Raw genomic sequence first — 57671 nt, 5'->3', positions numbered from 1 at the left:
TGCCAGTGGTGATGATGTCACCCGGCTCCAGCGTCATCAGCGTCGAGCAGTACGACACGATAGTGGCGATATCGAAGATCATGGTCTTGGTGTTGCCGGTCTGCTGGCGCACACCATTGACGTCGAGCCACATGCCGAGCTTTTGCGGGTTGCCGACCTCGTCGGCGGTGACCAGCCACGGGCCGATCGGACCGAAGGTGTCGAAGCCCTTGCCCTTGTCCCAGGTCATGCCGCGCTCAATCTGCCATTCGCGTTCGGAGACGTCATTCACCAGGCAATAGCCGACCACGTGATTGAGCGCGTCCTTCTTGCTGACACTGCGGGCGCGGGTGCCGATCACCACGCCAAGCTCGACTTCCCAGTCGGTCTTGACCGAACCCTTGGGCAGCATCACGTCGTCGTTCGGGCCCTGAATGCAGCTCGTCCACTTATTGAACACCACCGGCTCTTTAGGGATCGGCAGGTTCGACTCGGCGGCGTGGTCGGCGAAGTTGAGGCCGATGGCGACGAACTTGGCTGGCCGCGCAATCGGCGGCCCAAGGCGCGTTTTCGGTTTCACCAGCGGCAACTTGGCCGGATTGATCTTCGCGATCTTGGCCAGCACCTTGGCAGTCAGGTGCTCGCCATCCCAGTCGTTGATGAGGTCGACAACGGAACGGACGTTGCCGTCAGTGTCGATGATGCCGGGCTTTTCCTGCCCTGCTTTTCCGTATCGAACAAGTTTCATTGGTTTTCTCCGAAAAGGACGACTCGCCTTGCGGCGCTAAGACGACGGCCAGCTTCGCGGCCTAGGACGACGACCTCGCTGCGCGGGTCTAGGACGGGACCTGTAACCGGACAAACAACTAAGTGAACCGCTGCCATCAGGTGATTCAATTTCAAACAAAAAACGTCGCAAACCTTTGCGTCATTCGTCCTAGGTCAAGCGAAGCGAGACCGTCGTCCTAGCGCCGCAGGCGCGTCGTCCTCGATTTGACGCAGTCAAATCGTAATTCCGCCGTCAATCATGTACGCATTGCCTGTCGCGAAGGCCGATTCGTCGGACGCGAGGAAGACGACCAGCGGGGCGATCTCTTCCGCCTTCGCCAGACGACCCATCGGCTGCCGGGACACAAACATCTTGCGTGCCTCGTCGATGTCGCCGAGCGCTGCCATACGGTCGTGTAGCGATGGCGTATCCACGGTGCCTGGGCAGACAGCGTTGCAGCGGATGCCGCCTTTGACGTAGTCCGCCGCCACGCTCTTGGTCATGCCGATCACTGCCGCCTTGGTGGTGCCATAGACAAAGCGGTTTGGCAGGCCCTTGATGCTGCCGCAGACGCTTGCCATGTTGATGATGGAGCCGCCGCCGTTGGCCACCATGCGCGGCAGCGCCGCCTGGATCACCTTGAACGGGGCGCGCACATTGAGGTTGAACGAGAAATCCCAGTCTTCGTCGTGCGTCTCCATGATCGTGCCCTGATGCACGAAGCCGGCGCAGTTGAACAGGATATTGAGCGGCGGCAGGCCCTCAATGGTGAACTTGATCTGCAAGTCGTCCAGCACATCGAGCTTTTGCGTCACGATGCCGGGCTGGCCGGTCAGTGATTCCAGCAGCTTGAGGTTGACATCGGTGGCGTAGACGGTCGCCCCTTCTTTTGCCATTGCGATGGCGGACGCCCGCCCAATGCCTTGTCCGGCGGCGGTGACCAGCGCCACCTTCCCCTTCAAACGATCGCCCATGTTCCTCCCGAGATTCTGTTGGTGTCAGCGCGTCGCAGCCGCCGGTATTCGCCGTCCGTCGCAATGTCGCGAGAATGACAAAACAAGTGCTTCAAACCATTATAGGAACGACGTACCATTAGAGGCTGTATTTGTCTCACGTCAGACGTCTATTTGACGTCGCTGACCTGCCAACCATCATGCTGTCTGCTGCCCAACTCACCATTCGCCTGCACCCCAACGACGACGTCGTCATTGCGCGTGTGCAACTCATCTCCGGCACCGAGCTGCGTAGCGAGGGTGTCACCGTCCGCGGCATGGTGCCACCCGGACACAAGGTGGCTACCAAAGCCATCGCACAGGGTGCGCCGGTGCGCCGCTACAACCAGATCATCGGTTTTGCCAGCAAACCAATCGCAGCGGGCGAGCATGTGCACGTGAACAATCTGGCGATGGGCGATTTCGAGCGCGACTACGCCTTTGGCGTCGATGTGCGCCCGGTCGCGGCCGCTTCGCCGCAGGCAACCTTCATGGGCATCAAGCGCGCCGATGGCCGCGTGGCCACACGCAATTACATCGGCTTGCTGTCCACGGTGAACTGCTCGGCCACGGTGTGCAAGCTGATCGCCGATCACTTCCGGCCCGGACCGAATTCGCCACTGAATGCATTTCCGAATGTAGATGGCGTCGTGGCGATTACGCATTCGGTCGGCTGCGGCATGGATGTGCATGGTGAAGGCATGACGCTGTTGCGCCGTACGCTGGCGGGTTACGCCCGGCACGCCAACTTCCATTCGGCATTGGTGATCGGCCTTGGCTGCGAGGCGAATCAGATTTCGAGCTTCAAGGCAGCAGAGGGGCTCGACGACGGCCCCAAGCTGCACAGCTACAACCTGCAGGACGTCGGCGGCACCGGCAAGGCAGTGGCGAAGGGTATCGAGTTGGTCAACGAACTGCTGATCGATGCCAACAAGGTGCAGCGTGAACCCGTCCCCGCTTCGCACATCACCATCGGCCTGCAATGTGGCGGCAGCGATGGCTACAGCGGCATCAGCGCCAATCCGGCGCTGGGCGCGGCGGTCGATCTGCTCGTCGCGCACGGTGGTACGGCGATCCTCTCGGAAACACCAGAGATATACGGCGCCGAGCATCTGCTGACGCGCCGCGCTTTGTCGCGCGAAGTGGGCGAAAAGCTGGTTGCCCGCATCAAGTGGTGGGAGGAATACACCGCGCGGTTGAAGGGCGAAATGAACAATAACCCGAGCCCTGGCAACAAGGCGGGTGGACTCACCACCATCCTCGAAAAGTCGCTGGGCGCGGTCGCCAAGGGCGGCACCACGCCGCTGGTGGATGTCTACGAATATGCCCAGGCTGTAGACAAACATGGCTTCGTCTACATGGACACGCCGGGGTACGATCCGGTCAGCGCGACGGGCCAGGTCGCAGGCGGCGCCAATCTCATTTGCTTCACCACCGGTCGCGGCTCAGCCTATGGGTGCAAGCCGTCCCCTTCGCTCAAACTCGCCACCAACAACGCGCTGTGGACGCGACAGGAAGAAGATATCGACATCAACTGTGGCGACATTGTCGACAGCGGTGTGGCGATCACAGACAAGGGCCGCGAAATTTTCGAGATGATCCTCGCCACGGCGTCGGGCCAGGCGAGCAAGAGCGAACGCTGGGGCTACGGTGCCGATGAATTTGTGCCCTGGTATATCGGCGCGGTGATGTAGTGGCCGGCACCGAGGGAGAGGGCGAACCACAACGCGATCGCGCCAGCAGTGGCGCGGACTCTGCTCGCGCGACCCAAATCCGCACCGGTCTCTATCGCAAGGAGGCCATCGCCCATCAGCGCGAGCGGGCCTGGGGTGAGCTGGTCGTTGCTACACCACGAGCTGCCCGCTGGCTGGCCTGGTGCAGTGTCTTGCTCGCCATTGCCTTTGTTGCCTTTCTGCTCACCGCACAGTACACGCGCAAGGCTCGGGCGCCAGCGGTGCTGGCCTATGCCAATGATCCGGTGCTGGTAGCTGCCACCGAGGCCGGTACCCTGGTCAGCGTCGATGTCAAGGCGGGCGATAGCGTCAAAGCCGGGCAGCGCCTTGCCACCATATCAACCGAGCGTACTGCGGGCGGCGAGGCGGTGTTTGCGGCGGGCGAGCGCGATGCCCAGGCGCGTCGCGCCGCGATTGCCGGCGAACGGCGTCAGGCGCAAGCGCTGCTGACCGCGCAACAAACCCAGCTTACGGCTCGCATCAACGCGCTCACGGCAGAGACCACGCAGCTTGGCCGCGAAATCGCCGCACAGGAAGATCGGGTGGCACAACTTAAGGGGCAGGTTGAACGCTACCGGCAACTGGCGCGAGACAAATTTGCCCCCGAACTTCAGGTGCAGCAAAAACAGGACGATCTCGCCGAGCAGGTGGTCAAGCTCGAGTCGCTCAAACGCACCCGTGCCGGCATCGAACGCGACCTCGCTATCGCCCGCACCGAGTTGCCCACGCTGCGCGCCACGGTGGAAGGCAAGCTCGCCACGCTGTCGCGCGACGAAGCCAGTCTGGCGCAGACATCGCGCGAGAGTCTGGCACGGCGCGCTTACGAAGTCACCGCCGCCAGCGATGGCACCGTCGAGCGTGTCATTGCCTTCAGCGGCCAGACGGTAGCTGCCGGGGCTTCGCTAGTGCAGATGCAGACTGGCCCGCGCATGCTGATGGCGGACATTTACGTGCCAACGCGATCGGCTGGCTTCCTGCGCGAGGGGCAGAGTGTCAGGCTGGCCATTGATGCCTTCCCGATGGAGCGCTTTGGCCATGTCGCGGCGACCGTCACCGAGGTCGGCCGCAGCGTCATCTCGCCGGGCGATACGGGGTTTCCAACGTCCATTCGTGAGCCGGTTTTCCGGGTACGTGCGTCACTGGCGTCGCCGTCGATTGCGGCTTATGGCGAGGCCTGGCCGCTGCGCAGCGGGCTGGCGGCTCAGGCCGACATCGCCCTTGATTCACGGCCGCTTTATCTGTGGCTGATCGAACCCATCCTGCGGCTGCGGGGGCGTCTGTGAGCGCCACCCTCAACTTCCGCCGCCGCCGGGTGCCGCTGATCATGCAGACGGAGGCAGCCGAGTGCGGCCTCGCCTGTCTCGCGATGATCGCCGGTCATCATGGCATCGAGACTGATCTGCAGACCATGCGGCGCGAGCACGCGGTGTCGCTGAAGGGCTCCACGCTGAAGAGCCTGATCGACATCGCCGACAGCATGAACCTTGCTGCTCGCCCCCTGCGCGTGGAGTTGCCGGCGCTGAGCCAGTTGCGGCTGCCGGCGATTCTGCACGTTGACTTCAACCACTTTGTGGTGCTCACCGCCGTACATGCCGATCGCGTCGAGCTGCATGATCCCGCCCGTGGCGTACGGACGCAGTCGCTCGCCGATTTCTCGAAACACTTCACCGGCATTGCGCTCGAACTGACGCCGACGCCGTCGTTCGTGAAGCGGCGCAGTGTGGAGAAGTTTTCGATCTGGTCGATTGTCGGCGGCGCCCGCGGGTTCCGTGGCGCCCTGCTGCGGCTTGTATTGCTGGCGCTGGCCTTCGAGGTGTTCGCGCTGGCGATGCCGTGGCTGACCCAGCTGACAGTCGACGAAGTGCTGGTGTCGGCCGACCGTGATCTGATGACAGTGCTGGCGATCGGCTTTGCCTTGCTGGTGCTGATCCAGACGGCGATTGGTGCGTTGCGTGGCTGGCTGTTGCTGCACTTGACCAACAGCCTTTCGTTGCAGGTGCTCACTCAACTCTTCTCGCATCTGCTGCGGCTGCCGCTGGCGTTCTTCGAGAAGCGTCACGTAGGTGATCTGCTGTCACGCTTCGCCTCGATGGACGCTATCCAGCGCACCCTCACCGGCAGCTCGCTGGAGGTGCTGATTGACGGCGTGCTTGCGATCAGCATGTTCGCTGTAATGGCGATCTACAACCTGCGCCTGACGTTTGTGGTGCTGCTGGTCGCCGTGCTCTATGCGCTGCTGCGCTGGGCGCTGTTCCGTCCGATGCGCGAGGCGGTCAACGAACAGCTCGTCTTTGCCGCCCAGCAGCAGACGCACTTCATCGAGAGCCTGCGCGGCATTCAGGCGATCAAGCTGCACATGGGCGAAGCCGACCGCCTGTCGCGCTGGCAGAACGCCGTGGTGGACACGCTCAACGCCAGCATCCGCGCGCAGACGCTCACGCTGACCTACAAGACGGCGAGCTTCGCCTTGTTCGGACTGGAAAACGTGCTGATCGTCTGGCTGGGCGCGCGCGAGGTGATGGCGGGTGGCTTCAGCGTCGGCATGCTGCTCGCGTTCTTCGCCTACAAGCTGGTGTTCGTGAGCCGTTTGTCTAACCTGATCGACAAATTCACCGAGTTCCGGCTGCTTGATCTGCATGCCGAACGGGTGGCGGACGTGGCGCTGGCGGCGGGCGAGCAGCGCGGTCAGGCGGTCGCACCGGATCTCTCGAAGGCAACCTGGGTGGTCGAGAACCTCGGCTTTCGCTATGGGCCGCACGACCCGTTCATCTTTCGCAACGTCAGCTTTACGGTGGACCCCGGCGATAGCGTCGCGCTTACTGGCCGCTCTGGCGCCGGCAAGACGACGCTAGCCAAGGTCGTGGTTGGTCTGCTGCCGGCGACCGAGGGGCGAGTGCTGATCGACGGCCTCGACATCCGTGACATAGACCCGACCTCCCTGCGCACGCAACTCGCGGCGGTGATGCAGGAGGACTATGTGTTCGCCGGGTCGATTACCGACAACGTCAGCCTGTTCGACCCGGACGCCGACGAGGCGCGGGTGGCGGAATCGCTGCAGGCCGCAGCACTCTGGGACGAGGTGAGCCGGATGCCGATGGGCGTCGATTCACTGGTGGGCAATACCGGCAGCGCGCTGTCCGGTGGGCAACGCCAGCGGTTGCTGCTGGCAAGGGCGCTTTACCGCAAGCCGAAGTTCCTGTTGCTCGACGAGGCCACCAGCGCGCTCGACAACGAACGCGAACAGGCAGTCAATCAGTCGGTAAGAAACCTCGGCATCACTTCGCTGATCATCGCGCACCGTGACTCGACGGTGGCGACGGCGGGGAAGCGGGTGGGGTTGTGACCTTTCTATAGCGACTTAGTAGGTTGAACCGACGGCTTCGCCGCCGCCGATGAGAATGACTTCGTTGTCGAGCAGGTCGCGCAGAAAGGAAGATTCGTTGTCGGCTTGGGCGAGATCGATTTGCTTGTCCATGATGGGGGCTCTTTTCTGATGCTTAGTAAGTGGTGCCGACGGCTTCGCCGCCGCCGATGAGAATGACTTCGTTGTCGAGCAGGTCGCGCAGAAAGGAAGATTCGTTGTCGGCTTGGGCGAGATCGATTTGCTTGTCCATGATGGGGGCTCTTTTCTGATGCTTAGTAAGTGGTGCCGACGGCTTCGCCGCCGCCGATGAGAATGACTTCGTTGTCGAGCAGGTCGCGCAGAAAGGAAGATTCGTTGTCGGCTTGGGCGAGATCGATTTGCTTGTCCATGATGGGGGCTCTTTTCTGATGCTTAGTAAGTGGTGCCGACGGCTTCGCCGCCGCCGATGAGAATGACTTCGTTGTCGAGCAGGTCGCGCAGAAAGGAAGATTCGTTGTCGGCTTGGGCGAGATCGATTTGCTTGTCCATGATGGGGGCTCTTTTCTGATGCTTAGTAAGTGGTGCCGACGGCTTCGCCGCCGCCGATGAGAATGACTTCGTTGTCGAGCAGGTCGCGCAGAAAGGAAGATTCGTTGTCGGCTTGGGCGAGATCGATTTGCTTGTCCATGATGGGGGCTCTTTTCTGATGCTTAGTAAGTGGTGCCGACGGCTTCGCCGCCGCCGATGAGAATGACTTCGTTGTCGAGCAGGTCGCGCAGAAAGGAAGATTCGTTGTCGGCTTGGGCGAGATCGATTTGCTTGTCCATGGAAGTGCTTTCGAAGATGCGTATTGGTGGGTTAGTTGTGCTTAGCCAGTGATTGGCGGAGAATGTGGTTTCATTATGACAGCGTCATTCGAGTAAGTACAAATGGAACGACAAGCACTCATTGGGCTGTTAGACGCCTGCGTGACTGAATTCGATAGCGACGGCTTGGCTGACCTTGTTCGTCAGTTGCGCGTTGACATTGCAGGCATGTTGAAGTCGCCAAACGATGAGGACTTCAAACTGCTTGTACAGTCGGCGCGTCTGATAGCGTTCAGTCAGCATCCTGAACCCTTGCAAGATTGCATTTCCGTATTGCTTGACGTCGCTGCTGCTCACATTCCAAGGGGCAAATCGATCGAAGCGATTCCGATGGTCGAAAGGGCACTTGATCTCGCAACTGATAACGGACTGAAACCGGAGTTGCGTCGGGCTTCAAGCATTTACGCGCTGATGAGTACCGATGTCGGAATTCCTGCTAGGGGCGTGGAATACGCGCTCAAGGCAGCAGTGCTTGCTCACGAGCTAGGCGACCAAATGGGCGTGGCTGCGGCGTTTGGCAACATGACGGCAGCGCTGTACACGATGGGCTTGTATCGCGAGACGATTTCTGTCGCGCTGCGATTGATCAAGCGCTTCAAGGCCGACGCACGCTGTGCCAGCTTCATCGCGATTGCTAGGACCAACATGGCTAGCGCAGCATTGGCACTTCAACATTATTCGCTTGCAGCAGAGTCTGCGCGCGAAGCGTGCGAGAAAATGGGGCTGCCAAGAGACGCCCATGGGGTTTTGAATCGAGTGATTGGCGAAGGGACCTGGCTGAAGAGTGCTATTGGCCTTCGCGAGGACGCGACAATAGACGAGCGTCTTGCGATGATCCGTAGCCTATCCGATGCTTTCAAATCACCTCGACTGCAAATGAATCGGGCACTCGCAGAGGCCGCTGTGGAGGTGTACTCCGGTAGTCTCATGGTTGCGGTGGCGAAATTGCTCGAGATGCTTAAGCACACGAGAAGTCATCCAGGTCTCTATCGTGACAATCTGGTACTCCTTGTGAAGGCCTACGAAAAGGGGCACGACCATGCAGGTGCCCTTCTTTATTTGGGGGAGCTTGTCGAATTCCTTGGCAAGTCTCAGGTGACCGCTGTACGTGGAAAACTCGAAGCCATTCGCGAACGCGTCCAGACTCCCATGCCGGGCAAGGACGACGTGCGCGCGGTCATCATGGCGATCCAGAAGGTGCCCGGCTCGCAGAAGGAAGAAATCGAAGTCCCGGAGCAGCTTTACCGCGATGCTCTGGAGCGTCTCGCGGTCGCAGCGGAACTTCGCGAGGACGCCTTTGGCCGCCATGCCTATCGCGTCGGCAAGCTGGCTGGTCTGCTGGCGAACGCACTCGGCTTCGGGCACAAGTTCTGCCAGGACGTGGAGCTCGCTGCGCGTCTGCATGACATTGGCAAGCTCGGCATTCCCGATGGCTTGCTGATGAAACCCGGACGCTTAACCGAAGCTGAATTTATCGTGATGCAGAAGCACACCACTATTGGTGCGCAAATCCTGCAGCAGTGTTCGCATCCGGCGTTCCGGCTAGCCGAGCAGATTGCCCTGCATCATCATGAAAAGTGGGATGGCAGCGGCTATCCGCGCGGCCTCAAGGGCGACAACATCCCCGAGGTGGCGCGCATCGCTGCGCTGGCGGACGTGTACGACGCGCTCACCCATGCCCGCGCCTACAAGCATGCGTGGACGCACGAGGAGGCGGTGCTCGAAATCGAACGCACGTCAGGCACGCATTTCGACCCGCGCATGGTCACCACCTTCCTCTCGCTGGTGAACCATCTGCGCCGTTCGCATGGCGATGGATTCGATGACTATCTGGCCGAGGCCGGGAAGGATTCGACCTTCATCCAGGCGCGTGACAAGATGCACGAAATGCTCAACGAGATGGAGCCGCTGCAACCGGGCGAATTGCTGTGATTCGCTGCGCCCTTTTCGGACGCAATTTTGACTGCCGGCGAGCGAGTGGCTTTTTGCCCGAAGCCGCATTCATCAAGGGCTCAGAGGGTATTTTCCGTATTTCCGACTTTTTCCATTTTGTGCTTCTAGCCCGCATGCAGACGCCATTCGGTCGATAAAGTTGCCCGTTTACTGTTGTAAAAATACAACGCATTTTTATCGCTTTTGGAAGCTGCGTCGCTCTTGTCCGGCATCCGTCCGGACCGATGCCACTGAAAATTCCGGCGCCGTGACGCGGATTTGTTCCGCCGTTCCGCCGCTGACTGCGCGGCGGTCGCACGCCGTAAACTCCTACCCATAGCAACCGTCGCGTTCGTCAATGTCGAACGTCTGTTCATGTTTGAGCTAGACACTCTTTCCGTTCACGCCGGTGCGCGGCCTGATCCGGCGACCGGCGCGCGGGCGACGCCGATCTATCAAACCTCGTCATTCGTGTTTGAGGACTCGGATCACGCCTCGGCGCTTTTCAACATGGAGCGGGCGGGGCACGTGTACTCACGGCTCTCGAACCCGACCAATGCCGTGCTCGAGGAACGCATCGCGGCGCTGGAGGGCGGCATTGGCGCCATCGCCGTCGCCTCCGGCCAGGCGGCGCTGCATCTGGCGATAGTCACGCTGATGGGCGCCGGCAGTCACATCGTTGCCAGCCGCGCTCTCTATGGCGGATCACACAACCTGCTCGACTACACGCTGCCGCGCTTCGGCATCGAGACGACGTTCGTGGACCCGTGGGATGTAGACGCCTGGCGCGCTGCAGTGCGCCCGAACACGCGGCTGTTCTTTGGCGAAACGCTGGGCAATCCCGGCAATCTGCTGATCGACATCGAGGCTGTCGCTGCCGTCGCGCATGAGGTGGGCGTGCCACTGATGCTCGATTCGACGCTGACCACACCGTATCTGATCCGGCCATTCGAGCATGGTGCCGACATCGTGTTTCACTCCGCCACCAAGTTCCTGCAGGGGCACGGCGTGGTGATCGGTGGCCTGCTGGTGGATAGCGGGCGCTTCGACTGGCTCTCCGACAAGGGCCGCGCGAACTTCCCGACGCTGGCCGCGCCGTATCACGGCTTTCACGACATGGTGTTCGCCGAGGAATCTTCCACCGCCGCTTTTCTGCTGCGCTGCCGTCGCGAAGGGTTGCGCGACTTCGGTGCCTGCATGGCGCCGATGAGTGCCTGGCAGATTTTGCAGGGCATCGAGACGCTGCCAGTGCGCATGGAGCGGCACGTTGCCAACACGCGCAAGGTGGTGGAGTTTTTGCGCTCGCACGCTTTCGTCGGCGCCATTCACCACCCGGAACTGCCGGAGCATCGCGACCACGAGCTCGCGAAGAAATACTTCCCGAAGGGCACGACGGCCGTGTTCTCGTTCGACCTCAAGGGCACGCGCGCGCAGGGCAAGGTCTTCGTCGACAGCCTGCGCCTGTTCTCGCATCTGGCCAATGTCGGCGACGCCAAGTCGCTGGTAATTCACCCGGCCAGCACCACGCACTCGCGCATGGGCGCCGATGCGCTGGCAAAGGCTGGCATCACCGAGGGCACTATTCGCCTGTCGATCGGGCTGGAGGACGCCAAGGATCTGATCGACGATCTGGCGCGGGCGTTGAAGGCGGCGGAGAAGACGAAATGAAAATTCAAGTGAACGGCGCCACTGCCTACGCCTACACCGGCACTCGCGCCTTCGTCGCCATGCAACCAACGGTTGTCTTCATCCACGGTGCTGCCAACGATCACAGCGTGTGGTCGCTGCAATCGCGCTATTTCGCGTTTCACGGCTGGAACGTGCTCGCCCTAGACTTGCCGGACCACGGCCAGAGCGAAGGGCCGCTGTGTACCAGCGTGCCCGAACTGGCCGCGTGGGTAGCAGCCTGCCTTGATGCCGTGCCGGTGAAGAATGCCGTCGTGATTGGCCACAGCATGGGCTCGCTGACCGCGCTGGAGCTGGCATCGAAGCGTGCTGACCTCGTCGCGAGACTCGCGCTGGTGGGGACTGCTGTGCCGATGGCGGTGGGGGATGCACTGCTCGACGCTGCGCTGAACAACGAAGAAAAGGCGCGGCGCATGATCGTCGACTGGTCCTACGCGCCGGCGGGACACCTGGGCAACAACCAGAAGGTGCCGGGGTCATGGCTGCCGGGTAACAGCCTCGCGCTGATGCGCCGCATGGCAAAGGGCGTGCTGCACAACGATCTCGCCGCGTGCAAGGCGTACACCGGCGGCCTCGACGCGGCTGCTGCCGTGAACGCGCCCGCGCTGGTGCTGATCGGTCAGTACGACATGATGACCCCACCAAAGGCTGCGCAGGGCGCGCTCGCCGCGCTGCGCAACGCACGCGCCGAGACGATCCGCGATGCGGGGCACAACATGACGAGCGAAGCGCCTGATGCAGTGTTGAGCGCGTTGTGGAAATTTGCCAATGCATCGTGAACTGCGTTCCGTAGCCTCGATGCAGCAACGCGGAATCGAGGGGCTGGCGTTGTTCGATTCAATAATGCCTCGATTCCGCTGCGCTGCATCGAGGCTACGTGGTTCGCCACAGGATTAGTACCGTGCCGCGTTTCTTCTGCTCAGAGGCCGTCGCGCCGGACTCGACCTTCACGCTGTCGGCCGAGGCTGCCCAGCACGTCCGAGTGCTGCGCCTGCGTGACGGTGATGGCATCGTGCTGTTTGATGGGCATGGTGGCGAAACGCCTGCGACCATCAACAGCATCGGCAAGCGCGAGGTTGTGGTCACTGCCGCGCAGCACGTCGCTATCGAACGCGAAGCGGTACAGAAGGTCACCCTCTACGTCGCACTGATCGCCAATGACCGCATGGACTGGCTGGTCCAGAAGACGACCGAGCTGGGCGTCGCAGCGATTCAACCGCTCTACACCGAGCGTTCGCAACGCATCCCCGGTGATGTCGCGAAGCGCGTCGAGCACTGGCGCGGCGTGGCGATCGCTGCGTGCGAGCAGTGCAGGCGCAACCGCATTCCGGACGTTGCTGCACCGATACCGTTGAGTGACGCGTTGTCGGAAACGCAGGGCTCGATCAGTGTTTTGCTTGATGCAGAAGGCGATCTCGGACAGGCAAATTCCAGGGCTGTGAGTCACGCGTCGCTGAACGTGTTCGTGGGACCGGAAGGTGGCTTTGCGCCTAACGAGCGTGAGACGTTGCTCGCGCACTGCTCACACAAGTTGCGAATCGGCGCCACCGTGTTGCGCGCCGAAACGGCCGCAGTGGCCGCGATGGCGTTGCTGGCAAATTTGTAGGAGCGGCTCTGCCGCGGCCGTCTGCGTTCGTGTGAGAGGTCGCGGTAAAGCCGCTCCTACAGGGGCCGATCTGTAGCCTCGATGCAACGAAGTGGACTCGAAGATCCGCGTGTGTGAGTCTGGCAAATTGGCTGGACCAAAATGCCTCGATTCCGCTCACGCTGCATCGCGGCTACGACCCTCACGACTGCAGGCGCGAGCTCGCTAGCGCTGGCCAAACCCGGCTAAAGTGCCAGCGCCCCATGCGCCAGCGCAGCGAGGCCGCCCAGTGTCAGCCAGGCGTCGCCGGGCGCCTGTCCCTTGCTCTGCGCGTCGAGTGTGGCGCACTGCTTGAGTAGCGTGGCGATCCGGCGCGGGTCGATCTGGTTGGTGGCAACTTCCATCGCCTTTTGCCGCTTGCCCCACACCCGCGCGTTGCGCAGCGCCTGCACCATCGGCACACCTGCGCGGCGCGCCATGAAGATGCTGCCCAGTGCATGCACATCTTCGGAGAGCTGCCACGACAATCGCGGCGCCTGCTCGCCCTCCGCCTGCAGGCCCGAGAGCACGCGACCGTAACGCGGCAAGTCACCGCGCAGAAAGGCCTCGGAGAGCTCGCCTACGTCATAGCGCGCCACGTCAGCCACAGCGCCGAGGACATCGTCCACATCCAGTTTGCCGGGCTTGACCAGCAGGGACAGCTTTTCGATTTCCTGCTTCGCTGCGAGCAGATTGCCCTCGCAGCGCTCGCAGATCAGATCAATCACTTCGCGCGATGCGTCAAAACCGGTCGCGGTCAGTCGCGCTTTCACCCAGCGCGGCAACGCGTCACGCTCCACCAGCGGCGCCGCGATTGTCACCCCAGTACGGTCACAAGCCGCAAACCATGCGCTGTCGGTCGCGGCACGATCAAGCTTCTGCAGAATGACGATGAAGAGCGTGTCGGGTGGTGGATCGGCCGCGATGCCAGCGAGGAACTCCGCCGCATCCACCGAAGGCTTGGCCGTGTTGATGGTGATTTCGACGATGCGCTGTGTCGCAAACAGCGACAGGTTGTCGCTCGACTGCGTGACCAGGCTCCAGTCGAAATGCGCCTCGACAACAAAATGCTCGCGTTCGCTGTAGCCCGCTTTGCGTGCGGCCGCGCGGATGGCGTCGGCCGCTTCGAGCTTGGTCAGAGTCTCTTCGCCGTGGATGAGGTAGAGCGGCTTGAGGCCGTCGTGCAGCTTCGAGGCGAGATTGTCGGGTGAGACGAGCATCACCGAATTGTAGGAGCGCGGACAGGGCGCGCAGTGGCGCGGGGCCGCGACTGATGGTTAACGTCGCGCCAACAGTCGCGGCGGAGCTGCTCCTACAGCTGTTGCGCCGGGCTCAGGTCGGTCGCTTCACCGACTGCAAGCGCCGCAAAATCTGCGCCGCCGCATCGAGCTGCATGTCGCGCACCAGCTGGCGTTCCTCGGCTTCTTTCGCCAGCGCCTGCGATTCGGCGAACGAAAAGTCGCGGCGAATAGTGATTTCACCCGGCTCGCCCCACAGGCGTCCCTTGGCGTCGACGAACTCGTAGCGCACGCGGTATTCCAGCTCGAACTCGCGCGCACGACCGCCACCGGAAAGCGAGAGCACGCGCTTGTCGAAGAACACTTGCAGGAAGCGCACCGAGAAGTCCGCATCCTCGATTTTCGATTTAAGGGCAATGCCGTTACGGCTGAGGCCCGCAATCACATCAGGCACCACCGGGGCACCAGCCCCCGCCACCGTCAGCGTTCCGACCCCAAAGGTCGTTGGCGCCTGCACGTACACGCTCTGGAACGGGTAGCTCGCCGCGCCGCGCAGGTGAAAGCCGCAGGAAGCGACCGCCAAGGTCAGGACGACGGTCGCTACGCGACCCAGGACGGCGCTCGCTGCGCTTGCCAGGACGACGCGCTTCGCGCTAAGACGCAATGCTGGGGAGAAATTTCTCTTCATTCAACTATTCTCGTTCGCTTGCCTGATCAGTGCCCGTTGCCAACCTCGCGTCCTAGGCCGCGCAGCGGCCGTCGTCCTGGCAAGCGCAGCGAGCGTCGTCCTGGCGCGGCAGAGCCGCGCGACGTCCTAAACGACGACATTAACCAGTCTTCCGGGCACGACGATGATCTTCTTCGGTGCGCGCCCTTCGCCGTACTTCGCCACGTCCGGTGAAGCGGCCGCTGCCGCCTCAATCGCGGCCTTGTCGGCACCGGATGGCACCACAACCACGCCGCGGGTTTTGCCGTTGACTTGCAGCACGAGTTCGATGGTGTCGCTTTGCAATGCATTTTCGTCAACATCAGCCCACGCCACATTGAGCAGTGCGCCGCAGCACGTCTCGTAGCCAAGCTCCTGCCAGAGCGCTTGCGTGATGTGCGGGCACACCGGGTAGAGCACGCGCAACAAAATCGAGAAACACTCCGCCAGTGCCGGCGGCGTGACGGCCGCGACGTCAGCTGCTTCCAGTGCGTTGAGCACTTTCATGCAACCGGACACCACCGTGTTGTACTGGATGCGCTCAAAGTCGAAATTGATCTGCTTGAGCGTGGTGTGAATTTCGCGACGCAGATTCTTCGCGGCGTCGCTGAACTTCGATTCATCACGCGGCCCCGCGATTCCGGCACGCAGTGCGGCGTCGTGCTTGTGTGCGTAGGCCCACACGCGGCGCAGGAACTTCCACGAGCCTTCCACGGCCGCGTCGTTCCACTCCAGCGTGGCTTCCGGCGGTGCCGTGAACATCATATAGAGGCGCGCGGTATCGGCGCCGTATCGTTCAATCAAGTCCTGCGGGTCGACGCCATTGTTCTTCGACTTCGACATCGTCGTCACGCCGCCGTAGTCCACGGTGCTGCCGTCGCTCTTGAGTTTGGCGCCCGTCACACGACCGTCGGCGCCGAAGGTGTTTTCCACGTCGGTGGGCCAGAAATATTCGATGCCGCCCTTCGCGTTTTTGCGCGAGTAAACGTGGTTGAGCACCATACCCTGGCACAGCAACTTGGTAAACGGTTCGTTGAACTTGACGAGTCCAACGTCACGCATGACTTTCGTCCAGAAGCGTGCGTAGAGCAGATGCAAAATTGCATGCTCAATGCCGCCGATGTACTGATCCATCGGCATCCAGTAGTCGTTGCGCGCATCGACCATCGCCTCGTTGTTGCCGGGGGATGCATACCGCATGAAATACCATGACGAATCGACGAAGGTGTCCATGGTGTCGGTTTCACGACGCGCGAGCTTGCCGCACTTCGGGCAAGTGACACCTTTGTGGAAGCCCTCGTGTTTGTGCAGCGGATTGCCTGAACCATCGGGAATGCAATCTTCCGGCAGCACCACCGGCAACTGATCAAACGGCACCGGCTGCGCGCCGTGCTCATCGCAGTGGATGATCGGAATCGGCGTGCCCCAGTAGCGCTGCCGCGAAATCCCCCAATCGCGCAGGCGCCAGGTGATTTTTTTCTCACCAAGGCCAATGGCTGTGAGGTCAGCGGCGACTGCGTCAACACAATCCTTGAACTTGAGGCCGTTGTACTTGCCGCTATTGACCGCGAGTCCATCGCCTTTCGCGCCGTACCAGTCTTGCCACGCAACCGTGTCAAAAGCATTGCTGCCAAGTGCGACGACTTGCTGAATGGGCAAACCGTACTTCTTGGCAAATGCAAAATCGCGCTCATCATGCGCTGGCACACCCATCACGGCGCCGTCGCCGTAGGTGATGAGCACGTAGTTGCCCACCCACACCTCAACCTTGTCGCCGGTGAGCGGGTGCGTCACGAACAGGCCCGTCGCGACGCCTTCTTTTTCCTTGAGCGCCATCTCGGCCTCGGTCGTACCGCCAGCCTTGAGTGCTTCGATCTTCGCCGCCAGCGCAGGATTCAACTCCCCTGCGCGCACCGCCAGCGGATGCTCCGGCGCAACGGCCACGAAGGTGACACCCATGATGGTGTCCGCCCTCGTGGTGAACACGTACATCTTGCCGTCCTGAATCGGCTGTCCGCTTGCGTCCCTGATGTCATGCGGGAAAGCGAAGCGCACGCCTTCGGATTTGCCGATCCAGTTCTCCTGCATCGCACGCACGCGATCCGGCCAGCCCTTGAGAAAGTCGGCGCTGTCGGGATTGGCAACCGGGTCCAGCAGCTCCTGGGCGTATTCGGTGATCTTGAGGTAATAGCCCGGAATTTCGCGCTTCTCAACCAGCGCACCCGTGCGCCAGCCGCGGCCGTCAATCACCTGCTCGTTGGCGAGCACGGTCTGATCGACCGGATCCCAGTTCACGATCTGCGTCTTGCGGTACGCGATACCCTTTTCGAGCATCTTCAAAAACAGCCACTGGTTCCACTTGTAGTAGTGAGGATCGCAGGCGGCCATTTCGCGCGACCAGTCAATGGCGAGGCCCATCGACTGCATCTGCTTCTTCATGTACGCGATGTTTTCGTACGTCCACTTCGCCGGCGGCACGCCGTTCTTCATTGCTGCGTTTTCTGCCGGCAGACCGAAGGCGTCCCACCCCATCGGCTGCAACACGTTGTAGCCGCGCATGCGAAGCTGGCGGTACATCATGTCGTTGATCGTGTAGTTGCGCACATGGCCCATGTGCAGTTTGCCCGATGGATACGGCAGCATCGAGCAGGCGTAATACTTGCCTTTGGGGAAGCGCGGGTCGTTCTCGATGGCCTTGTAGGCATCGGTTGCGGACCAATGCGATTGCGCGGCGGCTTCGACCGCCTTGTGGTTGTAGGTGGGTTCCATGACAGGCTCGTGCGCCACGACGCTGCGGCGGCGCACTAAAATTGGCTCTAAACCCTTGAATTGTAAGGGTCTGGGTCTCGCGTCGCGGGAACCAAAAACGCGGCTGTCCGCTCTCACGTTGTCCGCCTCCCAATGTCGCTGCTTTGTCATTCCCGCGCAGGCGGGAATCCAGACCTCACTGAATCCCTTCAACCATGACGCCACGTTTTTCCAATTTGACCTTCGGTCGAGCACGACGCCGGATTCCCGCCTTCGCGGGCATGACGACGTGGGCCGTGGCGTTGGCGTTGCTTTTCGCCGGCTTGTCGCAGGCCGCGCCGATCAAAACCGAACACGCCGAGGTCGAACTGATCGCCGAGAAGACGGCACTGGTGGTGGGCGAGAAGAACACCATCGGCCTGTCGATCAAGCACGCACCGCACTGGCATACCTACTGGAAAAACCCGGGCGACTCCGGGTATCCGACCAAGATCACCTGGCAGGTTCCAGCTGGTTATGGTGTGGGTGAATTCGACTGGCCGACGCCGAAGCGGCTCGCAACCGGGCCGATCATCAACTTCGGTTACGAAGGCGAGGTGGTGTTGCCGCTGACGGTGAGCGTGCCAACTTCGGCGAAGCCAGGTGACGGCATTACGCTGAAAGGCAAGGCCGAGTGGCTGGTCTGCAAGGATGTGTGCATCCCGGAAGAGGGCGAGGTGGCCGTGACGTTGCCAGTGGGCGAAAAGGGCAAGGACGCGCCTGCTGGGCCTGCCGCTGCCCGCTTTGTCGCGGCCCGCGCCGCGCAGCCTGGCGACGCCAGCGCGTGGAAGGCGACGCTATATGCCGCACCGAACCCGACGCGGGAAGTCTGGCTCGACGTGACGGCACCGGCGAACACGGGCAATTTGACCGGGCTTGATGTATTCCCGGTACAGGAGCAGATCAGCGATCCCTCCGTGCAGCAGGTGTACCGGACCGAGCGTGGTTACGCGGTGAAGCTCAAACTGGTGGATGGGGCCAAACTGACGGATAGTTTCCCGGTGTTGCTGGCTGCGGTCGGGGCGCCGGTGGGCGCCAAAGGCGAACTGTCAGGCAACACGCTGGCAACGGTTTCAACCTCGGCTTTCGCGCTACCGGCGGGCGCAACGGCGCTGGCCGCAACCGGCGCTGCCAGCGGCGCGACGTCAGGTGGCACCGATCTCACCTTCTGGTCCGCCCTCGCGCTTGCCTTCGTCGGCGGCATGATCCTGAACCTGATGCCCTGCGTGTTCCCGGTGCTTTCGCTGAAGATTCTGTCGTTCGCGCAGCACTCCGGCAGCGCCGCGAATGGCGCGAAGCAGATGCGCCAGCACGGCATCTTTTACGCCGTCGGCGTGGTGCTCTCCTTCCTCGTGCTCGCGGGCGCGCTGCTGGCTCTGAAAGGCGCCGGGAGCGCCGTCGGCTGGGGCTTCCAGCTGCAGAACCCCGGTGTGGTGTGGGTGCTGGCGGTGATCTTCTTCCTGATCGGACTCAACCTGATGGGCGCGTTCGAGGTCGGGCAGCTGGCGCCGTCGTCGCTGTTGTCGATGCAGGCAAAACATCCCGGTGTTGATGCGTTTTTCTCCGGTGTGCTGGCGGTGATCGCCGCCAGCCCGTGCACGGCACCGTTCATGGGCGCCGCGCTCGGGTTCGCGCTGACGCAATCGGCGGCGGCAGCGCTGGCGGTGTTCGCCGCGCTCGGACTAGGCATGGCGTTGCCCTACGTGTTGCTGGCGTGGTTCCCGAAGTGGCTGGACAAGCTGCCGCGACCGGGACCGTGGATGGTCAATTTCAAGCAGGTGCTGGCGTTCCCGATGTTTGTCACCGTGGTGTGGCTGGTCTGGGTGCTCTCGCTGCAGGCTGGCGCGGATGGTGCGGCGATCGGGCTGCTGGGCCTGGTCGGGCTCGCGTTCGGCGCCTGGCTGATTGGTTCGATGCGCCCCACAGTGCGCTGGGTCGGCGTTGCGGCGGCACTGGTGGCCGCAGTGCTGGCCTGGCCGGCTGGCGAGCCGGCGCAGACGGCGACCTCGGCGGCGACCGGCAAATCCGGTAGCGCGAACTGGCAGCCGTGGGATCCCGCCGCTGTCGCCAAACTGAACGCAGAGGGCAAACCGGTATTTGTGGACTTCACGGCGGCATGGTGCGTGAGCTGCCAGGCGAACAAGCGGCTGGTGCTCACTCGCGCCGAGATCGAGCAGGCATTTGCTGCCAAAAACGTGACCCTGATGCGCGCCGACTGGACCAACCGCGACGAACGCATTACTCAGGCACTCACCGCGATGGGCCGCTCCGGTGTGCCGGTCTACGTGCTGCACGCCCCCGGCAAACCCGCGCAGCTCTTGCCGGAACTGCTGACAACGGGTATCGTCAAAGAGGCTTTGGCGGCGCTGTAGGCGCCGCAGGACGAGCGCGCTTCGCGCTGCTGGACGAATGACCAATGACGGAAAGTGCGGTGCGCGCCGCCGCGCTCCCGTTTCGTCATTGGTCATTCGTCACTCGTCATTGAATCTAAAAGGAGTCCCCATGATCCGAACGCTCGCAACCCTCCTGATTTCCACTGCCGTGGTGGCTGCGCACGCTGTCAGCATTGGCCAGCCGGCCCCCGATTTCGCACTGACCGACGTCAACGGCAAGGCGGTGAAACTGTCCGATTTCAAGGGCAAACACGTGGTGCTGGAGTGGACCAACCCCGGCTGCCCCTTCGTGCAGAAGCATTACAACTCGAACAACATGCAGTCCTTGCAGAAGGACGCGACGGCCAAAGGCGTGGTCTGGCTGTCGGTGAACAGCACCAACAAATCCGCCACCGACTACCTTGAGCCGACCAAACTCAACGCCAAAATGAATGGCGAGTGGAAGGGCGCGTCGAGCTATCTGCTGATGGACGAGACTGGCAAGGCGGGCATGGCCTACGAGGCGAAAACCACGCCGCATATGTACGTGATCGACCCCAATGGCAAGCTCGTTTATGCCGGCGGGATCGATGACAAGCGCAGCGCCAACCCGGCCGACGTTAAAACGGCAAAGAACTTTGTTCGCGCCGCGCTCGACGAAACCCTGGCCGGCAAGCCGATCACGGTGGCCACCTCAACCCCGTATGGCTGCAGCATCAAGTATCCGTAAGCGACCACTCGCTTCCTGAAAAGCCCGGTTCAGCCGGGCTTTTTCATTTTCTGATCAGCGCTGACCGATTTCTGAGCACAAGCCGCGTGCGATGACGTGCCACGCCGATCGGGCACCTGCACCGGTGCTGTCCGAACTCAGCTCGGTAACGAAAAGCGCATCTGTTTGGGGTTCAAAGGCAATTTTTTGCGCGAATCGACTTTATGGCGTTTCATGCATTGAGCCCATATTGAATAAGGCTTTCAACAAAAAGCCATAACGTTGTCGAAGCACAATAATTGCGGGAAAACCCGCATTTGCGAATATGCGTGTATGCGCATAATTCACTTCGCTTGAACCAGATCAAGGACAAGAAGGAGGTGGTGCAAGTGGAGGAGCTCGAACCTGTCTTCGACAAGGTAGCGCGATATTTTTCGCTGCTGTCTGACTCGTCGCGCCTGAAGGTCATCCACACCATCTGCAACCTCGAAAAGAGCGTCAATGATGTGGTGACGACGACCGGACTGTCGCAAAGCACGGTGTCACGACATCTCGCCAACCTGCACATGGCCGGCGTGGCCTCCCGCCGCAAGGTCGGAGCGCAGGCGCTCTACACCATCACTGACCGTACGCTCACCGAGATCTGCCGCAACGCCTGCGTCAGCCTGGTCGCCCGCGAAATGGAACAGACCGACGTTCAGGCCCTGCAGCGCGGCGCATCGCAATTCATGAGCGAGGGCGAGGTTGCCGTGCATGCTGAATCCCGCGCGCCAACCTACGCCGCACTCGCCGCGCAACAAGAAGCACGCTAGGACCGTCATGACCTTCCCACCCCAACGGCCGGGTCGCCTGCAGAAGGCGCCCGAATTTTTCCTGACCCGCGACGCGATGACGCTGTCGCGCGACGACCGCCGCAGCTTCCTGCGCAAGGCTTTCCTTGCCGCCGGTGGCGCTGCCGGCGCACTGGCGTTGCTAAAGGGCGCCTTTGCGGCTGACGTCGGCGAGGGCGATCCGGCGATCCTGAATTTGCCGGCGCACACCAAGGGCCTCGGCCAGCCAGTCGCCGCCCGCCCCTACGGCTTGCCGTCCAAACATGAAGAAAACCTGCAACGCCGCGAGAGCCCAGGCCTCACCCGCGTGGGCGCAGCGAGCGTGAGCTTTGCGCCGCTGCAGGGATTCTTTGGCATCATTACGCCGAGCGGGCTGCACTTCGAGCGCCATCATCAGGGCTGGTGGGACATTGACCCGGCGCAGCATCGCTTCATGATCAACGGCCTGGTCAAGCAGGCCAAGGTCTACACCATGGACGACCTGATGCGCATGCCGTCGATCTCGCGCATGCACTTCATCGAGTGCGGCGCCAATACCGGCATGGAGTGGGGCAATGTCGCGGTGCCGACAGTGCAGTACACGCACGGCATGCTGTCCTGCTGCGAGTTCACCGGCGTGCCGCTGAAATGGCTGCTCGATGACTGCGGCGCCGATTTCAAGAAGGGCAAATTCGTGCTTGCCGAAGGCGCCGACGGCAGCAGCATGACGCGCACCATCAACATGGCCAACGTGCTCGACGACGTGATGGTCGCCTACGGCATGAATGGCGAAATGCTGCGGCCCGAGAACGGCTACCCGCTGCGCCTGGTGGTACCCGGCGTGCAGGGCGTGTCGTGGGTGAAATACCTGCGCCGCATTGAAGTAGGCGACCAGCCCTACGCCACCAAGGATGAAACGATTCATTACGTCGACCTGATGCCCGACGGCCAGCACCGGCAGTACACCAGCATCCAGGAAGTGAAGAGCGTGATCACCTCGCCGTCCGGCGGTCAGGTGCTGATCGACAAGGGCTACTTCAACGTCACCGGCATCGCCTGGAGCGGTCGCGGCAAGATCAGAAAGGTCGATGTCTCGGTCGATGGTGGCAAGAACTGGCGGACGGCGCGGCTGGAGACACCGGTCCTCGACAAATGCCTGACCCGCTTCAATATCGACTGGACTTGGGACGGTGGCGACGCCATCCTGATGTCGCGGGCGACGGACTCGACCGGCCACGTGCAGCCCTCGATCACGGAGCTGCGCAAGGTGCGCGGCACCAAGTCGATTTATCACAACAACTCGATTCAGAGCTGGCTCGTCTCGGCCAACGGGGAGGTTAGCAATGTTCAGGTGGGTTAACCGATTGCTGGTGCGTGCATATGTAGATACGCAGATGAACGCTCCCCTCTCCCCTCGTGGGAGAGGGGCGGGGGAGAGGGGGCGTTTGACCTTGCGACGCCCGATCCCTCTCTCCCTAACCCTCCCCCACCGGGGGGGAGGGAACACGAGATTGTTGCAAGCCGCGCTCGTGAGTGCGCTTGCTTTTGCGAGTGCCCACGCCGACTCACCGCAACTCGCCAAACTTGGCCGCCCGGCCACGCCGGCCGAGGTCAAGGCGTGGGACATCGACGTGCGGCCCGACTTCACCGGTTTGCCGCCGGGTGCAGGGACGGTGGCGCGCGGGCAGGAAGTGTGGGAGTCGCGCTGCGAAAACTGCCACGGTGCGTTCGGTGAATCGAACGAAGTGTTCACGCCCATCGTCGGCGGCACCACTGCCGAAGACGTGAAAACCGGCCACGTCGCCTCGTTGCGCAGCGACACTGTGCCGCAGCGCACCACGCTGATGAAAGTCTCCGAGCTTTCGGTGCTATGGGATTACATCAACCGCGCGATGCCGTGGAACCAGCCGAAGAGCCTGACCACCGACGACGTTTACGCGGTGGTCGCCTACATCCTCAACATGGGCGGTGTGGTGCCATCGGACTACGTTCTGTCCGACAAGAACATGCAGGCCACGCAGAACCGCCTGCCCAACCGCAACGGCAAGACGCGCGAGCACGGCCTGTGGGAGCAGGGCGCCAAGCCCGACGTGCAGGGCTCAAGCTGCATGACCAACTGCGCGCCGAAGGTCACGGTTACCAGCCATCTGCCCGACTACGCTCGCAACGCCCACGGTGACATTGCGCTGCAGAATCGCACGCTGGGTGGTGTGCGTGGCGCAGAAACACTGGAGCCGGCGCCGCAAACCTTCGTCGCACTCGCTGCCCGCAACAGGGGCGCAGCCGCTGCCACCGGTGGCGCGTCGGACCCGATGAAGATGGCGCAGGCCCACGCCTGCCTCGCTTGCCACGGCATCGGCAACAAGATCGTTGGCCCGGCGCTGCTTGACGTGCACAAGAAGTACGCCGCGCAACGGCCCACGGACGCCATCCGACTGCTGACGGTGCGCATCAAATCGGGCGGCAGTGGCGCCTGGGGAAGTACGGCGATGCCACCGCAGGATCATGTGCCGGACGCTGAAATCCGCGCCATCGCGGAATGGATTGCCGCCGGCAAGTTCCAGTAAGGGTGGCATACCGATATACGGACAAACACGCAAAGGCGCCCGCAGTACAGCGCCTAAAATTCAACCAAATCAGGTTTTTGGAGGTAGCAACGATGAACTCAATTGATACCGGGCGCCGTCAGGCGCTCAAGACCGGCGGCAGTTTTGCCGTGGTCGTCGCCGCCGTCAGTGCGGGTGTGTTGCCGGCATCGGCGTTTGCGGACTGGAACAAGGCCGCGTTTGACGCCAAGTCCTTGAATGATGTGGTGAAGGCCTTGGGCGGCTCGGCCGTAGAAAAATCCGGCGACATCGCCATCACCGCGCCGGACATCGCTGAAAACGGCGCCGTGGTGCCGATCGCGGTTGCCAGCAAGATCGCCGGCACGCAGTCGATCGCGATCCTCGTCGAGAAAAACCCGTACGCGCTGTCAGCACAGTTCGACATTCCGGCGGGCACCGAAGCCAACGTGGGCACCCGCGTGAAGATGGGCCAGAGCTCCAACGTGCACGCCGTGGTCAAGGCCAACGGCAAGTACTACGTGGCCACCAAGGAAGTCAAAGTAACGCTCGGTGGTTGCGGCGGCTAATCGACAACCGGCTGCAGCGCCGTGATGCTGCGTTGTCGGCCCGCTGGTGTGCCTGGGCACACGGCGCGCTCCGACGCCTTGCCTGACGGCGCTTCGCGCGGTTGTCAGGCACCAGAAGTTAGAGGAGAAAGAACATGGCAGATCCGATGCGCATTCGCGCACAACTGAAAGACGGCGGCATCACCGAAGTGCGTGTGCTGATGGCCCACATCATGGAAACCGGCCAGCGCAAGGATGGCGCGGGTAACGTGATCCCGGCCCACCACATCCAGAACGTGACGGCAACGTGGAACGGCAAGACTGTGCTCAGCGCCCAGCTCGGCCCGTCGGTATCGCAAAACCCGGTGCTGAACTTCAGCTTCAAGGGCGGCGCCAAGGGCGATAAGGTCATCGTGACCTGGACCGACAACAAGGGTGACAAGCGCACCGACGAAGCGGCAATCTCGTAACCGCAAGCAGTAGGGCGGGCATTGCCCGTCAGTCCCACGCAAGGCGGGCAATGCCCGCGCTACGGCGCTGTCGCCGACAAAAATCAAGTTTGCTTTTAAGGAGGAGTTAGGTGAAAGCAAAACTGCTGGCGGCATTGCTCGCCGCGTCCGCATTGCCGTTGATGGCGCAGGACGCACAGAAGGAAATCGAACGCTATCGCCAGTTGCTGGCGGATGGCAACCCGGCCGAGCTGCTCGAAATGCGTGGCGAGGATTTGTGGAAGCAGAAGCGCGGCCCGAAGAATGCCTCGCTTGAAGCCTGCGATCTGGGCCTCGGTGCCGGCAAGGTGCAGGGCGTCAATGCCGTGCTGCCGCGCTACTTCGCCGACGTGGATCGCGTGATGGATCTCGAATCGCGCATCGTGCATTGCGAAGTCACGCTGCAGGGTTTCACGATGGCGGAGCTGACCAAGCGCCCGCACTCGTTGAACCAGAGCGAACGGCAAACCGATCATGAGGCACTGGTTGCCTACGTCGTCGGTCAGTCACGCGGCGCCAAGGTAAACCTGCCGCAGAGTCATCCGAAAGAGCGTGAGTCATTCCTGCGCGGCGAGAAGATGTTCTTCTTCAAGGGCGGCCCGTATGACTTTGCCTGCGCCACCTGCCACGGTGTGGATGGTCAGCGCATCCGCCTGCAGGACCTGCCGAATTTCCAGAAGGCTGACAACGCGCAGCGCGCGTTCACCACCTGGCCCGCGTATCGCGTGAGCCAGGGTGCAATGCGCACCATGCAGTGGCGCTTGCTCGACTGCTTCCGCCAGCAGCGCATGCCCGAGATGGAGTTTCTCTCGCAGGCCTCGATCGACCTGATCACCTATATGGGCGTGAAGGCGAAAGACGGCACCATGGACGCACCCGCGATCAAGCGCTAAACCGGACCCGAAGGAAACATCATGAAGAAGCAATTTGTGATCGGTGCCGGTCTCGTCGCTACCGTTGCAGCCGCACTCGTCGGCTGCGCTACCGGCCCGTCATCGCCGCCCGCCGCCAAGGCACCAACCGACGCCGAGATCGTGGCCATCATGAAGGCCTCGTTCAAGGACTCGCCCTCGGCGCGCCTCACGCGGCTGGATCAGTCGCCGTTGCAGCAGGCCTGCACCGAAGCCTCGCGCACCGGCAAACCGCTCGACGACAAGCTGCGGGAGCAGTTGCAGGCGGCCGCGATGGCCTCGGTGAAGTATCCGACAGACGGCAAGTATCTTGGCGACTGGAAGCGCGGTGAAGCCATCGCGCAGAACGGCCGCGGCCTGCAGTTCAGTGACGCACCCGGCGCGACCGCGGGTGGCAACTGCTACGCCTGCCACCAGATCGACAAGGCCGAAATCGCGCACGGCAACATTGGCCCGACGCTGTGGAACTACGGCAAGAACCGCGGCCAGACCGAGCCGATCCTGAAGTACACCTGGACGCGCATCTGGAACACCCACGCCTACAACGCCTGCGTGAACATGCCGAGGTTCGGCGATGCCGGCATCCTGACCGAAGCGCAGATCAAGGATGTGATGGCGCTGCTGCTCGACCCAGCAAGCCCGGTGAACAAGTAACCGTTGTTGAACGTGGCGCAAGTGATCAATTCCCCCGTTCGTGGTGAGTTCGTCGAACCATGAACGCCGCTGGTTCCCTCTCCCTTGAGGGGAGAGGGTTAGGGAGAGGGTGACGGTGAAATGAAGTTCGCTCTTTGCAACGAACTGCTCATGCCGCAGGGCAGTCACTTTCTTTGCTTCGCCAAAGAAAGTAACCAAAGAAAGGCGACCCCAGGGATTCGCCTGATTCCTGCGGTGCTCGCGTTTCGCGGGATGCGTTGGACGTCGTGCGGACGCGATGCTCACGCATCGCCAATACACGACGACAACGCATCTTGGACCGCGAAACGCTCCGCTCCTCGGGGCGAATCCATGGGGATCCCTGTCGAACCCCAGTTTGATCGCTTCGCGATGGGGAGCGGAACCCGGATGCGAGCATCCGGGCTACGTCGCTCCGACTGGCCTCGATGAGGCTTCGCCTTTGCACTTTCGATGAAGATTTGGCGACTGCGTGGCGCCTGGCCTTTGCTCAAGAACCCTCGGTGATAGCTGAGGTCGGAGACATCCTGCAGCACAACGCAGATGCCATTATCAGTCCGGCAAACAGTTTTGGTTTCATGGACGGCGGCATCGACTTGGCGTATTCGCACTTCTTCGGCTGGGGGGTTGAAGAGCGGCTGCGCGCAAGAATTAATTCGGATTTTGCAGGAGAGCTGCCGGTCGGATGTGCGCTAGTCATACCGACAGAAAGTCACGCAATTCCATATCTTGTTAGTGCGCCGACTATGCGTGTGCCTTCCAGAATTCACGGTACAGCGAATACTTACTTGGCGTTTCGGGCCGCATTGCTTGCGATCCGACAACACAACCAGCAAGCTCATACTCAAATTGCGTCGGTACTGGTACCAGGACTGGGCGCCGGGGTTGGAATGGTTCCGCCAAACGTTGTGGCGCGCCAAATGGCTGCCGCATTTCGTGAGGTAGAGCGCGGCGAAACGGCATGGCGGTCAACAGCGAAAGGCGTACTCGCACAACATAGAGGCTTGCTTGAAGAATGACGGCAATGTACGGAGGTAGCGGCTTAGCCAGGATGCTCGCATCCGGGTTCCCGTGAACTTCATCGCGAAGCGATCAAGCTTTGGTTCGACGGATCCCCATGGATTCGCCCCGAGGAGCGGAGCGGCAGGCGGTCCAAGCGGCGCAGCATGAGCCCACTGGTTGCGCGTCAGCGCAACATTCGGGCGATTTCTGCGACGCCCGCCTGACGCGAGCACCGCAGGAAACAGGCGAATCGTTGGGGTCGCCTTTTTTGGGTTACCTTTTTTGGCGAAGCAAAAAAGGTAACTGGCCCCGCGCGGCCACGAAGCGCGCTGGTTATGGACCAACCACCTTTGCGATGAACAAGATTGGTTGGTAGCAATTTGGGTGCAATGAGATTGCACCCTACGGTTTACGGGTTCATGGTTCGACTTGCGTTTACTCCTTAGCTTGTCGAAGGGTCACCACGAACGGCACTTAGGACTGGATTCCCGCCTTCGCGGGAATGACACGGGATAGATAAATATGGAACGACGCGAATTTCTGAACATCCTCGCCATCGCCGCTGCGGCAGGCGCAGCGCTTGACAGCAAGGCGCTGCTGGCCGCCACGCCTTCGGCGGTGGACAAGTTCTACGACTTGCCGCGCTTTGGCAATGTGCACCTGCTGCACATGACGGATTGCCACGCGCAGTTGAAGCCGATTTACTTCCGCGAGCCGCGCGTCAATCTGGGCTTTGGCAGTGCGCTGAACCAGCCGCCGCATCTGGTCGGTGAGCATCTGCTGAAGGCGTTCAACATCCGTCGTGGTGGCCGCGACGCGCATGCTTTCAGCTACCTTGAATTCGAGGCCGGGGCGAAGGCGTATGGCAAGGTGGGTGGCTTTGCGCATCTGGCGACGCTGGTCAAGCAGTTGAAGGCATCGCGCCCCGGCGCGCTGCTGCTTGATGGTGGCGATACCTGGCAGGGCTCGGCGACGGCGCTGTGGACCAACGGGCAGGACATGGTGGACGCCTGCCTCGCGCTCGGCGTGGACGTGATGACCGCGCACTGGGAGTTCACGCTCGGTGCCAAGCGCGTGCAGGAGATCGTGGAGAAGGACTTCAAGGGCAAGGTCGATTTCGTGGCCAACAACGTGAAGACGACGGACTTTGAGGACCTCGTCTTCAAGCCCTACACGATGAAAGAGATGAACGGCGTGCCGGTCGCCATCATCGGCCAGGCTTTCCCCTACACGCCGATCGCCAACCCGCGCTACATGACGCCCGACTGGTCGTTCGGCATCCGCGAAGACGACATGCAGAAGACCGTCGACGAAGTGCGCGCCAAGGGCGCAAAGGTCGTGGTGCTGCTCTCGCACAACGGCATGGACGTGGACCTCAAGCTCGCCTCCCGCGTGCGCGGCATCGACGCCATCTTGGGCGGCCACACGCACGACGGCGTGCCCGGCGCGATCCCGGTGAAGAACCCCGGCGGCACCACGCTGGTGACCAACGCCGGGTCGAACAGCAAGTTCCTCGGCGTGCTCGATTTTGACGTCAAGGACGGCAAGATCGCCGACTTCCGCTACAAGCTGCTGCCGATCTTTTCGAATCTGCTGCCGGCCGATGCCGCGATGGACGCGCTGATCACCAAAATCCGCGCGCCCTACGAAGCCAGGCTCAGCGCCAAGCTCGCCACCACCGATGCCATGCTCTACCGTCGCGGCAATTTCAACGGCTCGTTCGACCAGTTGATTCTTGATGCGCTGATGGAAGTGAAAGGCGCCGAGATCGGCTTCTCGCCGGGCTTCCGCTGGGGCACGACGCTGCTCTCGGGGCAGGCCATCACGCGCGAGCACCTGATGGATCAGACGGCGATCACCTACCCCTACACCACCGTCACCGACATGAGCGGCGAGATGATCAAGACGGTGCTGGAGGACGTCGCCGACAACCTGTTCAACCCTGACCCGTACTACCAGCAGGGCGGCGACATGGTGCGCGTGGGCGGCCTGCAATACACCATTGACCCGCTCGCTGCGCAGGGCAAACGTATCACCGAAATGCGGCTGAAGGGCACACCGATTGACGCCGCCAAAACCTACAAGGTCGCCGGCTGGGCACCGGTGGCCGAAGCCGCGCGCGATGCCGCCATCGCCAACAAGACCGAGCCGGTGTGGGACGTGGTGGAGACCTGGCTCAAGTCAAAGAAACGCATCACCGCCCGCAAGCTCAACGTGCCGCGCATCTTGAACGCTGAGGGCAACAAGGGCATTGCGTGAGTGGAAATCCTGTCATTCCCGCGAAGGCGGGAATCCAGACCGAGGGTTCGCCGCAACCCGTTCGCGGTGAACCTGTCGAACCATGAACACGAGAAATACCAGGTCCATCAAGGCAAAAATTGGTTGATCGGCTTTTCGCTGAAATACCCGTTCCAATTGGGCTCAGCACATTAAATTGCATAAAGTCGACTTCAAGCCATTTCGCTACTTAAGCCCAGTGCAGACGCCATTTGAAAGAAAAGACGTACCCATGAATCGCCGCCAATTCGTCCAATCCATCGTTGTTGCGCTGACCGCTGCCACCACCTTCCACGCCACCGCCGCCAGCGTCGGCGACGCAGTCACGCTGCCGCCCGTCACGCTGATCGACGGCACAGTGCTCAAGCCCGAGCACTGGAAAGGCAAAGTGCTGATCGTTGAGCGCTTCGCCACCTGGTGTCCGTTCTGCAAAGTGCAGAACCCGAAGCTCGAAAAACTGCTGAAGGCGAACAAGAGCAAGGGCCTCGAAGTGCTCGCGCTCTCCATCGACAAAAACGCTGCCGAAGTGCCGAAATACATGCAGCAGCACGGCTACACCTTCAATGCCGCGATGATGACGCCCGAGTGGCAGCGCGTGCTCGGCGACGTGAAAGGCCTGCCGGTCATCTGGGTGATCGGCCGCGACGGCAAGGTCAAACAGGTCGAAAGCGGCGAGCTGCTGGACGAGGACGTCGCCGAACTCGCACGCTGGCTATAATTTCAGGCTGACTGGGTTTCGCCCAGTCGCGCTCTTGCCGGGGTGGCGGAATTGGTAGACGCAGCGGATTCAAAATCCGCCGCTAGTGATAGTGTGCGGGTTCGAGTCCCGCCCTCGGCACCAACCGGATTCAAATGTCCGGTGGACATTTGAATCCGGTTGGGTCAAATGCAAGCGCTCCAAAGCCTCCCCCTATCTGCCGGTCACGGACGCAATAATGCGTCGAAACAGTTACGTGCATTGCAACGTGCAAGGTCGCGCGAAGCGCGCAGACCGAGGCGTGAGCGCAAGCGAGCGCCGCATCGTGCAGATTGTCCGGTGGACATTTGAATCCGGTTGGGTCAAATTTGAGCGCTCCAAAGCCTTCCCCTATCTGCCGGTCACGGACGCAAAGATGCGTCGAAATCGTCACGCCCATTGCAACGTGCAAGGTTGCGCGAAGCGCACTGATCGGGACGTGAGCGCGAGCGAGCGGCCAGCCAGCACCAACCCCAACGAACTAATTGCTCACCCGTCACCGCCGGGCGCTGACTAGCCCTGTCCACCACACGCCACCGCGCAGACCATTAACAGCCATAACGTCTGAAACAGCTATAATGACTGCTGAAAAAATAGGCAATATCCGGGCAAACATGAAAACAATGACCTCGCTGCAGGCGCAAAACAGCTTCGGTGAACTGATTGATACCTCCCAGCGTGAGCCCGTGGTGCTCACTCGTCGTGGCCGTCCGGTGTCAGTGTTGATTTCTGCAAGCGGTGACCCGGTCGACCTGCAATATCAGTTCATGAAGACGCTCAGCGCGTTGATGCCACTCCGCGGCAAGGCAGCCGTCGCAGAACTCGATCGTGTGCTGGCGCCTGTTCGTGATCGAGCTGAGGCGGACGGGCTGACCGAGGAAAAACTTAATGCATTGCTCGACGCCCGGTAGCAGTGGTGGACAAACACGAGCTGCCGCGAATCATTCTCGACACCAACACGCTGATCAGCGCGGCAATTCTCCCGAGATCAATCACCCGGCAATGCCTTGATCTGGCGGTGGAGCACTTCGAACTGGTTGTCACCGTTGACACTTGGGGAGAATTCGAAACCCGCATCAAGCGGCAGCATCTACTGCGCTACTTTGACAACGAGCGTCATCGCGACGAGGTGGTCGCCACGTTCAACCGCGTCGTCCAGCATGTCGATTCGCACAGCATCGTCGCCGACTGCACCGATGCGGACGACAACAAATTTCTCGCGCTAGCGCTGGACAGCGGCGCAAAACTCATTGTGACGGGTGACCAAGACTTGCTCGTGCTTCACCCGTGGCGAGGTGTAGAAATCCTCAAGGCAGGTGATTTTGTTCGGAACTACACAGCGCGTTGACACGATTTTGTCTGCGTCCACAAGACCTGCTGGCCACGACTGGTTCTAACTTTGCCAGATTCAAAATCCGCCGCTAGTGGCAGTGTGCGGGTTCGAGTCTCGCCCTCGAACCAACCGGACTTCAAATGTCTGGGGACACCTGAAATTCGGTTTGTCAAATGTGAGCGATCCAAGGCCTCCCATATCCGCCAGATCAGGACGCAACCTCGTGTCGAAAGAGTTACGCCGGTTGCGTTAGGGAAGCCGCGCGCTAAGCGCGGCCGTGCTGGTATTGTCGTGGGGCGCGCGAACTATCGATACTGATTCATGCAATCGCTAGCGGCATAGCGCGGCGGTCTACTTCAAAGGAAGCCGGTATGGGCGAGGCTCTTGTTCGATCCCTTGCAAACCATATTGCGTCCGAATATGTGGACAAGACTTGGTGGTTCATCATTCTTGCGATTGCAATTACGGCCGTCGCGAACTATTTCGCTGCGTACTTTGGCGCTTACGGCCGCAAACGCGGTGAAGTATTGGCGACAAAGGCGGATTTTGAGGAGATCAAGGATCAACTTAAGAGCACCACGAAAGTCGCGGAAGAGGTGAAATTAGCGGTTGCGCACGACGACTGGATGTTGAGGGAGTGGAAAGCGTTGCGTCGGGTCAAGCTAGAGGAATTGGTCGAATCGGTTCACCAAGCAATGGAGTGGTTGGTTGTTGAGCAGCAACGTAGGTTCTTCACGAGTGACACTTCGCCAGTAACATCCCCTTTACCGCGCGTCGAAAGAATCACTGGTCTGTACTTTCCGGAAATGAGGGAGGCGATTGCCAGCTTCACTCAGCTTCATCAGCAAGCGATAGTCGAGTTATTGAGGGCTCAGGCGAATCTGCTGCCGGTTAAGAAACCAAGCGACGAATGGGTCATCAAGGTAAATGACCATCGATTGCGTTGGGAGGCCCACTATGCTGTGCAGCTTCGCAATGTGGACGAAGTCGAACACCAGGCGCGTGCCTTGATGGCGTCTATCGTGAGTGCTGGTGCACCGTTCAGGGAGCTGCCAAAGACGTGACGTGTCTCGGTCAACGAGATCGTGCATATTGGATTCTTTCGCGTGCTGCCCTATTGCGAGTACGTCAGCGGCCAAAAGCGTCGCAGAAAGAGCAAACCGCGATCGCGAAGCTGCAACCCGCCGTCGTTGAGCATGTTGCGGCGACAAACCGACAAAGTTGCGCGGTTTGCGGGTTCTTGGGCTTGCGGCGAATAGGGCCGGTTATCTCCGCAAAAATGCGGAAAATAATCTACATCCAGAAGGGCAGCGACTGACTCGCGTAACTTCGTGTGGGATTACGAACAGTACTGCCAATGCTCGCTCACAAGCGTTACCGCTGCGGGGCGACTGATTCGACGTATGGAAGGGCGGCGATGTGGCCTCCAGAGGAGGCGCTACTGGCAACACAGCGCGATGCGCTGAAGTTCCGCGAGATTGCCTTCGAGAGTCTGGTTCACGCTAGGCATGTTTGGCGATGCGAGTGGTTCAACCATCCGTTCACCAAATTTCGAATATCAGTGTTACGGGAGATCGAGGTAGAGCAACCGAGCGGCAGCGCGGCGCGATCACATCGCGCCGCCACCTCAGCGCCGCATCAAGCCGTAATTTCCTTCGCCGAAATCACGTACTTGAACGTGTCTGGTGACAGGGAATCGAACGCGCCGGACGCGTTCTCACCGTTCGGGTACATCAGGAACGGCAGCGTGCCTTTGGCGCTGCTGCCCGGCAGGCGGATGTCGTGCGCGGTGTTCCAGCCCACCCAGTTGCCTTCCCAGCGGCCAAACAGATTGGCGTGTACCGGCGCGGCGACGGGATGCTTCGGGTCCTTGATCCACTCGGCCGTTTCCTGGCGCATCACCTTGAGTACGTCGGCCGGGTCCATGGCCACCCAGCCGTGCGACTTCAGGTACACCTCGGCGCGGCAGTGCTGCGCGCCTTTCAGGTTGGCCGAGTTGGCGCCGAGCTCCTTGTACGGGAAGGCCGACGGGGCGAGACGCAGGCCGTAGACATCACGCGCCGGGATGCCCACCGCGCGGCAGAGGCCGACGAACAGGGCGTTGAGATCGGCGCATTTGCCGCCGAGGTTGCCGGTCTCCAGCATCGTCTTGATGTCGCCGGTGCCGCAGCCGCGCGTGGTGGGCTCGCGATGGCCGTTGGCAATCACCCATTCGTAGAGGGCGCGCACCTTTTCGATCTCGGTCTTGGCGCCTTTGGTTGCCTCGAGTGCAGTCTTGCGGACGACGCCGTCGATGGGCTGCAGCTCCGTGGGTCCGAGGTATTGCTTGAGCGAGGCGGCGTCAACGTCGGCCACAGTGCCGGGGCGCGTGACGTCAACCGAGCGGTTGCGCGTTTGCAGCTTGCTGGTGACGGTGAGCGTGGGCGCCGTAACGCCAGCGTCAAACTCGGCGTAAACCATGCGCACGCCGCGCGCCGGATCGTTCGCCAGGCTGGCGCGGGTGGCGTTGCCCGACCAGTCGTTGCTGAGGGTCTTCTGCCAGTCGGTATCGAGGTCCGGTACCGGCAGCCAGAGCTTGTTGACGCCCTTCGGCTCGGCAACCGTCACGGTCGTGGTCAGCTCAAACGTACGCCACGGGCCAGCGACTGGCTCAAACTTGCGCTCCTGTGCAAAGGCGGGGATCGGCAGCGCCGAGATCAGGCCAGCTTGCAGCAACTGGCGACGGGTGATGCTGAAATTCATCGTTTTCTCCGTAGATGACAATGGGACGGAAACTGGGTGATGCGACAGGGCTGTGGTGGCAGGACGTTGATTACTTTGCCCGCGATTCGAGCAATGGTCGCAACCAGCGCGCCGCATCCGGCCCGAGCCAGTCGACTTCACCGGTGACCGAGAAGCGGGCGCGGCCGGCGCGATCGACGGCAATGGTCGTTGGATAGATTTTGACACCGTAGTCGCGCGCCGTGCCGCCATCGCGGTCGCGCAGCACGGTGAGCGATAGCCCGGTCTGCTCGACAAAGCGCTTCACCGTGCCATCGGTCTCACGGAAGTTGATAGCCAGTACCTTGAGGCCGGCCGACGCGTGGCGGCTTTCAAGTAGTTCAAGCGAAGGCATTTCGGCACGGCACGGCTCACACCAGCTGGCCCAGAAATTGAGCAGCAACGGCCGGCCGCGCAACGAGGCGGGCGATACCGGCGGGCCGCTGAGCGCGTCGAGTTCGAATGCGGGTGTTGCGCGCCCTTGAGGCCAAGGTCGTGGCGTCGGTTTGGCCAATACAGGGCGTGGCGCCACGGCCGGGAGTAACAGCGCGGCGAGGGTGGTCAGGGCATGTCGGCGGTTCAAAGCAGCCTCGCCGATTTGATCAACTGCACTTTGTTCGACGGAAATTCACGGTTGCCGGAGAGTCGGCGTCGTGCGCTGAATCCTGACACTCTCGCGACATGCGTCAGCGAGCGTGCGCTCACACCAACGCGGCGAGGGCGCGGGTCAGCTCGGCCGCGGGCACGGCGCGGCAACCACTCGGGTTTTGTCCGGACCACAGCGGCGAGAAATCCCCCCTGCCTGCGGCCTCCGCCTTCGTGCGCAACGGTGCGACCGCTGCGGTCGCGAGCGGGAAGGCAGGCGCGACGGTGCTGATCGGGCCTTGCTCGCGCATGATGCGGTTGACGATGCCGCGGGCGGGGCGGCCGGTGAACAGATTGGTCAGCGCGGTGTGCTCCGCATCGCGGCTTTGCAATGCCTTGCGATGGAGGGCGCTGGTGGTTGCTTCGTCGCAGAGCAGGTAGGCTGTGCCCACCTGCGCGGCGATGGCGCCCAGCCGCCGCACGGCGGCGACGCCCTCGGCATCGGCAATGCCGCCCGCCGCGATCACTGGCTTGTCAACCGACCGGACGATCTGGCGCACCAGCGGCAGCGTGCCGATCTGTGTGGTGAGGTCGTCGCTGAGGAACATGCCGCGATGACCGCCGGCCTCCAGCCCCTGCGCGATGATGGCATCGACGCCGCGCGCAGCCAGCCAGCGCGCCTCGGCCAGCGTGGTGGCGGACGAGAGAATCTTCCCGCCCCAGGCGCGGATGGGCGCCAGCAAGTCATCCGGCGGCAAGCCGAAGTGAAAGCTCACCACCGGCGGCTTGAACGGGGCGATGATCTCCAGCGCCTCGGGGCTGAACGGCATCCGGCCAGGGCCAGTCGGGATGCTGGCGGCGTCGATGCCGAACTCGCGGTAGTACGGGGCCAGTGACTCGCGCCACGCGGCCTCGCGCGCAGCATCCGGCACCGGCGGCGTGTGCGCGAAGAAATTGATTTGATACGCCTTGATCCCGGACGTGGCGATCGCGGCCAGCTCGGTGCGCAGCGCGTCGTGCGTCAGCATCGCGCAGGGCAGACTACCAAGGCCGCCTGCCTGCGACACCGCGATGGTCAGTGCACTCGCCTGCACGCCCGCCATCGGCGCCTGGATGATGGGGAGCTGGATGCCGAAAAGTTCTTGCGCGTTCATGCAGCGATGCTAATGCAGCGCGGCTGGCCCTCGGCAACGCATGGAAATATCAGCGCAATCGATAGCCTGCGTGACACGCAACGCAGGTGGCTGTGACTTGCGCCAGCGCCTGCACTGCAGGTTTGAGGTCACCGGTCGCGCCGCTGTTCTGCGCCTCGACCGCGAAGCGGCTGGCACTGCGGTGCATGGCCTCGCCCGCCGCCTGCATGCCAGCGGGCATGTAACGCGCCACATCGTGTGCGCCGTGTGACTTGAGCGAGGACATGCCAAGCCGTTGCTCCGCCACCGCCGACGCGGTGTCGAACTTGCCTTCGGCCAGCGCGATCTGAATTTCGGCAAGCGCCTTCAGGTGGTCGCGCATATTGCTCAGGGTATGCGCACGCAGCGGCTCTGGAAACACCACCTCGGTACGGGCGTCAATATCGGACGTGCTTCCGTGGTTGTGCAAACCCTGATCGCCAGCGCCCGGTGCGTGGCTGCAGGCAGCGAGCGTGGTGGTAGCAAGAACGATAGCAGGGAAGAAGGCTCTCATAAGCGCCGCTGAAGAATTGTTTGACAGGCGGGAAGATAGGGGTTGGCGCCGTCCGGACATATGATTGCGGTCATACACCTTCATTGACCGGCGAGGGAGCCGCGCATGAGCGCTGAGGAAGCCGACCCGCTGCTGAACGCACTACAGGCTGCGCTGGCGCGTGCGCAGGTGCCGGCGCCGCGGCACCTGCAAGTGGCGGCCGGTAAGACCCTTGCGCGAGCCGGGCAAGCGCCGGCCTGGCTTTACTACGTTCTGAGTGGTGAGGTGCGGCTGATTCGCCACACGCCAGACGGGCGCGTGGCTGTCATGCAGCGTGTGCAGCGCGGGCCGGTGGCCGAGGCCAGCCTGGAGAGTCGACGCTACCACTGTGATGTCGTGAGCGCCACGGCGACATGCGCACTGCAGCTGCCGATCAACACGCTGCGTGAAGCGATTGACGCAGAGCCCGAGCTGCGCCAACTCTGGATGCAACGCCTCACCCGTGAAGTGATCCGCTTGCGGGCGACCGTGGAACGTTTGAGCCTCGATACCGCCGTTGATCGCATCGCTCACGCCATCACGCTTGATGGCCGCGACTTCAGCCTGACCCTGCGTGGCACCCGCCGGCAGTGGGCGGAAGAGCTCGGACTCAGTCACGAAGCGCTGTATCGGGCGCTGCGACGAATGAAGGACGAGGGCAGGCTGGCGGAGCCGCAGCCGGGGCGGTTTCAGTTAATGCGGTGAGCCGGGCGACGGTGCGCCGAACGTACGACCGGCTTTGCCGCGAGCGAGATTGCCGATGCCGATGCCGACGTCGGGCTGCGGTGGAGTCGCTCCTGCAGGGCTAGCGGATCAGGCTTCGAGCCCGAGCAGCCGCACCGCGTTGCCTTTGAGAATCCCTGGCATCACCTCGGGGCGGAACCCTGCTTCCTCGAAGTCCTTCATCCAGCGCTCGGGTGTGATCAGCGGATAGTCGGAGCCGAACAGCACGCGGTCTTTCAGCAGCGTATTGGCGTATTGCACCAGTTGCTTCGGAAAATACTTCGGGCTCCAGCCGGAAAGGTCGATCCACACGTTCGGCTTGTGGGTCGCGACCGAGAGCGCCTCGTCCTGCCATGGAAAGCTCGGATGCGCCATGACGATCTGCATGTCGCCAAAGTTCACCGCCACGTCGTCGAGATGCATCGGGTTGGAGTATTCGAGCCGCAGCTTGCCACCGCAATACATGCCGGACCCGATGCCGCTGTGCCCGGTGTGAAAGATCACCGGCAGCTTGTGCGCGTTGATCACTTCGTAGAGCGGCCAGCACATGCGGTCGTTCGGGTGAAAGCCCTGCACGGTCGGGTGCAACTTGAAGCCCTTGATTCCTTCTTCCTTGATCAGCCGCTCGGCCTCACGGGCGCCCATCTTGCCCTTGTGCGGGTCGATGCTGGCAAAGGCGATCATCATGTCGCTGTTCTCTTTGGCGGCGGCGGCGATCTCTTCGTTGGGAATACGCTTGCGTCCCAAGTTGGCTTCGGCATCCACGGTGAACATGACCAGCCCGATCTTGCGCTCGCGGTAGTAGGCAACGGTCTCGGCAATTGTCGGTCGGCGGCTGGATCGGAAGTATTTGTCCGCCGCGCGGTCGTATTCCTCGCCATAGGCGTCGAACGGGTTCCAGCAGCTTACCTCAGCGTGGGTGTGGATGTCGATGGCGATCAGGTCTTCGTGTTTCATGGCTATTTCTCTGCCTTCAACGCCGGTGCAGAAGGCTCCGGCTTGTAAATCTTGCGCAACAGGCGCATCAGGGTGGTCCGCTCTTCAGGGCTGAGCGGTGCGGATACTCGGTCTTCCAGATCGCGCGCGGCGGCCTCGGCTTCGCGCATCAGCTTCTTGCCATCGGTGCTCAGATGCAAGCCAATGGCACGGCCGTCATCCGGGTGCGGCTTGCGCACCAGCAGGCCGCGCTTGTCGAGGTCCGATACCAGCTTCACCAGATTCGGCGGCAGGATACCCAGCGTGGCACAGAGCTGCCGCGAGGTGATGCCGGGATTGTGGGTGATCAGCGAGAGCACCGAGAAATCCACTGGCCGCAGCCCGTACACGCTCATGCGTTCGAGAAACGCCTCGATGATGGTGAGCGCAGCGCGGCGGGCGTTGTAGCCCAGCAGTGATTCGAGAAACGAGGTGTCGATGACGCTCTCGTTGCTGGCGCCCGGCGGGGCGTCGCCAGCGGTGCGGTTGAAAGTGCGGATACGGCGGGACATACGGCTTGCAGGCCTTCGCTCAGGCGCCAGGCTTCACGATGTTCGGCAGACTGTCATCGTGGAGGGCAGTTACCGTTGCCGCGCGATGGGTCAGCACGGCGCGCTGATTGATCGAGCCTTTGTCGGTGATCTCTCCCTTGTCGAGCGACGGCGGATCGGCGAGCAGACAGAGCCGTGCGACGCGGTTGGCGCTGCCGGTGGCGCTCTCGGCAAGCTTGTTGATCACCCCCTGAAAGTGATCGAGCACCGGTTTCGAGGCCAAAACGTCTGCCAGCGACGCGCTCTCGGGCAGGGCGGAAAGCTTGCGCACAGCGGGCACAATCGGGATCAGCATGGCGCCGACTTCGTGCTCGCCGTGGCCGGTGATGACCGCGTCCTGCACGTAGGGTGCACCCGCAGCGATGATCTTGCCGCGCAGCGGGCCGACGCTGACGAAGGTGCCCGTGGCGAGCTTGAAGTCCTCCGCGATGCGACCATCGAAGCGGATGCCGCGATGCAGGTCATCCGGGTCGCTCCATTGCACGGCGTCGCCCGAGCAGAAGAAGCCTTCGTCATCGAACGCCTCGCGCGTGGCGTCGGGGTTGCGCCAGTAGCCCGGTGTGATGTTGGGTCCCTTGTAGCGCAGCTCCAGCTTGCCGCTGTTGGGCGAGAGTTTGATCTCCATGCCTGGCGTCGGCAGCCCGAGTTCGCCTGCACGGATGTGCGGGCTGGTGACGAAGATCGCGAACGGCGCCGATTCCGTCATGCCCATGCTGGTGGTCATCACGATGCGCTCGCCCACTTCCTTCTCGGCGCTGGCGTAGAGGCTGTCCCAGATCGGCTGCGCCAGCGCGGCGCCGGCGTAGAAGAACATGCGGACGCGGGAGAGCAGCGTGCGGCGCAGCTGGTCGTCGCTGCGCATGGCGTGCGCGATCAGCTCAAAGCCATTGGGCACGTTGAAGTAGAGCGTCGGCGCCACTTCGCGCAGGTTGCGCAGGGTTTCATGCATCAGCGCGGCTGTGGGCTTGCCATCGTCGATATAGAGCGTGCCGCCGTTGTAGAGCACCATGCCGAAGTTGTGATTGCCGCCGAAGGTGTGGTTCCACGGCAGCCAGTCCACCAGCACTGGCGGGTTGTCGGCATCGGCCAGCACCGGCATCGACTGCCGCATTTGCTGCTGGTTGGCGCAGAGCATGCGCTGGGTGTTGATCACCGCTTTGGGCAGCTTGGTCGAGCCGCTGGTGAACAGGAACTTGGCGATCGTGTCCGGCCCGGTGGCGGCGTGCGCGGCGTCCACGGCGGCGGTGGGCTGGGTCGCCAGCCAGTCGGCCAGCGCGACCACTTTGCCTGCGGTGCGCGATCCGGCAGCCGGGTCGTCACAGACTACCGGGATGTCGGCCGCGACCGTCGCATTGATAGCGCGACTGTAGCGCGCGAGATCGGCAGCGTAGACGACGCCCGGTGTAATGGTGCCAAGCACGTGGCGCAGCTTCTCAAAATCCTGGCTGACCAGCGAATATGGCGTCGACACCGGGCAATACGGCACGCCGACGTACATCGCGCCCAGTCCCAGCAGCGCGTGTTCGATACTGTTCTCTGAAAGGATGGCGAGCGGGCGATCCACGCTGGCGCCCGCGTCTAGCAGCGCCTGACCGATGCTGCGGACGGCTGCAAGTGCCTCGCCGTAGGTAACGACGCGCCAGTCACCGCGGGTGCCATCGGCGTTCTGTGCGCGACGCGCCAGAAACGGCCGCTCCGGCGCCACAGTTGCCCAGTGGGTCAGGCGATCGGTGATACGTGGCACGTGCTCGCCCAGCGTCTGGTCGGCACGGGCATAGGTGTGACCATCGCTCTCGCGCACGACGACGCGGGTGACACCGAACGCGAGCGGGCGGTAGCGGGGGCCGCTGGTTTGCGCACTCATGTTTCCTCCTTGGGTTCTGCGATGCGCCGGCCTGTCCTCTCAGTCCCGGCGCGATATGTCGGTGAGCTGTTGACTGAACTCAGGCCTTGACCTTCGGCCCGCGACCTTCGAGAAACTCGCGTACCCGCGCCTTTGCCTCCGGTGCACTTTGCGCAATGGCCGAAATCAGGCCTTCGGTCAGGTAGCCGTGGTCGGCTGGCTGTTCGGCGATGCGCGGCAGCGCGTGCATCAGCGAGTAGTTGGTCATCGGCGCGTTGGTGGCGATGCGTTCAGCGAGCGCGATCGCTTTGTCGAGCGCCTGGCCGGCAGGCACGTGATACTGCGCAAAGCCCAACGGTACCGCCTCGGCGGCCTTGTACACACGACCGGTGAGCATCATGTCGAGCATGCGGTGGGCGCCAATCAACTTCGGGATGCGCACCGAGCCGCCGCCACCGACGAAGATGCCGCGCGAGCCTTCCGGCAGCGCGAAAAAGGCGGTATCGTCCGCCACGCGGATGTGGCAGCTCGACGCCAGCTCCAGTCCGCCGCCTACCACCGCACCGTGCAGTGCTGCGACGACAGGAATACGCCCGAACTCCAGGTTGCCGAGAATGCGGTGCCAGCTCCGGGAGTGGTGCAGCCCCTCCACGGCGTCGCGCTCGCGGATCTCCGAGAGGTCGAGGCCGGCGCTGAAGTGGTCGCCACTGCCGGTGAGCACGGCGCATCCGACCGACTTGGGCAGCGCTGCGAACGCGGCGTCGATCTCGGCCATCAGCGCGTCGCTCAGCGCGTTACGCTTGGCCGGGCGCATCAGTCGCACCACCGCAATCGTGTCGCGAATTTCGACCGCTACCTCACTTGCCGAGCTGCTCATGGACAAGCCTCCTCCTTAATTGATTATTAAATGTAACTAATTTGTCCGATCGCAGCAAGTGTCCTGCTTCTGGCGACACTGGCTCCGCGGTGACTCGCGCCCCAATTCGGGCATTTCGTCGCACGTCTGCTGATGCGTTGATGATGGATGGGGAAACTATCGCCACGTTCCATGCTCGAACGTGCAGTCAGGAGAATCCTTCATGTCGAAACACCGCTCGCCTTTCGTCGCCCGAATACTGTCCAGCGCTCTGCTCGCGGCCGCCGCAATCTCGTTGCCCGGCATCACTGTGGCGCAGACAGTCGCAGCGCCGCCTGCGACTGCGACAGCAGCTGCACCGGTGACCACCCCGGCGACGGCGCCCCGCGTCTTCGCCCTGGTGGCCGCAGTTGGCGACCAGTTTCAATATGTGCGGCAGAAGGAATCGGTCGGCTCCAACTTCATTGACAACCATACGCGGCAGACCCTCAAGGTGCCGGATCACTCGTTGAACTACGCCGTGCTGCGCGGTCTGGATCGCGCGGTCGAGCTCGACTACCCAGGCGCCGAGCGCGTGCTGCTGGCGGTGAAGGGGGTGCCCGAGATCCAGGCGGCGCTGCCGCAGGACCGTGAGGCACTCACCATGAAGCATGTGCTGGGCGTGCTGGAAGCCAATCCTGCCCGCAAGGACTGGGACCAGATCATCGTGGTGGTGCCGAAGTGGCTGATGAGCGGGCGCCAGGGCATCGGCGGCAAGCTGACCGGCATCGGTGTTTACGTGCAGCCGCTCGGTGAAGAGATGGACAAGAGCGGCGATTTTGTCGATGATGTGGTGGAAGACACCGCGCGTGAACAGGTGCGTTCGCGTCGCTTTGTGGCACCGTACTTCTATGTGCAGGTGACGACGCTCGACGCCAAAACGCTCAAGGTCATCAAGAGCGAATCGCGCTACGACTTCCGCAAGATCGTCGACAAGGAATCGACCGCACTGGACGTTGCCGCGCAGTTCACCCCGGAGCAACTGGCATCGCACATGCAGCGCTTTGTCGAGACATCGGCGCTGAAAGCCGTCAACGAAAAGGCCGATACCGGCACCGTTCAGGTGGGGCCAGTCAAGACCGTCAGCACCGAGCCGGCGAAGAAGTAATCTGTGCCGCCGACGTGATGGTGGGCGCGTCAGTCGGCCGTCACCCATAAAATCAGGCGCTTCGATCATGGAGCGCCTGTCAAGTGCCCCCACCTACGTTACCGCCGGAGTCACGGCACTTCTCCCTTTCAGATTTTGATTACGCGCTGCCGCCCGAGCTGATTGCGCAGTTTCCGCTGCCCGAACGCTCGGCCAGCCGTCTGCTCGATGGTCGTGGCGACGCGCCCATTGATCGCAGTTTTCGTGATTTGCCCTCGTTGCTCGCGCCGGGCGATCTGCTGGTGTTCAACGACACGCGGGTGCTCAATGCGCGGCTGCGTGCTGCGAAGGCGAGTGGTGGCGCGGTCGAGATCCTGGTCGAACGCCTGCTTTCGCCGACGCTCGCGCTGACGCAACTGCGCGCCAGTCACGCGCCGAAGCCAGGCACGCGCTTGACCATTGTCGGTCGTGCAGACTCGCCAGTGCCCGCTGAAGTGACGGGCCGCGACGACCGGTTTTTTGTTGTGCAACTGCTCGATGGCAACGCCAACTTTGAAACCTTGATGCGCGAGGCCGGCGAACTGCCACTGCCACCCTACATGCAGCGCGCAGCAGGTGAGGGCGACACCGAGCGTTATCAGACGGTCTATGCGAGAAGCGAGGGCGCCGTCGCCGCGCCAACGGCGGGGCTGCACTTTGATGAAGCCACGCTGGCCGCCTGCCGCGAGCGCGATATTGCAATGACGCATGTCACGCTGCATGTTGGCGCGGGTACCTTCCTGCCGGTCAAGAGCGAGAACATCGTCGAGCACCGCATGCACCGCGAGCGCTATGTGCTGTCACAGCAGACGGTGGACGCGATCAATGCCTGCCGGGCGCGCAATGGTCGCGTCGTCGCCGTAGGCACCACCAGCGTGCGCACGCTGGAGGGAGCGGTGCGCGCCTGCGGGGAGCTGCGTGCGCATGAGGGTGAGACCGATATCTTCATTACGCCGGGCTATCAGTTTCAGGTCGTCGACCTCTTGCTGACCAATTTCCATCTGCCGAAATCAACCTTGCTCATGCTTGTCTCCGCGTTTTCGGGCTATGAGCACATTCGGGCGCTATATGCCCATGCGATTGCGCAGCGATACCGGTTCTTCAGTTATGGCGATGCCATGCTGCTCGCCCGCTCTTCCCTGTAGAGGGGCTCTACCGTGACTCGAATGCCCACTGTTTCACTGAGATCGCGGCGGAGCCGCTCCCACAAGGTCTGCCATGAAATTTGAACTCCTCGCCACCGACGGTCACGCCCGTCGCGGTCGCCTGCATCTTAACCACGGCGTGGTCGAAACGCCGATCTTCATGCCGGTCGGCACTTACGGCACGGTGAAAGCGATGACGCCGCAGCATCTGACCGACATCGGTGCCCAGATCATCCTCGGCAACACCTTTCATCTGTGGCTGCGGCCAGGCACGACCATCGTCGACCAGTTCAAGGGGCTGCACGACTTCATGGGCTGGCGTGGCCCGATCCTCACCGACTCGGGTGGCTTTCAGGTGTGGTCACTCGGCGAGCTGCGCAAGATCACCGAGGAGGGCGTGCACTTTGCCTCGCCGATCAATGGCGATCGGCTGTTTTTGTCGCCGGAAGTGTCGATGCAGATCCAGCGCTCGCTGAATTCCGACATCGTGATGCAGCTCGACGAATGCACGCCGGCGGACGCGACCTATGAGCAGGCGCAGGCGTCGATGCTGATGAGCCGGCGCTGGGCACAGCGGTCCAAGGATGAGTTCAACAAACTTGACAACCCGAATGCGCTGTTCGGGATTGTGCAGGGCGCGCTGTTTGAGCAGCTGCGTGCCGATTCGCTTGCGGGCCTCAACGACATCGGCTTCGACGGCATCGCCGTCGGCGGTCTGTCGGTCGGCGAATCGAAGGAGGACATGCATCGCATCCTCGATTTCATCGGGCCGAAATTGCCGACCCACAAGCCGCACTACCTGATGGGCGTCGGCACGCCGGAAGACCTCGTCTACGCGGTAGAGCGCGGGCTCGACATGTTCGACTGCGTGATGCCCACACGCAACGCCCGCAATGGCTGGCTGTTCACGCGCTTTGGTGACATCAAGTTGAAGAACGCCAAGTTCCGCGACGACCGGCGGCCGCTCGACGAATCCTGCAGCTGCTACACCTGCCGCAACTTCAGCCGCGCCTACCTGCATCATCTGAACAAGACCGGCGAAATCCTCGGCGCGATGCTCAACACGATCCACAACCTGCACTACTACCTGCGGCTCACGAAAGAAATGCGCGAGGCGATTGAGCAGCAGCGCTACGTGGCATGGCGCGAGCAATTCCATCGTGATCGGGCGCGCGGGACGGATTGAGCGCTGCCATGCCGTGAGTGGTGGTGCCGCGACCAGATTTGAACCGCCCCGGCGGGGCGCGGCGGAGCCGCTCCCACAATCCGCCGGCGATCATCGATTTGTGAGGGTAAGCGATGGACCGTAGAAGTTTTTCGCGCGCGACGCTGGCTGCGGCTGTCGCGGCCATTGCCGGCGCAGGCCATGCCCAGACAGCCCCTTACCCCAGCCGCACCGTGAAGATCATCGCGCCGGTTGCGCCGGGCGGTGGCGTTGATCTGGTCGCGCGTACGGTCGCCGAGCGGTTGCAGAAGGCGCTCGGTCAACCCTTCATCGTCGACAACATGAGCGGCGGCGGTGGCGTGATCGCGGCGCAAGCGACCATGCGGGCGCCCGCCGACGGCTATACGCTGATGCTCGGCTACGTTGCCACCCACGGCACCAACCCGGCGATGCGCAATATCCCCTACGATGCGGTGAAGGATTTCACTGCCATTGCGATGGTGGCCGGTACGCCGAACGTGTTGGTGGTGGGCAGTGGTGTGCCTGCGGCGTCAGTGAAGGAGCTGGTGGCGCTGGCGAAGAGGTCGCCACTGAGCTTCGGCAGTGCCGGGCAAGGTTCGCTGACGCACCTGCTGGTGGAGCAGTTCAAGCTGGCCGTGGACATTCAGGCGACACACGCGCCGTATCGCGGCATCGCACCTGCGATCACCGACGTGCTGGGCGGGCAGACGCAATTCATGATGCCTGGGCTCGCGGCAGCGTTGCAACACATCAAGAGCGGCAAACTGCGTCCGCTCGCGGTCACCGGCAACAAGCGTCACGCAGTCTTGCCTGAGGTGCCCACCTTTGAGGAATTGGGCTTTTCCGGATTCACGGCAGTGCAGTGGTATGGCATTGTCGGACCGGCCAAAATGCCGCTCGCCGTGGTAAGCAGGCTCAACGAAGAGATCAACCGCGCTATCGCGTTGCCGGAGCTGCGCGAGCGACTGTCGGGCGAGGCACTGGAGCCGATGCCGATGAGCAGCGCCGAGTTTTCGGCATTCATTGCGGCTGAGGTTGCGCGCTGGACCAAGCTGGTGCGTGAGCGCAATATTGAAATAGGCACTTAACCAGTTCCTCCGGTTTGCTCCTTCCCCCTTGGTGGGGGAGGGTTGGGGGAGAGGGGGATGGTCGCGGAAACAACTGACGCGGCTCTCCATTGCACGTACCCCCTCTCCCCGGACCCTCTCCCACAAGGGGAGAGGGAGTGGCAAGTGCATGTCATCTACCTACAGCCAAAAAAATCATGGCCCGCAATACTCAAGTCCACGCCGACCACAATCCGCCTCCCGTCACTCGCACGCTGGCGGAGTTCGTCGCGAATCATCCGTCCGGCGCTGCGGGCGGCTGGAGTGCCGCAGTCGATCACGAAGCGCACCGCACCTTTTTCAACTGGCTGGGCTGCGGCATCGGCGCGGCCAAACACGAGGCGGCAGATGCCGCGCTACGTGCGCTTGCCGTTATGCAGCCGGCACCGCAGGCGACGGTGCTCGGCCGCAAGGAACGGCTCGACATGGCGGGCGCCGCGCTGGTGAACGGCATCACTTCGCACACCTTTGATTTTGACGACACCCACCTGAAGACCATCATCCACCCGGCGGGCCCGGTGGCATCCGCCCTGCTGGCGCTGGCCGAGGTGACAGGGGCTTCGGGCCGTGCACTGATTGATTCGCTGGTGCTCGGCATCGATGTCGCCTGCCGCGTCGGCAATGCGATGTATCCCGATCACTACGACCGTGGCTGGCACATCACCGGCTCCACCGGCATGCTTGGCGCGGCGGCGGGTTGTGCGCGCATGCTGGGGCTCGACGCTGACCGCACGCAGATGGCGCTGGGCATCGCGGCGTCAACCCCGGTCGGGCTGCGTGAACAGTTTGGCACCATGACCAAGCCGTTTCACCCCGGCGCGGCCGCCCGTGCCGGGCTGCTCGCTGCCTTGCTCGCACGCGAAGGCTTTACGGCCAGCAAGCGCGCGCTGGAGGCGCCACGCGGCCTGATGCAGGTGGCGTCGACCAAGTGCGATTGGAACGAAGTCACGGATGAATTGGGTTCGCGCTTCGAAATCTCGTTCAACACCTACAAGCCGTTCGCCTGCGGCATCGTGATTCATCCGGCGATTGATGCCTGCGCGCAACTGCGGGCGGCGGGCGTACAGGCCGACGACGTCGAGCGCATTGAAATTGCCGTGCATTCGCTGGTGCTTGAGCTGACCGGCAAGAAGGAACCGAAGGACGGCCTGGAAGCCAAGTTCAGCGTCTACCACGGCTGCGCGGCCGGTTTGCTGTTCGGGCGGGCAGGCGAGGCGGAGTTTGCTGATGAGGTGGTGACTCGCGCCGACGTCGTTGCTGCACGGCGCAAGGTGGTGGCGACGGTGGACCCGGCGATTGACGAGGCGGAAGTCCGCGCCACCGCTGTGCTGCGAAACGGCGAGCGCCGCGAAGTGCATGTTGAACACGCAATTGGCTCGCTGCAGCGGCCGTTGAGCGACGCCGACCTGGAGCGCAAATTCACAGCGCTGGCCGAGCCGGTACTGGGTGCGGCTGCCGTTCATGAGCTGATGGCGCAGGCATGGTCAGTGGGCAAGTCGGCGAATCTGCGGGCGCTGGCGCAGCGGTCCGTTCCCGCGTAGCGCGAGTGCGGTAGCAGCTTTTCTCCAAGAAGCTTGTTTGAACGGGGCTAAAGCGCGCTTTTAATGAATAGTCGACTTAAAAAGAAATGAAGCTGGAGCCCTTGTTGAATCAGGGTTGCAAAGAAAAGACGCCTGCATCAAGGCGATCAGAAAGCTTGTCTGCGACGGCTACAATATGCAGTTAACTTTTTGATTTATCGAGGGTTTCCCCATGATTGGCACTGCTTACGCGCAGGCAGCCGGCGGCACAGCCGGTAACGAATTTCTCTCGCTGCTGCCGATGATCGGTATCTTCGTTGTCTTTTATTTCCTGCTCATCCGTCCGCAGCAGAAGCGCGCCAAGGAACAAAAGGCGATGATGGAAGCGCTGCAGAAGGGCGACGAAGTCGTCACCGCCGGCGGCGTGGTGGGTAAAGTGGTCAAGCTTGACGAAAACTACGTCACCCTGCAGGTGAACGGCACTACCGAGATCAGCTTCCAGCGCAACGCGGTCACGGCACTTCTGCCCAAAGGCTCCATCAAACAGATCTGACCCTGCGCTGGCAGCCCGCGCGCTTGCGCCGCTGCCGCCGTCTGCAGGGGTTGGGATGTCAGCCGGCGTCCCAACGTACACCCAACACTTCGCCCTAGCCCCAGGATCAGCCCATGAATCGCTATCCCCTGTGGAAATACCTCATCATGATCGTCGCGGTTGTGATCGGGTTCTTCTACACCGTTCCCAACATCTTTCCGCAAGTGCCGGCGGTTCAGGTTTCCACCAACAAGACCGCAGTGCGCCTCGACGCCGCACTGCTTGAGCGGGTTGAAAAGACGCTCAAGACTGCCGGTGTCGCCATTGCCTCATCCGAGCTCGATCCGGCCAATGGCGTGCATGTTCGTTTTGCCAAAGGGGACAGCGACAGCCAGGTGAAGGCCAAAGAGCTGCTGCTGAAAGACCTGAACAATGGCGTCGCCGACGGTACCGGCAACTACATCATCGCGCTGACCAGCGAATCGACCACCCCGCACTGGATGCAGAACCTGAACGCCAAACCGATGGCGCTGGGCCTTGATCTGCGCGGCGGTGTGCACTTCCTGATGCAGGTGGATATGAAGGGCGCGCTCGACCGCGCCGCCGACCGCAACGCGTCGGATATCCGCAGCCTGATGCGCGAGAAGAAGATCCAGTACGGTGGCGTCGACAAGAGCGGCGAGACCATCGCCGTCAAGTTCAGCGATCCGGCGCAGCGTGAAAAGGCATCCCGTGAAATCAGCGATTCCAACAAGGATCTGCTGATCAAGGAAGACGGCGCCGCGCAGGACCTGCGTCTCGTCATCACCCTCAAGGAAGAGGCCAAGAAGAAGCTGGCCGACTCCGCCATCGAGCAGAACCAGAAGGTGCTGGGCAACCGCATCAACGCGCTGGGCCTGACCGAGCCGATCATCCAGCGGCAAGGGGCTGACCGCATCGTCATTCAGGTGCCGGGCGCCTCTGACCCGGCCCGCCTGAAAGACGTGATCGGCCGCACCGGCACACTCGAGCTGCGCATGGTCGAGGCTGACAACAGCAAGAACAGCGCTGCGCTGCAGGCCGCACAGAACGGCAATGTTCCCTATGGCACCGAGCTGATGAACGACCGCGACGGCGGCCAGATTCTGGTCAAGAAGCAGTACGTGATTACTGGCGAGCGCATCAACGGTGCCGAGCCGGCATTTGACGGCCAGAGCAACCAGCCGATCGTTCGCGTCAGCACTGATGGTCAGGGCGCGCGGGTGCTTCGCGATGTCACGGGCCAAAATATCGGCAACCGCATGGCGATCGTGCTGATCGAAAAGGGCAAGCCGGAAGTGATCACGGCGCCGATCATCCAGGGCGAACTGGGCAGCAACTTCCAGATCAGCGGCCGCATGACCACGCGCGAGACCAGCGACATTGCGCTCTTGATTCGTTCCGGCTCGATTGCAGCGCCGATGGAAATCATTGAGGAACGCTCGGTCGGCCCGAGCCTCGGTGCCGAGAACATCGAGCGAGGTTTCAATTCGGTGATGTGGGGCTTTGTCGCCCTGGCTGCATTCATCTGCGTGTACTACATGGTGATGGGCCTGATCTCGACGCTGGCGCTGTCGGTCAACCTGCTGCTGCTGATCGCGATTCTCTCGATGCTGCAGGCAACCCTGACCTTGCCGGGTATCGCCGCTATCGCGCTGACACTTGGTATGGCGATTGACGCCAACGTGCTGATCAACGAACGCATCCGCGAGGAGCTGCGTCGCGGCCTCAAACCGCAGGAGGCAATCTCGGCTGGCTTCGACCATGCCTGGGCCACGATTCTTGACTCCAACATCACCACGCTGATCGCCGGCCTCGCGCTGTTCATGTTCGGCTCCGGTCCGGTCAAGGGCTTCGCGGTGGTGCATTGCCTCGGCATCCTGACCTCGATGTTCTCCGCCGTGTTCTTCTCGCGCGGGATCGTCAATCTGGTTTATGGCACCAAGAAGAAGCTGGAGAAAATTTCCATCGGTACAGTCTGGCGCCCGGACTCGGTGGTCACCAGCCCCCCTGATGCTGCGACCGACGTGGTTGCGGCGGACAGCAAGTAAGCGCGGAAAAACAGGAGACAGTCATGGAATTTTTCCGCATCAAGGGCGATCTGCCATTCATGAAATATGCGTTGTACTTCAACGCAATTTCGCTGATCACCTTCCTCATCGCCGTCGGCGCGCTTTTCACCAAGGGCCTGCACTACGGTATTGATTTCACCGGCGGCACCGTGGCCGAGCTGCGTTACGCCAAACCGGCGGACATGGCGCAGGCGCGCGCGGCGATCGAAGGCCTGAAAACCGGTGAGGCGGTAGTGCAGAACTTCGGCACGCCGCAAGATGTGCTGGTGCGCCTGCCACTGGTGCAGGGCATCACCAACGCTCAGATGAGCGAGAACCTGTTCAAGGCAGTGTGCGGCGCGCGGCCGGTCTCCGACACCAAAACCGCGTGTGGTGACGGCGCCGAGAAGATTGAGCTCAAGCGGGTTGAATTCGTCGGCCCACAGGTGGGCAAGGAGTTGTTCGAAAGCGGTGCGCTGGCGCTGGTGCTGGTGATTGCCGGCATCATGATGTATCTGGCGATCCGCTTCGAATGGCGCTTCGCAGTATCGGCCATCATCGCCAACCTGCACGACATCATCATCATTCTCGGCCTGTTCGCCATTTTCGGCTGGGAATTCAACCTGCCAGTGCTGGCCGGTGTGCTGGCGATCCTGGGTTACTCGGTGAACGAGTCGGTGGTTATTGCAGACCGGGTGCGCGAAAACTTCCGCAAGATGCGCAAGGCCAGCGTTGATCACGTGATTGACAACGCGATCACCAGCACCATCAGCCGCACCATCATCACCCACGGCTCGACGCAGATCATGGTGCTGGCGATGCTGTTCTTCGGTGGCGAGACGCTGCACTATTTCGCGCTGGCGTTGACCATCGGTATCTGCTTCGGTATCTACTCGTCAGTGCTGGTGATGGCGCCGCTGGTGCGCTGGCTCGGCACCTCGCGCGAGAATCTGGTCAAACCCGAGGCGAAGCCGAAGGACGCGCTGGAAGCCGAGAAGATCCTGCCGTGAGGCAACGACGTGTTGGCGTGGCAGCTCAAGGCTGTTGCGCCTGCGCGGCCATTTCATGATCGCTGAACTGCTGTCTTTCTTCTCCTCGCTCGACGATCACCTTGCGGCGCTGGCGCAGGCATCGCCGCTGCTGTTCTTCGGCGTGGTCACGCTGATCATCTTCGCCGAGACCGGCCTGGTGGTCATGCCGCTGCTGCCGGGGGATTCGCTGCTGTTCATCGCGGGCGCGATCACCGCGCTTGCCGGGCTCAATGTGCATCTGTTCGTTGCGATCCTGTGCGCCGCTGCGATCCTCGGCGACGCGGTGAACTATTTCGTCGGCAGTCGGCTCGGTATGAAGGCATTTGAACGCAAGGATTCGCGCGTCTTCAAGCAGGAATATCTGCTGCAGACGCAGGCCTTTTACGAAAAGTACGGCCCGTTTTCGATTGTGATGGGTCGCTTCGTGCCCATCGTGCGTACGTTTGTGCCGTTCCTCGCGGGCGTAGCGCAGATGCCCTACCGCACGTTTTTTGTCTACAACGTGATCGGCGGCGTGGCGTGGATTTCCTCCTTGACCTACGCTGGTTACCTGTTCGGTAATATCTCCTGGGTGCGCAACAACCTGTCCGTGATCGTGATCGGTATCGTCGCGATTTCGGTGCTACCGATCGTGGTCAAGGTCTGGCAGGAGCACCGCCGCAGCAGGCGGGCGTCCTGAATCGCTAGCGGTTGCCGGCTGGCAACTTTAGACGAAGAAGCCCGGCTGATCTGGGCTCGCACCATCAAAACGCGAAAAATCGACAATCGCCGTTTTACCGCCAGAAGCCAAGCGCCGATGCGGGTCCGGCCGAAAAGCTGCCTTGCCGGTGTAACGGCCCTAGACGCGCTGCCGCCCGCCGCCAGTGATGGTGACGTCACCGCGCTCGTGCTCAACGGCTCGCAGACGGCTTTCCGACAGGGCGCCCGCCGCCTCCAAAATCGGATAGGCAACCGAGCAGAAGTGTGAATTGATGCGCTTCAGGTCGCGCATCAGATCAAGGTGCAGCGAGCTGGTTTCGATGCTCTGCACGGTGTGATCGGCCAGCCGTACCAGATGCTTGTCATAGTTGACCAGCTCCAGCTCACGGAACTTCACCTTCTCGGCGAGCAGTTTCTCGGCGTCGTTGACGTCGTTGTTGATGAACACGTTCATCGCCAGCCGCAGATTGGCCACTAGCCGGGCGTGCAGGTCGCAAAGCTCCTGCCGTCCGGCGTCCGAGAAATTGCGGTTGCGCTCGATGTTCTTCGACACCACATCGTTGGCGCTCTTCTCGATGATGTCGCCGACCTGCTCAAGATTGATGGTGAACGAGATGATGTCGGTCCACTTGCGGCTCTCGCGCTCGCCCATCGGCGTGCGGCTTACCTGCGTCAGGTAGAACTTCACCTGCTTGTAGAGCGAGTCAACCACATCATCAAGGCGGCGGATTTCGTCGGCGGAGGAACGATGGTTGTCCTGCATCAGCCTGCCGAGCGCGGCGAGCATCTGCTCCACAAAGTCCCCAATACGCAACGCCTCGCGGGCGGCACAGGTCAGCGCCAGCGACGGCGTGGGCAGCGCGTGCGGGTCGAGATGGCGCGCGCGCGACTCGTCCTGCGCCGTCGGTGCCGCCGGGATCAGCCGTTCCACCAGCGCCGCTGTACGTTCGGTCAGCCCGATGCAGATGGCGCCCAGCACGATGTTGAAGACAAGGTGAAAGGCAATCACCACCTGCGCATCCGGGAATCCCGAGTCCCCGGCGTAATTGGCGATCAGCCGAATGAACGGGATCGCCAGCAAGGCGCCGCCGAGTTTGAAGAACAGATTGCCCATTGGCACCCGGCGTACCTCGGCAGCCGATTTCAGCGTCATCAGCACCGCCAGCAGACCGCTGCCGATATTGGCGCCGAGCACCAGCGGCAGCGCGGTGTCGAGACCGATCACCTGCGACGCCGTCAGCGTGGCGACCAGCAGCACAACTGCCAGACTGGAATACGCCAGCACGGTGACTGCAGCGGCGATCACGAGATCGAGCAGCGGGTCGCCAGAGATCGTGGTGAAGATGGCCTTGACGCCGGCCGTCTGCGTGAGCGGCCGTGCCGCAGCGACGATCAGCTGCAGCGCCAGCATCATCAGGCCAAGCCCGATGGCGACGCGGCCGAGATGCTCGGCATTGCTACGCTGCTTGGACAGGAAGACGATCACGCCGACGAAGATCAGCAGTGGTGACAACCAGGTGAGATCGCGTGAGAGGAACACCGCTGCCAGCGCCGTGCCGATATCCGCGCCGAGCATGATGGCAAGCGCCGGCGCGGTGGCGATCAGGCCACTGCCGGCGAATGAGGTGGTCAGCAACGCCGTCGCCGTTGAGCTCTGTAGCAGCCCGGTCACGCCAAGGCCGGCCAGCAGGGCGAGGAAGCGGTTGCCTACATTCACCGACAGGAAGCGGCGCAACTCGGCGCCGTATACCCGCAGCACGCTGGTGCGCACGAGGTAGGTGCCCCACACGAGGAGCGCGATGCCGGCGAGGATGTTTAACAGCGTGAGCATCTATCGGGCCCCGGTCCGCCAGGGCGTCGCCGCCGCGCACGCATCAACTGTCATCAAACGGACACAAAAAAATGCTAGGAACATCTTGCGATGATACGCGCCGGTGCGGCTTGGCGGGTTGGTAAGTGCCGATTTGCGTACTACAACCAACTACGCGTTGCGCGATTGCGACGAATGCCTGCAGATGTACTTGATGGCCGGCAGGCCTGTTCGTCGACTGATTTGGCGCGCGGTTACAAGGCGGCAGCCGAGGCTAGCGGGCATCGCCGGGCAAGGCCCGGTACCAATACTCATAGACTGCCACGAAGCCGAAGCGTTCGTAGATGCGCCGCGCCGGATTGTCGGCGCGCACATGCAGATAGGCGACCTGTGCCCCCCGCGCGCGCGCGTCCGCGAGTTGGGTCGCAATCAACACCGAGGCCAGCCCACGCCCCCGCCAGTCTGCAGCCGTCACCACATCGAAGACGCCAACGTGATCGCCTTCGCGAATGGTGACGGAGCTGGCAACGCAGTCGGGTTCCGCGTTGACGCCCGCTCCGGCGGTCAGCACGAAGCCCGGTGCTACCTCGGCCGCAGCCAGTTGCCACCGTGCGGCCAGTCCTGTCGTTTCTTCCGCGCTGTCGCCACGGAGCGCGGCGACGCGTTCAGCCGCCAGCGCCATATTGCTTTCGGTCACGACGGTGGTTTGCGAAGACGCCACCGAAACGTGCTCGCGATGCAGATGATCAAGGTCGAGCGCCATGACAATGGCCGGATCGAAACGAACATAGCCGAGCGAATCCAGACGCGAATCGAGCGACTGATCGTCGATAAACGGCGTCATCCGGAATACGCAGGGCAGGCGAGCTGCCGCATAGGCAGCCTTCGCATCGACGAGGTTTTGTGCAAACGGGCGCTGCGAACGATAGAACGCGTTGATGCAGCGAGATCGCTTCGCCACCCCTTGCGACAAGCCAACACTCCAGCCATCAACCATCAGGCCGCGATCCGGTCGTGACGCGTTCTGCGAGACTTCTTCGAGACGGCGGAGATCGAATGCGGGACGATTTGACGTGGACATAGAGCGAGCTTGGTGACGCCGGGCCGGCGACTGGAGAAGCAGCAAAAGAGGTAGTTTCGCAGACGCGTACCTTGCACCACCACGGCGGGTTCACCGTGTCCGTCAAGGCCGTTCTCCGGATCTCGACACCGCCGCGTCCGGCGATGCCGCGTGCTGTTGGCTGGCCTTCATGCACGCGTCTGCGAAACAGGGGCTTCAGGTGAGGACTTGCACCTCGCGCACTAGCCGCACCTCTAGCGCACGCAACTTATCGGGTCCGGCGCTACCTTCGGGGAGGAGGGGGAACTGCGCCATTCCGTCAGCCGAGCTTTGCATCCCGTACTCGCATGTGCTCTTGATTGACGCACGGGATGCTCGGTTGCGTGACACGGTATTTGCCGTGTCTTCCTGAAAAACATCATGCGTCGCCAATGCGGCGCACATCAAAACTGGGTGCCGGTTGCGACCGGCGTTATCCGTGCTCACGATTGCACGGGTAACCGCTTGATCGGGCCGCGATGCCGCGCACTATCTGTGCGCTGGCAACGCGTCCCGACGAGGACTAGAGCAGACGCTGCATCAATGCCGCCTCTGCCTGCCGACGGGCGGGAGCCTCGGCCGGGTCGATACCTGGCGCTACCCGCGCCGCAACTGCCGGCACGGTAGCGGCCGGAGTCTGGCGCCTCGCGTCGCGGGGTACCGGCGCGAACGAGAGCTCGCCGAATACTCGCCATCGTTCGGCAAGGGTGAAATCAACAAGGACCATGATGAACTCCTGAATGTGTGCTGTGGTGGAAGAAGGACTGCCGGGAACAGAATTGCAAGGCTCGGACCCAAAAACAAAAAACCCCGAGGTCTTGCGACGACTCGGGGTTTTCGGGTGAAACCTGTTTGCTGCTGTTACGCCAGTCCTGGCGCTCCTTTCACAAACATTCGAGTCATCAGTGGCTCTGTATTGCTGCCCATACCGGAGCCAAACGAATACAGACGCGGTTGATTGCCGACGCGACGCAGGCCACGTTTCATTGCCATGCCCCAAGCGGCCGCGCACGCGCCAGCACGAGCCGCATGCGGCTTGCTGGTGGTGGTGAAGTAGGCCTTGGTAATCATGGTTCTGCTTTCGGGTTCCTGTGTTTGCTGCCTGTCGGCGATCATCAATGGGTTAATTTCGACTTCAAGCCAAAAACTACTTTGTCGTCTTCGCCTTGCCGTGCCTGCGCACTGTCGGCGGCTCGACTTCGCGTCCTTTTTGACTTGAAGTCGAAACCACAGAATGAGTGAATTGTGTATGACTACGATTGTGTCGTCAACGGTTATTTGACGAGTCGCAAGGAGACCGCATTGACACGTTGCTTTTTTGCAACCGCCGGTGCTTTGCTTGCCTTCAGCTCATCGCGCAAGGCCATGATCGCGGTCTCCACCGCCTCGGTTTCGGTATTCACCTGCAGCAGTTTGACCAGTTGCTGCAAAGCCTTGTTGGCGTCCGGCTTGAGGCGGAATGTCTTGCGCGCCCCGCCTTGTTGTACCAGCGCCTTGAGCGACTCCTGTACGCGATAGGTGGCGTCGGTGCCTTCTGGGTGAATACGTTCGCGGGCCATACCGCAATTGTAGTCGCCTACTTTTCGCGTGCCAGCGGATTGGGGGTAGGTTCGCCGATTTTGCTGAGCGTGTTGCGATCCTTGTGATGGAACAGCTCGTCCTGCCCGTGGATCTTGAGAATGGTGTCCTGCTCGTAGGTCCAGGTGCCATTGTCGTTGATCCTTACGCGGATGCGGAATTCGTCGGTGCGGAATGCGTGCTCAAGGAACGGGTTCGAGCAGATGCCGTTCTCGGTGGAGCCACGTTTGGCGACCAGCTCGAATTCGCGATCCTTCGCTTTGGCGTGCCCGATGGCCAGCGCCGTCTGGCCGCGCGGGATCGTTAACGAGTGCATGATCATGCCGGTGGCCGGCTCCCACAGCCAGTAGCCAACCTGGCTGTGATAGGTCTCCACATCATCCGGCTTGGTGATGTGCACGTGATAAAGCAAGCCGTAGAAGAGTTGCGGTCCGTTTGATTGCGGGTCGATCGGCTGCAATTCGATGCGCTCGATGTACGCCTGCTTGGCCGGACCATCTGCCTCGGGTTTGACGTCCAGGCCGCGAGTGCCCTGCCAGATGCCGGCCAGGCCGGTGAGCGGGCCCAGATGCGCCAGTGTGTCGTCGTCGATGTCGGCTTGTTCGGTGAAGATGTCTTTCGGATACTCGCTCATGGGAAGACTCTGGAACAGAAACCC

At 62.1% G+C, this 57671-nt stretch carries 51 protein-coding genes and 1 tRNA gene (1 of these 52 cut by a window edge); 33 read left to right on the top strand and 19 right to left on the bottom strand.

Features of this window, described 5'->3' with window-relative positions; all coding sequences use genetic code 11:
- Together FKL89_RS16830 and FKL89_RS16825 are read right to left on the bottom strand one after the other, a co-directional pair.
- Positions 1 to 727: the 5' portion of a fumarylacetoacetate hydrolase family protein gene (locus FKL89_RS16830; protein WP_156863892.1), read on the bottom strand. It extends 134 nt beyond the left edge of the window; only the first 727 of its 861 coding nucleotides appear in the window; it begins with the start codon at positions 725 to 727; the stop codon falls past the left edge of the window.
- A 254-nt stretch (positions 728 to 981) separates the two neighbouring features.
- On the bottom strand, positions 982 to 1722 hold the full coding sequence (locus tag FKL89_RS16825) for an SDR family oxidoreductase (RefSeq protein WP_156863891.1): 741 nt from the start codon (positions 1720 to 1722) through the stop codon (positions 982 to 984).
- 179 nt (positions 1723 to 1901) lie between these two features.
- On the opposite strand from FKL89_RS16825, the gene FKL89_RS16820 reads away from it, so the two are divergent.
- The 7 genes from FKL89_RS16820 to FKL89_RS16790 all read left to right on the top strand — a co-directional run bounded on the left by FKL89_RS16820 (position 1902) and on the right by FKL89_RS16790 (position 12906).
- Positions 1902 to 3434: a UxaA family hydrolase gene (locus tag FKL89_RS16820; RefSeq protein WP_156863890.1), complete on the top strand. Its 1533-nt coding sequence runs from the start codon at positions 1902 to 1904 to the stop codon at positions 3432 to 3434.
- Positions 3434 to 4756 carry an HlyD family secretion protein gene (locus tag FKL89_RS16815; RefSeq protein ID WP_162527562.1) on the top strand — a complete coding sequence of 441 codons (1323 nt, stop codon included), beginning with the start codon at positions 3434 to 3436 and terminating at the stop codon, positions 4754 to 4756. The genes FKL89_RS16820 and FKL89_RS16815 overlap by 1 nt, the downstream gene beginning before the upstream one ends.
- On the top strand, positions 4753 to 6816 hold the full coding sequence (locus FKL89_RS16810) for a peptidase domain-containing ABC transporter (protein WP_156863888.1): 2064 nt from the start codon (positions 4753 to 4755) through the stop codon (positions 6814 to 6816). Before FKL89_RS16815 ends, FKL89_RS16810 begins: the two co-directional genes overlap by 4 nt.
- Before the next feature lie 929 nt (positions 6817 to 7745).
- Positions 7746 to 9614: an HD-GYP domain-containing protein gene (locus tag FKL89_RS16805; protein WP_156863887.1), complete on the top strand. Its 1869-nt coding sequence runs from the start codon at positions 7746 to 7748 to the stop codon at positions 9612 to 9614.
- A gap of 375 nt (positions 9615 to 9989) precedes the next feature.
- Positions 9990 to 11282 carry an O-acetylhomoserine aminocarboxypropyltransferase gene (locus tag FKL89_RS16800; protein ID WP_156863886.1) on the top strand — a complete coding sequence of 431 codons (1293 nt, stop codon included), beginning with the start codon at positions 9990 to 9992 and terminating at the stop codon, positions 11280 to 11282.
- The gene (locus FKL89_RS16795) at positions 11279 to 12079 is read left to right on the top strand and encodes an alpha/beta fold hydrolase (RefSeq protein WP_156863885.1); all 801 of its coding nucleotides are present in this window, start codon (positions 11279 to 11281) and stop codon (positions 12077 to 12079) included. The genes FKL89_RS16800 and FKL89_RS16795 overlap by 4 nt, the downstream gene beginning before the upstream one ends.
- 122 nt (positions 12080 to 12201) lie before the next feature.
- Positions 12202 to 12906, top strand: coding sequence for a 16S rRNA (uracil(1498)-N(3))-methyltransferase (locus FKL89_RS16790; protein ID WP_162527561.1), 705 nt, complete (start codon positions 12202 to 12204; stop codon positions 12904 to 12906).
- A gap of 224 nt (positions 12907 to 13130) precedes the next feature.
- Here FKL89_RS16790 and holA read toward each other — a convergent pair whose 3' ends face one another.
- From holA to leuS, 3 genes are all read right to left on the bottom strand, one after another.
- Positions 13131 to 14144: a DNA polymerase III subunit delta gene (gene holA, locus FKL89_RS16785; RefSeq protein WP_156863883.1), complete on the bottom strand. Its 1014-nt coding sequence runs from the start codon at positions 14142 to 14144 to the stop codon at positions 13131 to 13133.
- A 112-nt stretch (positions 14145 to 14256) separates the two neighbouring features.
- Positions 14257 to 14850 (bottom strand): LPS-assembly lipoprotein LptE, encoded by a 594-nt coding sequence (locus FKL89_RS16780; RefSeq protein ID WP_156863882.1) that lies wholly within the window; start codon positions 14848 to 14850, stop codon positions 14257 to 14259.
- A 126-nt stretch (positions 14851 to 14976) separates the two neighbouring features.
- The gene (leuS, locus tag FKL89_RS16775) at positions 14977 to 17637 is read right to left on the bottom strand and encodes a leucine--tRNA ligase (protein WP_156863881.1); all 2661 of its coding nucleotides are present in this window, start codon (positions 17635 to 17637) and stop codon (positions 14977 to 14979) included.
- 260 nt (positions 17638 to 17897) lie between these two features.
- Between leuS and FKL89_RS16770 the strand changes: the two genes are divergently transcribed.
- The 16 genes from FKL89_RS16770 (at position 17898) to FKL89_RS16695 (ending at position 33140) form a co-directional block, all read left to right on the top strand.
- Positions 17898 to 20027 carry a protein-disulfide reductase DsbD family protein gene (locus tag FKL89_RS16770; protein ID WP_162527560.1) on the top strand — a complete coding sequence of 710 codons (2130 nt, stop codon included), beginning with the start codon at positions 17898 to 17900 and terminating at the stop codon, positions 20025 to 20027.
- Positions 20028 to 20157: 130 nt separating this feature from the next.
- On the top strand, positions 20158 to 20757 hold the full coding sequence (locus FKL89_RS16765) for a thioredoxin family protein (protein WP_156863879.1): 600 nt from the start codon (positions 20158 to 20160) through the stop codon (positions 20755 to 20757).
- Between the two features lie 332 nt (positions 20758 to 21089).
- The gene (locus FKL89_RS16760; RefSeq protein WP_238363402.1) at positions 21090 to 21548 is read left to right on the top strand and encodes an ArsR/SmtB family transcription factor; all 459 of its coding nucleotides are present in this window, start codon (positions 21090 to 21092) and stop codon (positions 21546 to 21548) included.
- A 7-nt stretch (positions 21549 to 21555) separates the two neighbouring features.
- Positions 21556 to 22905, top strand: coding sequence for a sulfite dehydrogenase (gene soxC, locus FKL89_RS16755; protein ID WP_156863878.1), 1350 nt, complete (start codon positions 21556 to 21558; stop codon positions 22903 to 22905).
- 169 nt (positions 22906 to 23074) lie between these two features.
- Positions 23075 to 24112: a c-type cytochrome gene (locus FKL89_RS16750; RefSeq protein WP_238363401.1), complete on the top strand. Its 1038-nt coding sequence runs from the start codon at positions 23075 to 23077 to the stop codon at positions 24110 to 24112.
- Between the two features lie 92 nt (positions 24113 to 24204).
- Complete coding sequence (soxY, locus tag FKL89_RS16745) at positions 24205 to 24678, top strand: thiosulfate oxidation carrier protein SoxY (protein WP_156863876.1); 474 nt, start codon at positions 24205 to 24207, stop codon at positions 24676 to 24678.
- Positions 24679 to 24812: 134 nt separating this feature from the next.
- Entirely contained in the window at positions 24813 to 25127 is a 315-nt protein-coding gene (gene soxZ / locus FKL89_RS16740) for a thiosulfate oxidation carrier complex protein SoxZ (RefSeq protein ID WP_156863875.1), read from the top strand.
- A gap of 161 nt (positions 25128 to 25288) precedes the next feature.
- A complete protein-coding gene (gene soxA / locus FKL89_RS16735) occupies positions 25289 to 26038 on the top strand; it encodes a sulfur oxidation c-type cytochrome SoxA (RefSeq protein WP_156864763.1) in 750 nt (249 codons plus the stop codon).
- A gap of 21 nt (positions 26039 to 26059) precedes the next feature.
- Entirely contained in the window at positions 26060 to 26710 is a 651-nt protein-coding gene (gene soxX / locus FKL89_RS16730; protein WP_156863874.1) for a sulfur oxidation c-type cytochrome SoxX, read from the top strand.
- Between the two features lie 446 nt (positions 26711 to 27156).
- Positions 27157 to 27747 (top strand): macro domain-containing protein, encoded by a 591-nt coding sequence (locus tag FKL89_RS16725; RefSeq protein WP_156863873.1) that lies wholly within the window; start codon positions 27157 to 27159, stop codon positions 27745 to 27747.
- Between the two features lie 505 nt (positions 27748 to 28252).
- On the top strand, positions 28253 to 29989 hold the full coding sequence (soxB, locus tag FKL89_RS16720; RefSeq protein ID WP_181955205.1) for a thiosulfohydrolase SoxB: 1737 nt from the start codon (positions 28253 to 28255) through the stop codon (positions 29987 to 29989).
- A 250-nt stretch (positions 29990 to 30239) separates the two neighbouring features.
- Complete coding sequence (locus tag FKL89_RS16715; RefSeq protein ID WP_156863871.1) at positions 30240 to 30725, top strand: TlpA family protein disulfide reductase; 486 nt, start codon at positions 30240 to 30242, stop codon at positions 30723 to 30725.
- Between the two features lie 36 nt (positions 30726 to 30761).
- Positions 30762 to 30848: transfer RNA gene (locus FKL89_RS16710), tRNA-Leu, on the top strand.
- A 473-nt stretch (positions 30849 to 31321) separates the two neighbouring features.
- Complete coding sequence (locus tag FKL89_RS16705; RefSeq protein WP_238363400.1) at positions 31322 to 31654, top strand: type II toxin-antitoxin system Phd/YefM family antitoxin; 333 nt, start codon at positions 31322 to 31324, stop codon at positions 31652 to 31654.
- Between the two features lie 5 nt (positions 31655 to 31659).
- On the top strand, positions 31660 to 32091 hold the full coding sequence (locus FKL89_RS16700) for a putative toxin-antitoxin system toxin component, PIN family (RefSeq protein ID WP_162527559.1): 432 nt from the start codon (positions 31660 to 31662) through the stop codon (positions 32089 to 32091).
- A gap of 356 nt (positions 32092 to 32447) precedes the next feature.
- Positions 32448 to 33140, top strand: a complete 693-nt coding sequence (locus tag FKL89_RS16695) for a hypothetical protein (RefSeq protein WP_156863869.1) — start codon at positions 32448 to 32450, stop codon at positions 33138 to 33140.
- A gap of 574 nt (positions 33141 to 33714) precedes the next feature.
- Here the strand turns inward: FKL89_RS16695 and FKL89_RS16690 are convergent.
- The 4 genes from FKL89_RS16690 to FKL89_RS16675 form a co-directional block, all read right to left on the bottom strand.
- Complete coding sequence (locus FKL89_RS16690; protein ID WP_156863868.1) at positions 33715 to 34818, bottom strand: transglutaminase-like domain-containing protein; 1104 nt, start codon at positions 34816 to 34818, stop codon at positions 33715 to 33717.
- A 70-nt stretch (positions 34819 to 34888) separates the two neighbouring features.
- Complete coding sequence (locus FKL89_RS16685; RefSeq protein ID WP_238363618.1) at positions 34889 to 35368, bottom strand: TlpA family protein disulfide reductase; 480 nt, start codon at positions 35366 to 35368, stop codon at positions 34889 to 34891.
- Positions 35369 to 35537: 169 nt separating this feature from the next.
- Positions 35538 to 36575 carry an NAD(P)H-dependent flavin oxidoreductase gene (locus tag FKL89_RS16680; RefSeq protein WP_156863866.1) on the bottom strand — a complete coding sequence of 346 codons (1038 nt, stop codon included), beginning with the start codon at positions 36573 to 36575 and terminating at the stop codon, positions 35538 to 35540.
- A gap of 49 nt (positions 36576 to 36624) precedes the next feature.
- A complete protein-coding gene (locus FKL89_RS16675; RefSeq protein ID WP_156863865.1) occupies positions 36625 to 37107 on the bottom strand; it encodes a cytochrome c in 483 nt (160 codons plus the stop codon).
- Positions 37108 to 37212: 105 nt separating this feature from the next.
- Between FKL89_RS16675 and FKL89_RS16670 the strand changes: the two genes are divergently transcribed.
- Complete coding sequence (locus FKL89_RS16670; protein ID WP_156863864.1) at positions 37213 to 37830, top strand: Crp/Fnr family transcriptional regulator; 618 nt, start codon at positions 37213 to 37215, stop codon at positions 37828 to 37830.
- A gap of 108 nt (positions 37831 to 37938) precedes the next feature.
- Here the strand turns inward: FKL89_RS16670 and FKL89_RS16665 are convergent, their stop codons facing one another.
- From FKL89_RS16665 to FKL89_RS16650, 4 genes are all read right to left on the bottom strand, one after another.
- Positions 37939 to 38805, bottom strand: a complete 867-nt coding sequence (locus tag FKL89_RS16665) for an amidohydrolase family protein (protein WP_156863863.1) — start codon at positions 38803 to 38805, stop codon at positions 37939 to 37941.
- A gap of 2 nt (positions 38806 to 38807) precedes the next feature.
- Positions 38808 to 39335: a MarR family winged helix-turn-helix transcriptional regulator gene (locus FKL89_RS16660; protein ID WP_156863862.1), complete on the bottom strand. Its 528-nt coding sequence runs from the start codon at positions 39333 to 39335 to the stop codon at positions 38808 to 38810.
- A 19-nt stretch (positions 39336 to 39354) separates the two neighbouring features.
- Positions 39355 to 41238, bottom strand: a complete 1884-nt coding sequence (locus FKL89_RS16655) for a feruloyl-CoA synthase (protein ID WP_156863861.1) — start codon at positions 41236 to 41238, stop codon at positions 39355 to 39357.
- 79 nt (positions 41239 to 41317) lie between these two features.
- On the bottom strand, positions 41318 to 42094 hold the full coding sequence (locus FKL89_RS16650) for a crotonase/enoyl-CoA hydratase family protein (RefSeq protein ID WP_156863860.1): 777 nt from the start codon (positions 42092 to 42094) through the stop codon (positions 41318 to 41320).
- A 202-nt stretch (positions 42095 to 42296) separates the two neighbouring features.
- On the opposite strand from FKL89_RS16650, the gene FKL89_RS16645 reads away from it, so the two are divergent.
- The 9 genes from FKL89_RS16645 to FKL89_RS16605 all read left to right on the top strand — a co-directional run bounded on the left by FKL89_RS16645 (position 42297) and on the right by FKL89_RS16605 (position 52506).
- Positions 42297 to 43220 carry a hypothetical protein gene (locus tag FKL89_RS16645; protein ID WP_156863859.1) on the top strand — a complete coding sequence of 308 codons (924 nt, stop codon included), beginning with the start codon at positions 42297 to 42299 and terminating at the stop codon, positions 43218 to 43220.
- Between the two features lie 83 nt (positions 43221 to 43303).
- Positions 43304 to 44383: a tRNA preQ1(34) S-adenosylmethionine ribosyltransferase-isomerase QueA gene (gene queA / locus FKL89_RS16640; protein ID WP_156863858.1), complete on the top strand. Its 1080-nt coding sequence runs from the start codon at positions 43304 to 43306 to the stop codon at positions 44381 to 44383.
- 73 nt (positions 44384 to 44456) lie between these two features.
- Positions 44457 to 45569 carry a tRNA guanosine(34) transglycosylase Tgt gene (gene tgt, locus FKL89_RS16635; RefSeq protein WP_156863857.1) on the top strand — a complete coding sequence of 371 codons (1113 nt, stop codon included), beginning with the start codon at positions 44457 to 44459 and terminating at the stop codon, positions 45567 to 45569.
- 113 nt (positions 45570 to 45682) lie between these two features.
- Positions 45683 to 46657 carry a Bug family tripartite tricarboxylate transporter substrate binding protein gene (locus FKL89_RS16630; RefSeq protein WP_156863856.1) on the top strand — a complete coding sequence of 325 codons (975 nt, stop codon included), beginning with the start codon at positions 45683 to 45685 and terminating at the stop codon, positions 46655 to 46657.
- Between the two features lie 176 nt (positions 46658 to 46833).
- Positions 46834 to 48216, top strand: coding sequence for an MmgE/PrpD family protein (locus tag FKL89_RS16625; RefSeq protein ID WP_156863855.1), 1383 nt, complete (start codon positions 46834 to 46836; stop codon positions 48214 to 48216).
- Between the two features lie 211 nt (positions 48217 to 48427).
- Positions 48428 to 48748, top strand: a complete 321-nt coding sequence (gene yajC / locus FKL89_RS16620) for a preprotein translocase subunit YajC (protein ID WP_156863854.1) — start codon at positions 48428 to 48430, stop codon at positions 48746 to 48748.
- A 113-nt stretch (positions 48749 to 48861) separates the two neighbouring features.
- Positions 48862 to 50796 (top strand): protein translocase subunit SecD, encoded by a 1935-nt coding sequence (gene secD, locus FKL89_RS16615; protein WP_156863853.1) that lies wholly within the window; start codon positions 48862 to 48864, stop codon positions 50794 to 50796.
- Positions 50797 to 50819: 23 nt separating this feature from the next.
- On the top strand, positions 50820 to 51806 hold the full coding sequence (secF, locus tag FKL89_RS16610; RefSeq protein WP_156863852.1) for a protein translocase subunit SecF: 987 nt from the start codon (positions 50820 to 50822) through the stop codon (positions 51804 to 51806).
- A gap of 55 nt (positions 51807 to 51861) precedes the next feature.
- The gene (locus tag FKL89_RS16605) at positions 51862 to 52506 is read left to right on the top strand and encodes a VTT domain-containing protein (protein WP_156863851.1); all 645 of its coding nucleotides are present in this window, start codon (positions 51862 to 51864) and stop codon (positions 52504 to 52506) included.
- A gap of 159 nt (positions 52507 to 52665) precedes the next feature.
- Here the strand turns inward: FKL89_RS16605 and FKL89_RS16600 are convergent, their stop codons facing one another.
- From FKL89_RS16600 to FKL89_RS16575, 6 genes are all read right to left on the bottom strand, one after another.
- Positions 52666 to 54357 (bottom strand): Na/Pi cotransporter family protein, encoded by a 1692-nt coding sequence (locus FKL89_RS16600; RefSeq protein WP_156863850.1) that lies wholly within the window; start codon positions 54355 to 54357, stop codon positions 52666 to 52668.
- Positions 54358 to 54610: 253 nt separating this feature from the next.
- Positions 54611 to 55417: a GNAT family N-acetyltransferase gene (locus FKL89_RS16595; RefSeq protein ID WP_156863849.1), complete on the bottom strand. Its 807-nt coding sequence runs from the start codon at positions 55415 to 55417 to the stop codon at positions 54611 to 54613.
- A gap of 541 nt (positions 55418 to 55958) precedes the next feature.
- Positions 55959 to 56162 carry a hypothetical protein gene (locus FKL89_RS16590; protein WP_156863848.1) on the bottom strand — a complete coding sequence of 68 codons (204 nt, stop codon included), beginning with the start codon at positions 56160 to 56162 and terminating at the stop codon, positions 55959 to 55961.
- A gap of 134 nt (positions 56163 to 56296) precedes the next feature.
- A complete protein-coding gene (locus FKL89_RS16585) occupies positions 56297 to 56554 on the bottom strand; it encodes a hypothetical protein (RefSeq protein ID WP_156863847.1) in 258 nt (85 codons plus the stop codon).
- Between the two features lie 155 nt (positions 56555 to 56709).
- Positions 56710 to 56994, bottom strand: a complete 285-nt coding sequence (locus FKL89_RS16580) for a hypothetical protein (RefSeq protein WP_156863846.1) — start codon at positions 56992 to 56994, stop codon at positions 56710 to 56712.
- Positions 56995 to 57011: 17 nt separating this feature from the next.
- Complete coding sequence (locus FKL89_RS16575; protein WP_156863845.1) at positions 57012 to 57647, bottom strand: FABP family protein; 636 nt, start codon at positions 57645 to 57647, stop codon at positions 57012 to 57014.
- Positions 57648 to 57671 lie beyond the last annotated feature (24 nt).

This window comes from Casimicrobium huifangae (genome assembly GCF_009746125.1).
Taxonomy (GTDB): Bacteria; Pseudomonadota; Gammaproteobacteria; order Burkholderiales; family Casimicrobiaceae; genus Casimicrobium; species Casimicrobium huifangae.
Note: the sequence above shows the minus strand (reverse complement) of the source record. Positions and strands in the feature narration are given on the sequence as shown.

Bases quoted from the DNA above. Each gene is read 5' to 3' on its own strand.
- FKL89_RS16825 (WP_156863891.1), bottom strand. From the start codon at position 1,722: ATGGGCGATCGTTTGAAGGGGAAGGTGGCGCTGGTCACCGCCGCCGGA.
- FKL89_RS16820 (WP_156863890.1), top strand. From the start codon at position 1,902: ATGCTGTCTGCTGCCCAACTCACCATTCGCCTGCACCCCAACGACGAC.
- FKL89_RS16805 (WP_156863887.1), top strand. From the start codon at position 7,746: ATGGAACGACAAGCACTCATTGGGCTGTTAGACGCCTGCGTGACTGAA.
- FKL89_RS16800 (WP_156863886.1), top strand. From the start codon at position 9,990: ATGTTTGAGCTAGACACTCTTTCCGTTCACGCCGGTGCGCGGCCTGAT.
- FKL89_RS16795 (WP_156863885.1), top strand. From the start codon at position 11,279: ATGAAAATTCAAGTGAACGGCGCCACTGCCTACGCCTACACCGGCACT.
- holA (WP_156863883.1), bottom strand. From the start codon at position 14,144: ATGCTCGTCTCACCCGACAATCTCGCCTCGAAGCTGCACGACGGCCTC.
- FKL89_RS16780 (WP_156863882.1), bottom strand. From the start codon at position 14,850: ATGAAGAGAAATTTCTCCCCAGCATTGCGTCTTAGCGCGAAGCGCGTC.
- leuS (WP_156863881.1), bottom strand. From the start codon at position 17,637: ATGGAACCCACCTACAACCACAAGGCGGTCGAAGCCGCCGCGCAATCG.
- FKL89_RS16770 (WP_162527560.1), top strand. From the start codon at position 17,898: ATGACGACGTGGGCCGTGGCGTTGGCGTTGCTTTTCGCCGGCTTGTCG.
- FKL89_RS16765 (WP_156863879.1), top strand. From the start codon at position 20,158: ATGATCCGAACGCTCGCAACCCTCCTGATTTCCACTGCCGTGGTGGCT.
- soxC (WP_156863878.1), top strand. From the start codon at position 21,556: ATGACCTTCCCACCCCAACGGCCGGGTCGCCTGCAGAAGGCGCCCGAA.
- soxY (WP_156863876.1), top strand. From the start codon at position 24,205: ATGAACTCAATTGATACCGGGCGCCGTCAGGCGCTCAAGACCGGCGGC.
- soxZ (WP_156863875.1), top strand. From the start codon at position 24,813: ATGGCAGATCCGATGCGCATTCGCGCACAACTGAAAGACGGCGGCATC.
- soxA (WP_156864763.1), top strand. From the start codon at position 25,289: ATGGCGCAGGACGCACAGAAGGAAATCGAACGCTATCGCCAGTTGCTG.
- soxX (WP_156863874.1), top strand. From the start codon at position 26,060: ATGAAGAAGCAATTTGTGATCGGTGCCGGTCTCGTCGCTACCGTTGCA.
- FKL89_RS16725 (WP_156863873.1), top strand. From the start codon at position 27,157: ATGAGGCTTCGCCTTTGCACTTTCGATGAAGATTTGGCGACTGCGTGG.
- soxB (WP_181955205.1), top strand. From the start codon at position 28,253: ATGGAACGACGCGAATTTCTGAACATCCTCGCCATCGCCGCTGCGGCA.
- FKL89_RS16715 (WP_156863871.1), top strand. From the start codon at position 30,240: ATGAATCGCCGCCAATTCGTCCAATCCATCGTTGTTGCGCTGACCGCT.
- FKL89_RS16705 (WP_238363400.1), top strand. From the start codon at position 31,322: ATGACTGCTGAAAAAATAGGCAATATCCGGGCAAACATGAAAACAATG.
- FKL89_RS16695 (WP_156863869.1), top strand. From the start codon at position 32,448: ATGGGCGAGGCTCTTGTTCGATCCCTTGCAAACCATATTGCGTCCGAA.
- FKL89_RS16690 (WP_156863868.1), bottom strand. From the start codon at position 34,818: ATGAATTTCAGCATCACCCGTCGCCAGTTGCTGCAAGCTGGCCTGATC.
- FKL89_RS16680 (WP_156863866.1), bottom strand. From the start codon at position 36,575: ATGAACGCGCAAGAACTTTTCGGCATCCAGCTCCCCATCATCCAGGCG.
- FKL89_RS16675 (WP_156863865.1), bottom strand. From the start codon at position 37,107: ATGAGAGCCTTCTTCCCTGCTATCGTTCTTGCTACCACCACGCTCGCT.
- FKL89_RS16670 (WP_156863864.1), top strand. From the start codon at position 37,213: ATGAGCGCTGAGGAAGCCGACCCGCTGCTGAACGCACTACAGGCTGCG.
- FKL89_RS16665 (WP_156863863.1), bottom strand. From the start codon at position 38,805: ATGAAACACGAAGACCTGATCGCCATCGACATCCACACCCACGCTGAG.
- FKL89_RS16660 (WP_156863862.1), bottom strand. From the start codon at position 39,335: ATGTCCCGCCGTATCCGCACTTTCAACCGCACCGCTGGCGACGCCCCG.
- FKL89_RS16655 (WP_156863861.1), bottom strand. From the start codon at position 41,238: ATGAGTGCGCAAACCAGCGGCCCCCGCTACCGCCCGCTCGCGTTCGGT.
- FKL89_RS16650 (WP_156863860.1), bottom strand. From the start codon at position 42,094: ATGAGCAGCTCGGCAAGTGAGGTAGCGGTCGAAATTCGCGACACGATT.
- FKL89_RS16645 (WP_156863859.1), top strand. From the start codon at position 42,297: ATGTCGAAACACCGCTCGCCTTTCGTCGCCCGAATACTGTCCAGCGCT.
- tgt (WP_156863857.1), top strand. From the start codon at position 44,457: ATGAAATTTGAACTCCTCGCCACCGACGGTCACGCCCGTCGCGGTCGC.
- FKL89_RS16630 (WP_156863856.1), top strand. From the start codon at position 45,683: ATGGACCGTAGAAGTTTTTCGCGCGCGACGCTGGCTGCGGCTGTCGCG.
- FKL89_RS16625 (WP_156863855.1), top strand. From the start codon at position 46,834: ATGGCCCGCAATACTCAAGTCCACGCCGACCACAATCCGCCTCCCGTC.
- yajC (WP_156863854.1), top strand. From the start codon at position 48,428: ATGATTGGCACTGCTTACGCGCAGGCAGCCGGCGGCACAGCCGGTAAC.
- secD (WP_156863853.1), top strand. From the start codon at position 48,862: ATGAATCGCTATCCCCTGTGGAAATACCTCATCATGATCGTCGCGGTT.
- secF (WP_156863852.1), top strand. From the start codon at position 50,820: ATGGAATTTTTCCGCATCAAGGGCGATCTGCCATTCATGAAATATGCG.
- FKL89_RS16605 (WP_156863851.1), top strand. From the start codon at position 51,862: ATGATCGCTGAACTGCTGTCTTTCTTCTCCTCGCTCGACGATCACCTT.
- FKL89_RS16600 (WP_156863850.1), bottom strand. From the start codon at position 54,357: ATGCTCACGCTGTTAAACATCCTCGCCGGCATCGCGCTCCTCGTGTGG.
- FKL89_RS16595 (WP_156863849.1), bottom strand. From the start codon at position 55,417: ATGTCCACGTCAAATCGTCCCGCATTCGATCTCCGCCGTCTCGAAGAA.
- FKL89_RS16590 (WP_156863848.1), bottom strand. From the start codon at position 56,162: ATGGTCCTTGTTGATTTCACCCTTGCCGAACGATGGCGAGTATTCGGC.
- FKL89_RS16580 (WP_156863846.1), bottom strand. From the start codon at position 56,994: ATGGCCCGCGAACGTATTCACCCAGAAGGCACCGACGCCACCTATCGC.
- FKL89_RS16575 (WP_156863845.1), bottom strand. From the start codon at position 57,647: ATGAGCGAGTATCCGAAAGACATCTTCACCGAACAAGCCGACATCGAC.